The sequence below is a fragment of the Sneathiella sp. genome, from assembly GCF_047631475.1.
Classification (GTDB): Bacteria; Pseudomonadota; Alphaproteobacteria; order Sneathiellales; family Sneathiellaceae; genus Sneathiella.
Genome location: NZ_JBLHZT010000025.1, coordinates 1 through 53,322, shown reverse-complemented (window position 1 = coordinate 53,322; position 53,322 = coordinate 1). Strand labels below are relative to the sequence as shown.

Below are 53,322 nucleotides of genomic sequence, written 5' to 3'. Positions count from 1 at the left end.
TTCAGCGAGTTCGCTGACGGAATTCGCAACGACAAAATCCACGCAATTTTCAAGCATGTCTGACAGAAGTGGCTTATTTCCAAACAGCACCGTCAGAATAAATTTCAATTTCTGTTTATCACGCACTGATGGATTAAACTCTGCGCCCGAAATCGCCAACTCTTTCAGCGCAATTTTTTTATTCATTATTGCCCAGGAATATTTATGCTCCTGCGCACAAACCCGCCGAACCAATTCCCATGTATCAAATCCCGACACCAATGGTTCAGGACCAAACCGGCGCCCACGGGCATCCATCCAAAGGGCAGACTTGCTTGGTACAAGACTTAAGCCATGCCTGTCTTTTCTCGGCCTTGGATGATGGACACCGGCGGCATAATTCCACATGCGGTCCAGATGAGAAACGGTCCCGCCTACTTGATTGGCGGCCTTATGGATTTTGCCGTCCGCAAATTTGTGAGAACCGTTCAAGACAATATCAGGGGCTGTTTTTCCCCATCTTTGGGGCCAGTGCTTACGGATCATACCGTCGCTTCCGTTTATACCGCCTGACGCGATGATCACGATGGGTGCTGAATAGGAAAAGGCATCACCGGTCACTTCGCAATGACCCTGTACGCCAGCAACAGCACCCCCCGTTTTGTCAAATGCTGTGACACATTTTTCAAATATAATCTCAACATTTTTTGATTTTATATGGTCGCACAAATGTGCGGCGAAAACCGAGGACAGTTCATGTCCGGATCCCCAGACAAGATGGAAACGAGGCACCGAATTGCCGGGTTGATATTGACCGCGCTCCACCCAATTGACAACGGGGAAAAAATCCACACCACGTTTTGTTACCGGCTCGTATATATCTGAAACGCTGTTTTCAACATAACATTGCGCCCATTTCCTGGGCCAATGATCCGCTTCGTCAAATTCGGCGAACTGACACCAGTCTTGCCAGGCAAGCTCTGGGCTATCTTTTATTTTTCCTTTGCGCTGCTGCGGGCTATCGACGAAAAACATGCCCCCAAAACTTTCCTTCGCAAGCCCCCCTAGATTTTCTTTTTTGTCCCGATCAAGCAGCAGTATTTTTTTGCCATTTTCGGCAAGTTCAAGCGCGGCAACAATACCTGCAATTCCCGCACCGACAACAATGGCATCATATTTTCCCGTCATTATTTCCCTGCAATCCGTTTCCCCTGTTGAATAATGAAATCAGAAATTAGAAAAGTAAAACATTCTGTGATCGGAGTACGGCCGAAATATTTGCTCTTTCTTCAGAGCACTCTATCCTTGTTGTTGAAACGGCACTTTGGGGACGGCGCAAAATGAAACGACACGAAAATCCAGCTGAATTATCCAGCGGTACTGATACCGCTTTTTATAGCTTGGATATTTCCCCAGCGGCAAACAGGATCAGAGGCTATAAATCAGGTATTCTGATCTTTGATTCAAGCCAATGCTTGTTGATGAATGAAACGCATCATGATCCTGTTTATTACGTGCCCAAAAGCGACATTAATATGTCTCTTTTAACGCTGTCAGAATTCCGCACATTTTGTCCGTTTAAGGGAAATGCCTCACACTGGTCCCTCGAACTTGATGGTCAGATAACGCCAAATATTGCCTGGTCTTACGAATCCCCTTTAAAAGATGCAGAACCAATCAAGGGATATCTTGCTTTTTATGATCTGTCGCTTGACCAGATGTATATCGACGATGATTTAACAAACCCACAGGATCATGATGCACCATCCGGGACGGATTATTCGTTAACCGAATGGTTGGCTCAGGGGCGGTGGAGCAACGACAACTCAATGATGCTGACCCGACAGCTTGTAGACAGATTGTTAGCTATCGGTTTTCCTATAATGCGGCTGAATGTAGCAATCCGTCAGCTCCATCCCTTAATCGCGGGCGAGAGTTATCTTTGGCAACGCGAGACGGATACGGTGGTAACCAATCAGATGTTCCATGAAAATGCAACATCAACGCAATATCTTCAAAGCCCGCTTAAACTTGTGACAGAAGGACTGGGCGGTATTCGGCAAAAGCTCACAGCAGATCAAACCGAGTTTGATTTTCCGATCATGAAGGATCTAAGAGACCAAGGCGCAACGGATTATGTCGCCTTTCCGCTGATTTTTTCAGATGGGCATATCCACAACCTGACCTTGACGTCTGATGCACCTGATGGTTTTTCCACATCACATCTTGGCCAGATCTATGAAGCCCTTCCCATGATCAGCCGTCTTTATGAAGTGCACAAACTGAAAGCCAATGCAAAAAGCCTTCTTCAGTCTTATCTTGGCAAATCTGCAGGCGATAAAGTGTTGTCGGGCCTGACAAAACGCGGAGATGGCGGGACAATTGAGGCGGCTATTCTCTATTGTGACCTGGTGAATTCAACCCTGCTGACAGAAACCTTGGGTCAGGAGGCGTATCTGGACTTGCTGAACAGCTTCTTTGACGCTGTGGCTCAAGCCGTCTATGCAAATCATGGGGATATTCTGAAATTCATCGGAGATGCCGTTCTGGCAATTTTTCCAATCGAAGACAGCAGCAACAAAAGCCGGAGAGAGGCCTGTATCAGTGCTGCCAAGGCGACAAAAGAGATATCCCATAACATTGCCCTGTCCCCATTTTCGGACAATCTTGCCAGCAAAACAGGGTTGCATTTTGGACAGGTTCGGTACGGGAATATAGGAAGCGAACAACGCCTTGATTTCACCGTCATTGGAAGTGCCGCGAATGAAGTGGCCCGTATCACCGATATTTGCTCAACCCTCGGAGAGACAGCCCTTGTCTCAGAGCAGATCGCCGGTGATTTATCATCCGGCCTGAAATCCGCTGGTAAATTCAATCTGAAAGGGTTTCACAAAGAAAGAGAGCTATTCAGTTTTGACCCTGACAAATTCGAGCCTTAGGTGAATTTGAAATCAAGCTTGTTTTCTTTGCCTCCCCAATAAACAGTCGTATGCTGTTCGGGTGTAGACGCCAGTAATTTTCCTTTTCGGTACACCCTCAGTCTAGCTGGCTTCAACCGAAGTGCTTCAATTTCATCTTTTGCCTGCAGGACAACCAAATCGGCATAACACCCCACGTCGAGGCCATACTTTTCCAATCCCAACGCCTGAGCGCCATTTACAGTGACAGATCGGAACATTTGCCTCATTTCGTCCTGCCCGGTCATCTGCCCCACATGAAGCCCCATTGAAGCAACCTCCAACATGTCATGACTGCCCAAAGAGTACCAAGGATCCATCACGCAATCATGACCACACGCGACGTTGAGTCCTGCCGCCATCAATTCCTTGACCCGGGTCATCCCGCGACGCTTCGGATATGTATCATGCCGTCCCTGCAGGGTAATATTGATGAGCGGATTGGCGATCACCTGCAAATCCGCTTCGGCCATCAATGGAATTAACTTGGAGACATAATAATTATCCATAGAATGCATGGATGTCAGATGGGAGCCAGCTACCCGCCCCTGCAGTCCAAATCGCACCGTTTCCTGCGCCAGCATCTCTACATGGCGAGACAACGGGTCATCGCTCTCATCGCAATGCATATCCACGCGAAGGCCTCTGTCCGCAGCGAGCTTACAAAGCGCAGTTACGGACGCGCTTCCGTCTTGCATGCTGCGCTCAAAGTGCGGTATGCCCCCCACAACATGAACCCCTTTATCCAAGGCCCGGATCAAAAGTTCTTCGGCCTGCGGATCCCGATAAAATCCATCTTGTGGAAAGGCGACCAGTTGAAGATCAATATAGGGCTTTACTTCGTCCACGACTTCCAACAGGGCATCCACCGCCAAAAGGGATGGGTCACAAATATCGACGTGAGACCGAATGGCAAGGGTGCCATTTGCCGCTGACCAACGGCACAGCTTATGCGCCCGCTCTTTAATATCAGCCGCGTCCAGCGTAGGCTTAACCTCACTCCAGAGTGCGATCCCTTCCAGAAGGGTGCCAGACTGATTAACACGTGGTCTGCCATAGGTAAGGGTCGCGTCCATATGAAAGTGGCTATCCACAAAAGGGGCCGAGACAAGATGTCCACCCGCATCATATTCTTCCTGTGCCTCTGCGGTCAGATTTGGTTCGATCACGGCAATCGTGCCGTTCTGACATCCAATATCAACCAGCGTTTCAGAGCCACCTGCCCGTCGGGCATTTCGAATGATTAAATCCAGCATAGTAGGTTCTTCCTATCTTTGACCACGTCGGAACGGCACCAAAAGCGCTTTCGGATAGGCCGCTTTGCGAGACATTACAATCAACGCCAGAATACTGAACACATACGGCATCATCAGGTAAAACTGATAGGGAATAAACGAAGCACTGGATTGTTGAACGCGAATTTGGATTGCATCAAACGCCGCAAACAAAACCGCACCCAAAAGGGCCTTCCCCGGACGCCATGAAGCAAAAATGACAAGAGCCACACAAATCCAGCCCCGCCCATTTATCATATCAAAATAGAAGGCATCAAAAACCGAAATTGTTAAAAACGCGCCCCCCACAGCCATAAATCCGCTACCGACCATAACGGCCGCTGTCCTGACACGATAAACATCAATTCCCTGCACTTCCACAGCCATCGGGTTTTCCCCAACCATGCGAACCGCGAGCCCGACCGGTGTCCGGTAAAGACCATATGCCACGACGCCGACCATAATGAAGGCGAGATACGTCAAGGGCGACTGGTTGAAAAAGGCTTCCCCGATCACAGGGATGTCCGACAGGAACGGGACGGCCCAAGACTGAAAAGGTTCGATTTTTGGGGGTGTTGTAACGCCCGGCAATAACATTCTGAATGAATAATAACTCAGCGAAGTGGACAAAAGCGTTATGCCAATGCCCGTCACATGCTGGGAAAGCCCCATATATACCGAGAAGATACTATGTAGATACCCAAACAGCATCCCAAAGGCCGCGGCCACAAGGACCGCCGTCCATAAATCGCCACCTTGATACACCCACATCCAGGCAACCATTGCGCCCGTTGTCATGATGCCTTCAATACCAAGATTAAGAACCCCGGCCCGTTCGCAAATCAATTCACCAAGCGTTCCGAAAATCAGCGGTGTGGCCATCCTGACCGTGGCAGCCCAAAACCCGATATTAAGGAACATATCAAAGAAATCCATACTGTTCCTCCTTATCCGAACCGGACGCGCATGCGGGTCAACATGACGGCCAACATCACCATTAATAAAGACGCCGCCGTAATGACATCGGCGATGTAATTGGAAACATCCATTGCCCGGCTCATACTATCGGCCCCATTGTAAATGCCTGCAATAAACAGGGCCGCGGCAATGACGCCCAACGGATTAAGCCCCGCCAGCATGGCAACAGCAATGCCCGTATAACCAAAGCCAGGCGATATATCGAGCGTTAGATATTCTTTTGTCCCAGCCACTTCCGTCACACCCGCGCAAGCCGCCAGACCACCCGATATCAAGGCAGTACGGATAATGGTTTTATTAATCGGAATACCGGCAAAACTAGCAGCATCCTGATTTAATCCAACCGCGCGTATTTCAAGACCCCATTTGGTCTTGCTCATGACAATCCAGATGCAGATAGCGGCCAATACTGAAAAAATCAATCCACCGTGAAGCCGCGTCTTCGCGATCAGGTTCGGCAGAATTCCGCTATCAACAATAGGTGCGCCCTGAGGCCATCCCATCGCCATAGGATCTTTCCACGGTCCGAAAAGCAGGTAGTTGGTCAGCAGTAAAATAACGAAATTCAACAAGAGGGTGGTAACAACCTCGTCCACTTTAAGCCGGGTTTTCAGCAAGGCCGGGATCAACAGTAAGATCCCCCCTGCGATCGCGCCCACCACAAACAGGAACGGTATCATCAATGGGGCTGGCAGGGAAATCAGGCCGGTTCCAAAATAAGTGGCTGCTAGCGCTCCCATATATAATTGGCCTTCACCGCCGATATTCCAAAGTTTCGCCCGAAACGCCACAGCGGCAGCCAAACCTGTCAGGATCAAAGGCGTTGCCCGCACCAGTGTCTCCGCTATCGCAAATTTCGATCCAAACGCCCCAACGAACAAAGCAAAATAAGACTCTAACAAAGGGGCTCCAGCCCAAACAATAAGCCCGCCGCACAGGATTAAAACAATAAAAACCGCTGCGATTGGGGCAACGATTGTCATCCAAAGGGGCGTATGGGTTCTCGGCTCAAGCAGCATGACTGGCCTCCCCGTCGGCAGACATAAATCCTTCGCCGCTCATCAACAGACCCAACTGTTGCAGGGTAACCTCTTCTACCGGCATCTGCTTGCTTAGCTGACCGTGATACATCACGGCAACCTGATCCGAGATGGCCAGTAATTCTTCTAAATCTTCAGAAATCAAGATAACTCCTGCGCCCCGGCCACGGGCCTTTAATAACTGTTCATGGACAAATGTTGCCGCCCCCACATCCAGACCCCGCGTCGGCTGGTTGGCCAGAATAATCTGCGGATTATTTTCAAGGATGCGGGCAAGAATGACTTTCTGCATGTTACCGCCTGAAAGCCCTCTCACGATTGTATCCGGCGCGGCTCCCCGGATATCAAAAGCTTTGATAAGCCGTTCTGCATGCGCTCGGATTGCGCCGGCCTGCAACCATCCCTTTTTCGAAAATTCCTTGTTGGAATATTGCTCAAGGATCAAGTTTTCCTCAACCGAGAAATCCCCAACAACGCCTTCAACATGACGGTCTTCCGGCACTCGCCCGACACCTTGCTCTACCATGTGCAATGGATGGAAATTATGCACCGTCTTGCCGCTCATCTCGACGGTGCCCTTGCCGGGTTGAAGGGTTCCGCAAATCAGATCGGATAGGGCTTTTTGTCCGTTTCCAGAAACACCGGCTATCCCGACGATCTGGTTTCTCCGTAAATGTAGAGACACTGATTTCAGCTGGGCCTGGCCTGCTTCATCATCAAAACTAACGCCGTCAATTTTCAACAGCGGGTCTCCGGCGAGCAACGTTTCGCGGACCGGCTGCGGGATAACCTCACCCACCATTTTTTCTGCTATAATTTCGCGAGAGGCCTCGGAAACCGGAAAGTTCGCGACAAGTTTTCCATGCCGAAGAACCGCAATATCATCCGCAATATTCATGACTTCACCCAATTTGTGAGAAATGAAAATGACGGAAAGTCCGCGCGCCAGCATATCCCGTAAAATAACGAAGAGCTGGTCACTTTCCTGTGGAGTAAGTACGGCGGTAGGTTCATCCAGAATGAGGATTTTAGCACCCCGATACAGGGCCTTAAGAATTTCTACCCGCTGTTTTTCGCCAACGGTCAGCGATTTTATGGAAGCGTCCGGATCAACGGTTAAACCAAATTCTTCCGATAAAGACATCAATTTGTCTCGAGCCGATTTCTTTTCCTGCCGAAGGGACCAAAGTTTTTCCGTTCCCAGGATAATATTTTCCAGAACCGTCAGATTATCAGCCAGCGTGAAATGCTGGTGCACCATTCCCACGCCTAATGCAATTGCCTGTGCCGGGCTGGAACTATCCAGCCTGTTGCCAAACACCTCGATATGACCTTCATCGGCGGCATAATGACCAAAAATGATATTCATCAAGGTCGTTTTACCCGCGCCGTTTTCCCCAAGAAGGGATAAAACCTTGCCTTTTTCCAACGAAAAACTGATGGCATCATTTGCTGTCAGGTTGCCAAACCGCTTCGTGATTTGATCAACGCGCAGCACTATTTCAGACTGGGTCAAACCCTTCGCCCCCGAACATATGAAAAAGGGTGAGCGATACGCTCACCCATCATTTTAGAATGTAGATTTTGGTTCGTCGTCATTGATCTCGACAACGAATTCACCTGACATGATTTTCGCTGTAAGCTCTTCGACTTTTGCTTTCGCTGCAGCAGGAATTTTGCTGTCGAATTCATAGAAAGAAGACAAAGAGGCGCCGCCTTTCTGCATCATTGTCCATTCTTTATAATTGGACGCTGTAAACGTTCCAGCTTTCACATCCTTGATCGCATTATCGATCGCATTTTCCATGTGCCATAGAGCCGAAGCAACGACAACGTCTTTGCCATTTTCTTCTTTGTTCATGTCGTTCACATTACCAAAGGCCAGAATGCCTTTTTCCCGAGCGGCATCAACAACACCTGCACGTTCTGCATATAAAACATCAACACCTGACTCGACCTGTGCAAAGGCAAACTCTTTTGCTTTTGGCGGATCATACCAGGAACCAATGAAGGATACTTTGAACTCGACATCTGGATTAACCGAACGCGCACCCGCCATGAAGGCGTGGAAAAGCCGGTTTACTTCACCAATCGGATATCCACCGATCATCCCGATTTTATTGGTTTTCGTCATCGAACCTGCGATGACCCCCATCAGGTAGCATGGCTCGTGGATATAGTTATCAAAAACCGAAAAATTCTTGCCATATTTATCACCAGGATCACCCATTAGAAATGCGACTTCTGGATAATCATCCGCCACTTTACGAGCCTCACGGCTAATACCAAAAGCTTCACCAACAATCAGTTTGGCGCCGCCTTCAGCATATTCGCGCATTACACGGACGTAATCTGTATTGGCAGTTTTTTCAGAGAAAACATAGTCGATCTTCCCTTCTTTTTCCGCTTTGACCAACGCTCTATGCAATGTGCCAGCCCATTTTTGCTGTACTGGAACTGTATAAATGCCCGCAACTTTCAATTTATCGGCCTGAGCAACGGTCGCCCCCAGTACCATCATCATGCCGACGGCCAAGGCCGTCATCATCTTCCGTATCCCCATCTCGCTCTCCATGTTGGGTTCACATGTCATAACGTGAACCAGATTGACATTCTTAAGCATTCTGGTCTTCAAAAACCGTGCCAGACTTGCTGTCAATTCTTCTCATTAGAAAAACCATACATAAAAACTGACCAATTGGTCAAATTTTCCCGGTATTACTTCTCTAAATTCCGTGCAGAACCGCTCTGTATTCTGTTTAATTCTGATCCCACTTCATAAGGAGTTACCTGTTCTGTTGCAATTTTATTTATCGTTTGCACAAAAAAATGGCATAAAAAACCTACATCAAATCAATGATGTAGGTTTAGTTTTTGCTTATTGATCAATCACCCAGACTTCTTTTTCAGCCGCCGCACGCCACTCTTCAAATGCCGGCAATTGCCAAACTGCATCGCAATAACGCCGGCAGACATCTGACACCGGCACAGATCGGCTTTTAAGGCGTGCGACAACAGGAGCAAAGGCAGCATCTGCTAAAGATAACGCCCCAAACAGATAGGGCCCCTCGGCGGAATATGTCTGGCGACATGCCTCCCATATCGACAAGATACGCTGCACGTCCTGTTCGACATTTTCCGGCAAAGGTTGATAGGCCTCACATTTCGAAAGGTTCATGGGGACATGCTCACGCAAAGCAATAAAGCCGCCATGCATTTCAGCAACCATTGACCGGGCTCTTGCTCTCGCATGAGGATCGGTTGGCCAAAGCGGCCCGCGCAAACTGTTTTCCGCCGCAAATTCCATAATAGAAAGGCTATCCCAAATACTATGTCCATCCTCTACCAGAACAGGCACTTTCGGCGGGGCACCTGGCGCCAGGGCCTGAATAGTGGCATGCGTTTGTGTTTCGAACAATGGGACAACCTGCTCCTCAAACTCAACGCCCGCAAATTTCAGGGCCAAAAAACCTCGTAAAGACCACGAGGAATATCGTTTGTTACCCAACACTAATAGCCGCGCCATTCTACGCTTTCTCCATAAAAAATAAATTCAGGGCCAGTCCGACAAACAGACTGCCAGATAAATAAAACACACATTTTTTTAGCACAGGGCGGTCAGAAATCACCTGTCCTGCACGCCCCGCCAAAACCCCCACAGCGCCATTGACGACCAAGCCACTTACGCCAACAAAACAGCCCATCAAGAATATGGTCAGTGTCAAATGTTGGGTGCTGGGGTCAACGAACTGAGGAAGAAAAGCAATAAAAAACAACCCCACTTTGGGGTTAATGACATTAGTCAGAAATCCACGGAAAAATAAATGCCGCTTTGAACGGTGGATATCGACGGCCGAGACACGGATCGGCTTTCTGGCTTCCTGAAAAGTCTTAAATCCGATCCACAGCAAATATAGGGCTCCTGCCACTCGCAACAGATCATACGCAAATTCTGAACGTGCCAAAAGGGCTGTCACACCAACGGCGGCAAAGGTCGCGTGAACCAGTGCACCAGTGGCAACCCCTGCCGCAGAGATCAGCCCTGCACGGCTGCCCCCTTTCATCCCACAAGCCGCAGAAAACAGCATATCCGGCCCGGGCGTCAGGTTTAAAACCAGAACGGCCGCAAAAAACAAACCAAAAGCAACTGGATCCATTTTCTGATCTCTACTTCCCTTGCTCACCCTGTATTACGGCCTGCGCAACCAGCATTCGATTTGCCTTTGGATCAAAGGTGCACGAAGGACTACCGTAAAGAACATACCCCTCTTCCAGCGCTTCACTGACACGCACACAAAAGGCATGAGTATCTTCGCCTGTTAGCAAACGATAATACGGTTTTTCTTTATCCTGGTTTTTACTCATTATCAGTTTTTCCTATTTCTAATTTTGCTAAAGACAACAACCCAGCCCAACAAAAAACATCCTCCGGCCAACGCCATCACAGACCAGTTCAAAGACCTTACATTCCGCCGAAACTTCAGCGAAGCACTGCGGATGTTGGCTTTTTTCTGTTTTAAAGACCAATTAACCTGATAAAGACCGTCGGTTATTACATCAAAGGTATCCGCAATATGGGTCATGCGGCTTGCCTCAAAGTTTGGCCCCTGGTCCTCCCGCTTCACGACATGGCTGCCATCTGCATTTCCAACCTTTCGGCCTAACGGATCTAATATTTCAACGACATACTCATAGGCATTATTCGTCTCATCCTGAATGTTGATCTCATAATCAACTGTTACCATGACCCGAACCGGTGACATGACCGACGTTAATCTCAGGCCTCCCAACTCTCCGGAATTACCCTGCAAAGGATAGACGGATATTTCTTCTCCGCTATTGCTGTAATCATGAAACTCCCAGCCAGCAAGAACTATCGATCCCACAAAAAGCAATAAAACCAATGCCTTATTCATACAGGCCGCTCCTCTATCATCGCCTGAACTAACGTTCCGGATGATGATGCCTGCGTGCAAGCCCCGACGCAAGAAATCTTCGCTTCCTTTTCAGCACATACTTAAAAGTTAATCCACTGCGCGGCTCTTAAACGTAAAGGTGTTTTTTTGATCGTTATCGCATATCATAATTTTCTTTTTGAACCTATTGAGGCCAAACGACGACACACTTGCAGACCCTTTGTTAAAACCAATCTTAAGTGGAATAATTATGAGACAGATTGCAACATTTGCCGTTACAGCAACATTAACAACCCTGATTGCGGCGCAGAGCCATGCTATCAAGCCAGCAACACAAGGATTGAACATCAATCAAGAAATCAGTGTTCATGATGTTGGCACCGTTCCAACGATTACGGTTCGAAATACATCTGCAAATAAACAGCTGAGTGCCCTTTCCCTGCAAACAGAAAAAAACAGCATCCAAATCAAAATGAAAGGTGAAGTCGAGTGCGGCGGCACCTATTTCGAAAATTATCGGAAACGAGAGGGATATGCGTTTAAAGAAGGTCGTCTGGGTGTCGGAACAGAAGAGGACATCTATTGGGACGTCCAGGCCGGCACAAGCAATAATATTAACAAAAGCAGCCATGCAATTACAAAAACACTCACCGTGAACCTTGCCCATTTCAACGGCACCGAACACGAAATCAATGCCGCTGCCTATGTTCTTCAAAAAGCAAACCAACATGCCGGTAATGGCGGCAATAAAATAAACTACCTCCGTCAGGATCATGTTTATAATGTCAAAGTACCCATTCGTTTTCAGGCAGATTGCCGAAAATTCACACGTTACAAAATAAAAAAGGAAACGGTGATTGAAAGCGGCGCCGACAATATCGTTGCCACTCGGCTCATCAATGTAAAGATCGCTTATAAAGGAGACAAAAACCTGACCGGAAGCTTGTCGGCTCAACTTATCCCTTCTCAGGGACAGGGAAACACGATCAATGCAGGCCCACAGAACTTTATCTCCGTCGACAGCGGAACATTCCTTGAAGGCATTAAGAAACTAAAAGGAAAATGTGTTCTGGAACCCTCGTTCAAAATTGAATTGAAAGGCTCAGGCGACGGTCAGGTAAAAATACGGATTAATGACGGCAGCTCAACAATTTATGACAGCGCCCCTGTTACTTTCAGTAAAGGTAAAGCTGTCCTCACGTTCTCCAAGAAAGTGGGTTTACCCGGCTCAAATCAGCTGAACAAAACATACCAGCATGAGTATCAGGTATATGTTCGGACAAAAACAAACAACGAAGAACAATTTCCAGCCGCTTTTCAGATTGTTCATGGCGCGGCTCTTGATTGGGAACATACCTGCATCCAACCCGTTGTTGTCAATCCGGCCATTGGAAATACGGGAAGCAAGGTCTTCGCACCGAACACCCCTCAACCAACTCCCGCCCGCAAAATCAACTGAACAAACGGGATCCAAACGATTAGAGGCTGCCTTCGGGCAGCCTTTTTTTTGCGCTTTTTTCCAGAAATATAGCGGCCACGGTCGCCGGGCCCCTACCGATTGCAATTGCATCGGGCACAACAGAAATCAACCATTGGCCATCTGAGCAAGCCGCCGCAGCTTGATCATGAAAATAGCGTCTTTATAAGCGGGTTTGGAAAACGACGTTCCAGAGAAATCGCGAAAAATGTTTCTGAAATACCGGGCAACTGCTCAATCTCCAAAAGGGTGCCCGCCTCCAATTCGTCTTTCACGACAATCGGCGGAATGGCCGCAATTCCAGCCCCTTCCCGCGCCATCAGTCGCATCATCGCCATATCATCAATTTCTGCGGCTATTTGGGGCGTCACCCCCAACCGATTGATCAACGCATCAATCCCCCGCCGCAACCCACTGGAACGGGTTGGGAGTAACAAAGGACTGCTTGCCAACCGATCCGGAAGTGACATTTCTTCTGAACAAAGCCGTTGCAATCCAATCAGGCTGACCGGTTGCTCATCCAGTCGATGGGTGATAAACGGGGTCATCGCATCGGCCTGCGGTTCCTGATTGGTAAGAACCAGATCAAGTTGCATAGCGCTCAAGGCGCCGATAAGCTCGGCGGCACTCCCAGTACGCAAAATGATTTCAACATCTGTGCGCCCTAAAATCGGTTTCAAAAATGACAATTGAAAGTTGCGGGAGAGGGTCGAAATAGCGCCCACTCGTAAAGGCTGCCGCGAAAAGCCAGTTTGTTGCAGGGTTGCCAGCAACTCCTGCCCTGTCGAAAAAATCACCTCTGAATGATCCAGCGTTATGCGCCCCGCTTCTGTCAAATGCAAAGCCCTGCCCCGCCGTTCAAAAAGCTTTAGGTCAAGGCGCTCTTCAAGCTGCCGTATCTGAGAGGATAACGCCGACTGAGAGACATTCAGATGTTCCGCCGCCCGGGTAAGATGTCCTTCGCGGGCGACAACGTAAAAATAATAGAGGTGGTGGTAATTGATATTCGCCATATCGTTCACTTTAACAGAACGAAAACTAATAAACTATGTATTTTTATTAACAAAAAATAATCGTTAGTTTCCCCGAATTCGCCATCAAGGAGCTTTGTTCGATGAATTTTTTGTATTTACTGCCGGTCCTCGCATCTGCTCTTTTATTTGTTGTTGCTGCCCTTGCAATCGTACCCGACACGAAACGATCTGATTTATTTTTCAAAGGAGCTGAAGGCGCTGGCTTGATCACCTTTCTGTTGGCGATCGGCGCAACTGCAACCCTTTTGTCGCACGGGGCAGGCACCAGTATGTTGCTTGGCCTGGGTGATTTTGGCTTGAGTGCCAGAATAGATGTTATTAGCGCAACCATGCTTTGCCTTGTATCCTTCATCGGCTGGATCGTATTGCGCTATTCACGATCTTACCTGCAGGGAGATGCTAATCAGACAGTTTTTATAGGGTGGATGGCGGCAACGCTGGCGTCGGTTTTGATGGTCGTCTCCAGCGGGAACCTGTTTCAGTTGGCGGCCTTCTGGATATTGACCAGCCTGTTTCTTCATAAACTTCTTCTATTCTATCCAGACCGGCAAGCCGCCGTGCGGGCAGCCCGCAAAAAATTTGTGATTGCCCGTGTCGGCGATGCGACCATGGTTGGCGCCTGCATGGCACTTTATCTCAGCTTTTCGACAACCGACATTGCGACTATTCAGACCGTTGCAAAAACAGGAGACGCGACCTTACTCGTTATTTTGGCCACGGTGCTGGTCGCTGTATCGGCGATTTTGAAATCAGCGCAATTTCCAACCCATGGGTGGCTGACAGAGGTTATGGAAGCCCCAACGCCGGTATCCGCACTGCTCCATGCTGGTGTTATAAATGCCGGTGGTTTTCTTCTAATTCGGTTTGCCGATGTTATGCTGCTCGCCCCCGGAGTTCTTGCAACCCTTGCAATGATTGGCGGGTTTACCGCCCTGTTTGGAGGCGCGGTCATGCTGACACAATCCGCCGTCAAAACATCGCTGGCGTGGTCCACAGTGAGCCAAATGGGCTTCATGATCATGCAATGTGGCCTTGCCTTGTTTCCATTGGCCCTTTTGCATATTGTGGCGCATTCTTTGTATAAGGCACATGCATTTCTGGGATCAGGAACAGCGGTTGATCTGGTTTCAAAAAACCGCCGGCCCGGCCCCATTGCCATTCCCAATGGGAAAGCGGTCCTAAGAGCCTTTGTCGCCGCTTTGGTAATCTATGGGTGCGTTGGTCTGGCTTTCGGGTTTGACGGCAAATCACCCCAAGCAATTGCACTGGGTGCCATCCTGATTTTTGGTGTGGCCTATCTGATCGCCCAAGGTTTGGCGGACGATGCCCCGCGGGCCCTAACCATCCGCACCAGCATTTATGCCCTTGCCGCATCGATCAGTTACTTCACCCTGCAAGTGGGCATCGATTATCTGTCAGGCGCGGCATTACCAAAAACACCAGCGCCCGGGCCTCTTGAATGGGCCCTGATCGTTCTGGCCCTGCTCAGCTTCGGCTTGGTTGCCCTGGCGCAATCCACATTTCCCCTTTGGGCTCACCATCCGGCGACGGCGGGCTTGCGGGTCCATCTCGCAAATGGCCTTTATTTCAATGCGATGTTTGACCGTTTGATAGGCGGCTGGGCAACGATCAAGACACACAAAACATCCGAGGAGACGACCCCATGAATAGCCTTGAAGAAAATATCATCGCGCCGCCCCTTCAATTGAAAAGCGCCATTGATGCTGCCGGGCAAATGATCCCTCCCTCGTGGCCTCTGGACAGCTCGGTCGCGGTTAATCCTTTTTTCGGCCAAAGCACAGAAACACTGGCCCATGTCGCTGCCCGCCTGGATCGGATCGGTGGCATTGACGTTGTGATGCCCAGAAATTGGTATCAGGACAAAATCGAACGGGGTGAGATCACTGATCAAGACCTTCAGGATGCACTGACCGCCGCCCCTTATCAGAACAGACCCGCAAATATCGAAGCCCTGAAAAACGCTCTCAACACCCCTGTTGAAATGGGGCGCCGTCTCGATACCGTCTCAGAACTGGCCGCAAAAGCAAGCGGCACGGACTGGGGGGACATTATTGACGACCGTTTTGGTCTTTGGGCAGGCGGTTTTTTTGATCAGGGACAAGCCTTATGGGCCACGTCCCGCCGGACCGGTGCGTGGAAATCTTGGCGGTCTTGGGCAACCCATGACTTAACGCCACAGATCTTGGGCCTTAAAGATTTTTGCGCCTATGTGGATCTGTTGCCCAGTTCCCCGTTTGAAGCCATAACTCGGGCTGTCGGTGCGCTGAACATTCCTCAACAAGCGATGGACACCTATTTCCACCAGTTGTTGATTTCTTTAGGGGGGTGGTCCCAATATGCGCGCCACGAAGTCTGGAAAGACGAGTTGGAGGGCAAATCAAACACCATTTTGATGGAGCTTCTGGCCATACGGCTATGCTGGGAAGAAGCCCTTTTTCGTCAATACCAAAAGACAATAGAGACAGAATGGCACGCGATCTTGGACAAACATCAGGAACCTATTGTCCCCTCGTCCCATCAGGTTATCAACGAGATCCTGCAAGAAGCTGCGGAGCGGTCGGCGCAACGGGCCCTTTCCAAAACCCTTGCCTCCAATACCGCAAGCAACACCAGACCATCGGCCCCGCTCCTACAGGCTGCCTTTTGTATTGATGTTCGTTCAGAAATATACCGGCGGGCGTTGGAAGCAGTGGACCCCGGCGTTCAAACACTGGGCTTTGCAGGTTTCTTTGGGCTTTCGACCGAGCATAAAAGCTTCGGTTCTGATGTGGCAGAAAACAGGTTTCCAGTGCTGCTCACTGCTGGATTGACCTCTCGGACGGGGAGTGCAGACGCTTCCATGGACGCGACCGAAAAAAGCCACAGATATCAGGCCCGCTCCCTCCGGGCATGGGGACGCTTCAAGTTGGCGGCGGTTTCCTCCTTTGCCTTTGTCGAAGCAATGGGCCCTGCGTATGTGGTTAAACTGTTGCGGGGGGCCTTTGGATTGCAAAAAATGAAAAAAGGTGACAGCCACGCGCCGCGGTTTGAACCAATGCCGGCTCTTCGGGATCGCATTGACGCCGCCGAAAAAATTCTGCGGGCCATGTCGCTGACCGAAAATTTTGGCAAGATTGTTCTGATAACCGGGCATGGCGGGAATGTGGTCAACAATCCCTTTGCCAGCGGCCTGCATTGCGGCGCCTGCGGCGGTCACGCAGGCGATGTCAACGCCAGACTGCTGGCAACCGTTTTGAACGATAGAGAGGTTCGGTCCGGCCTGACCCCGCGCAACATCCTCATCCCGGACGATACTCTCTTCATTGGGGCCCGGCATGACACCACCACGGACCGGGTCACGGTTTATGACGGAGACTGCGCATCGAAAATCCATAAAAGCAACCTCAAGAAAATTCGGAAATGGCTGGACAAGGCGAGTGCTCTCGCAAGAAAAGAACGGATGCACAGACTTCCGGGGGCCAAGACGGAACGGCAAATTCGGGCACGGGCGCAAAACTGGGCGGAAGTGCGTCCCGAATGGGGCCTTGCCGGATGTCAGGCGTTCATTGCCGCCCCCCGCACAAGAACTGCCGATCAAAAACTGGACGGCAAAAGCTTTTTGCATGAGTACGACTGGAAACAGGATCAGGCTCATGGCTTTAGTGTTCTGGAACTGATCATGACAGCACCTGTTGTGGTCGCCAGTTGGATCAGCCTGCAATATTATGGCTCCAGCGTGGCCCCGAAGGTCTTCGGTTCAGGTGACAAACTTCTGCATAACGTTGTTGGCGGGATCGGTGTTCTGGAAGGCAATGGCGGAAAACTGCGGGCGGGTTTGCCTTGGCAATCGGTCCATGATGGCACCAAACTTGCCCATGAGCCCCTTCGGTTGTCAGTTTGTATCGAAGCCCCGATCGACGCCATGACGGCCATACTGGAAAGACATAAAAGCGTTCGGGCCCTGTTCGACAATCGTTGGCTGCATCTCTTCGCACTGGATGAGACCGGCAACATGGCCTGGCGCTACGCCGGAAATCTTAAATGGGAGCCTCTAACATCGAAGGAAAGCCCCACAATTCCCACTGCAAAAGCATCCTGACAAGTGGCGCATGACGTGCGGCCTAAGGTATTCCACTCTTACCTTAGGCCGTGTTTCGATACATCTGACAAGACCTCTTATATCGCAAGTATCGCAAGTCCTTAGAACACCCCACGGGCGCCCGCGACCCCAGCGGAAACATTCGAACACAATAATATGATATTTCGCAGCGATTCAATTCAGAATGTTTACCCCTGCCCCCATCACCTTCTGGATGCAGCTCAACGGACCATAAACATCCAAATCCCTTTAGATCAGTAAGGTCTTTTTTATGAAGGGATTAAATGGTGCCGCCGGAGAGAATTGAACTCTCGGCCTCTCCCTTACCAAGGGAGTGCTCTACCACTGAGCTACGGCGGCGAAATCGGTAGGAACAGCGCGGAATATATAAGGTTTTATGACCTTGTCAAAGAGTTTGTGAAAAATCTCAATTCGTTGGAAATTCCGTCTGATCGGGAATAGCGTGCGAAGAACCAGTCTGCCCAAATACGCCTCAAGGAACGGCCGCCCCTTTGCCCGTGATCCGGTGCTTTTATGCCCTGTTACCCCGAGGCCGGCAAGTCAACTCCCCATCAGGCGGGGTTCGTCAAATACGGGCTTGAGTATGCTGGAAAAGCAGGACCGCCGTCACAATAAAGAGGAGAAGCAATGTAATACTTGCCGCGCCCCAACCTGCGGCGATCGTCTCTGCCAGTTGAACACCCAGAAAAAACCCTCCGCCCACCAGGATGCTGGCCCACAGCAATGCCGACGCGGCGTTCAGCATCGTAAACTGGCTCCAGGGAATCGGCGTCAGGCCGACCGGAAGCGCGCCGATCGTGCGCATTCCTTTGGGATAGCGGTACAAAAAAAGATAAGCGACGCCATATCGATCGATCATGCGCCTCGTCGCATCCAGTGGTTTTGAAAGTTTTGGAAATCGCGTGACAAGTCCGTCCCCATACTGTCGCGCCACAGCAAAACGAAGCTCGTCTCCAAGATATCCGCCCAAAAAGGCCGCGCCGCCGATCAGATAGGGATCAAGCACGGCCTGTGGCGCCAGCGCCGCCGCTAAAAAGGGCAACGCGCCACTTTTCAGCGCGCAATATGAAAAAATAATCCCATAGACCAGCGCTTCATTCATCTCCAGCCATGTTAAAATCTGCGGCATCCTGCATTTTTCCAACTGAACATCAGTGTATTTCTTTATTACGGGCCGCGGCGCGGTTTGGATCAGTTTTACCAACCGGCCGCGATGCGATACGGCCTTCTTTTTGGGTTGCGGCAACTTTCTTCATCCGAGGCATTGGCGTTCGCCTGTCGCTCGCCTATAGTGAGCAAAGTAACAATGTATCGTGCCCCCTAACGGGCTTGCCTTTCCGATCGTTGTTCAGGAGAGTCAGGCCATGAAGCGAATGATATGGCAGACCAGTCTCTATCGATTTACGCCGCTATTACGGATTTGTTAGTGGCCATTCAGGAAAACAGGCTTCGCTACAAGGCGTTGAGCCAACCCGTTCAGCAGGAAATTGCATTTCACATCGAACAGGCCGATCTTTCAAACAAAACAATCGACATTTCCAGTCTGTCTGTTGCGACCAATCATTCTCGTAACACGATTAAAAAACAGCTGAACGCCCTGATCGAGGCGGATTATGTGTCCATGATTATCGACCCGAATGACAGCCGGCGCAAAATCTTAAAACCAACCCAAAAATTGCGGGAAGAACTTGAAAATTTTGCCAAAAGCCTGTCCCCCACCATCACCAAGGCAAGCTATCAAATTCAAAATACGGCATGGTCCACTCCCGTAAAAAAATCAAAATAATCCTATTTATGGTCAGTTTTGATCACAATAGTTCTTGCAACCCGCCCTGTAATCCATCAACATTCTAAAATAGAAATGGGCGCGCAACTACTCTCCTTATTCGGGCGAATATCGTATTTTTACAGCTCAAAATAATGCCGCTGCAAACGGATACATTGAAATACTCTAAATTATTCAATGCGTTATGAGAGAAGCAAAAAGAGCCCCAAGCAGAGTATATATTATTTTTTACTGAACAAATTGGTCATTGCCGCCTCTCTCATAACCGGTGGAAATGTCCTGATTACCAACTATGGCGGACCTTTGCGCCAACGGTTTAGATTACTGGAAAGATGATAGATGCCACTCGATCCGTTACATACCCGCACCTGGCAGGATGAAAACAGCCGCATTGAAGAGCATCAATTCACGACGGAAAGTGCCTCATTGATTTCCCCTGATATGGATGCGCTTATCAAGCATCTTTACCAAATCGGCGAGCTTACAACCATTGATGACATCAATTCCGTCGAAAATTTACGACACGGTTTCCCGAATATTCTTTTTCACCGCATTGATGTGAAAGACAACAACCCGCTCCGCTACAAGGTTCTGGAATACGACCCCAAGACCCGTATGGATAATTTTCAGGATCACACAGGTCTGGTTCTGGGACAGTGGGAAAACGAAATCGCCAAGGAAGCCATTATCCTTGCTTATTCAGCAACCGTAATGACCGGTTTGCCCCGCCTCGCCCTAACCACCAAGAGCACGCCGCAGAACAGGCGGAGCTACCTCCATTTGACTTGGCCCCTGCGCGAGAACGGCCAGATCACTCAGATTCTCGTTGCCGCTGTTTACGATAATCTCGTGATCCCGACGCGCAAGGGCGATGACGTCATCAAGACCCGTCCAGACAAAATAGGCTTTTCGTCGATCATTGGTCGGGGGAAAAAGCTCTGTTCCATCAAAACACAGGGCCGAATGACTATGCCCATAGACCCTGAACGTGAATCCATTTCCATGCAGGTCCGCAAGGTTATGACTGACGGTGAAATCAATGCCCTGGTCAATTGAAATTAGGGACACCAAGCGCGGCAAGATCCACGAAAGGCCTTCTTTGCGATGACTTTTTTTAACACAGAGGCCACCCCGATACAGGATGGATCCCCCCATGCGAACACCCTTGGGCAGCGCAAGTTTAAGGCGGCCATGGCGCGGATGATCAGACCAGACTTTGCCGGTGGCCATCATTTCAACGAAATCAGGGGTATCAAAGCGGCGGGCGGCGATGACGGCTACAACCTCCCGTTCGGCGGACGTAACTTCAATCCAGTAACTATTGGATTGATCGCAGTGCAAAGGATCAAAAGTAGGCATGACCACTTGATGGTCAGGGTCAAGTTTCTGGCGGGTTTCAGCCCATTGGTTCATATCAAAGCGGACGGCGTAGTTGTATCCGGCCCGATTTAGGACAGAGACCAAGGGACGCAGCATCGGAATGAGATTGCCAGATTTTATAAGGTCGCGACTATAAGTTGAATGAAACATATTAATTTCTCCTACATTAAAATGTTCGCATATGAATGATAGGGGAAGACAGCCCCTCTTGCTATCCGAAGCGATGTTGCAACGAGGTCGCAAACGACAGAAAACCGTCGTTTCGGGGGACTGACATTTAAGAGAGCAGCTATTGAGAGAGGATAGATTATGTCTAAAGTAGCAAAACGTGTCGGAGATCATGTGGGCGAACGCATCAGAACCAGACGGACCCAGCTAGGCCTGACCCAGCTTCAATTGGCAGAGGCTTTGAATATTTCCTATCAGCAGGTTCAGAAGTATGAAACGGGCGCAAACCGTATATCTGCTGGTCGCCTTTATGAGCTTTCAGTCAAGTTGCAGGTGGAAATTTCCTATTTCTTCGGTGATCTGCAAATTCAGGAAAGCACCCCCCCAATGGAGCATGGCGGAAAAGGTCGGGCAACCATCGAGCTTGTTCGAAATTATAACGAAATATCAGACCCTTCTGTCCGGGCATCGGTCAACAGCCTTATTCGGGCCCTCTCCGACCCGAACTCTTCTGAAATGCTGACCAAGGAGGCAATTTAAGGCGCCAAAACCTCAATTTGGCGACACCTCTCATCTCTGTTGTTGTCAATGTCCTGATTTAGCGATACTGAAGGACATTGACCGAAGCAGAGAAGACAGAAACAGATGACAGATAATCAGGATAAATCGTCCCAAAAGCAGAAATTGAAAGACGAAAAAGCTGACCGTCTGGCGGGCGCCTTGCGAGATAATCTGCGAAAACGCAAATCCTTGCAAAGGGGCCGCGGAGAACAAGCGCCGGATGCGATCAAAAACAAAAATAAACTCATCGATTAAAATTTCACCCCCAACAGGCAAGGTTATGCCTTGGCCCCTGCTCGAGTTATCTATAAGATGACCCAAATTTCGCACTAGTTCTGGAGAAAAGCTTAATGTCCATCCTGTCAGATAAATGGATCCGGTCTGCCGCACAAAATCAGAGAATGATCGAGCCATTTGTAGAAAGCCAGAAGCGGGAAGATATGATTTCCTATGGTCTGTCTTCTTATGGATATGACGCCCGCGTTTCCGATGAATTTAAAATATTCACCAATATTGATTCCGCGACAGTAGATCCAAAAGCGTTTTCCAATGACAGCTTCGTCGACCGGAAAACGGATGTTTGTGTTATTCCCCCCAATTCATTTGTTTTGGCACGAACTGTTGAATATTTCCGCATCCCACGGGATGTACTGGTTATTTGCCTTGGCAAATCAACGTATGCCCGGTGCGGTATTATCGTCAATGTGACCCCGCTCGAACCTGAATGGGAAGGGCATGTAACGCTGGAATTCTCTAACACAACACCTTTACCAGCCAAGATTTATGCCAACGAAGGCGCTTGCCAGTTCCTGTTCCTGAAAGGGAACGAGCCGTGCGAAGTGTCGTATAAAGATCGCGCTGGCAAATATATGGGCCAGGAAGGCGTGACCCTTCCGCGGCTTTAAATGCCCTAAGCTCGACATAATTGAGCGGCATAAGGACTTATAATCGAGGGGCGTGGTTTTCCAGGCTCCTTTTGCAATTCTATTAGATTAAGAATGGTGTCTGTTCGTTGACAGACAGCCTGGATTGAAGACAAGTATGGACAGTATTCGTATTCGTGGCGGGAAGCCCTTAAACGGTAAAATCGAGATTAGCGGCGCAAAAAATGCAGCCTTGCCCTTAATGGTCGCCTCCCTATTGACGGAAGAAACTGTAACACTCAGCAATTTGCCTCATGTTGCGGACATCTCGACGTTGATCAACCTGCTTTGCCAGCACGGCGCACAGGCCCATCTGAACGGTGAAAACGGCAACGGCAACGGCCGGGCAATTTCGCTTACTGCTGAAAAAATAACAAGCACAGAAGCCCCCTACGACATCGTACGCAAAATGCGGGCAGGCGCCTTGGTGCTGGGTCCATTGCTCGCCCGGATCGGCAAAGCAAAAGTCTCCCTGCCGGGTGGGTGTGCTATTGGAACCCGTCCCATGAACCTGCATCTTGATGGTTTGGAAGCAATGGGCGCGACAATCGACATTGTCGGCGGTTATATGGTTGCCGAAGCACCAAACGGATTAAAAGGGGCCGAGATCAGATTTGATACGGTGTCCGTGGGTGCAACAGAAGATCTTTTAATGGCGGCCTGCCTTGCTGATGGGGTCACCCTTCTTCAAAATGCCGCGAAAGAACCTGAAATTACCGATTTGATTCGCCTTTTGAAAGCAATGGGCGCCGAGATTGAAGGCGAAGGAACAAGTAATCTCACCGTTACCGGGAAAAAGGCCCTGCATGGCGCCCGTTATTCTGTCATGCCCGACCGCATTGAAACAGGCACCTATGCAATTGCAGCGGCAATCACAGGCGGGCGAATAGAACTGACCAATACCGACGCAGACCTGATAAGCTCTGTCCTCGAAATTCTTGAAGCCGCCGGCGCACAAATTCAGGTCACCGACGATGGCCTGATTGTGTCACGCGATCCAAAAGAGCCGATCAAGGGTGTGGACATCATGACCCAACCCTATCCGGGTTACCCAACAGATATGCAGGCCCAGATCATGGCATTAATGACCGTCTCTGCCGGCGCTTCCATGATCACAGAAACGATTTTCGAGAACCGCTTCATGCATGTTCCTGAACTTACCCGTCTGGGGGCAAACATCACAGTTCATGGTCATTCTGCGCTTGTGCGGGGGGTAAAAGAACTTGTCGGGGCACAGGTGATGGCGACCGACTTGCGCGCGTCAGTTTCATTGGTTCTGGCGGGCTTGGCCGCAGCCGGGGAAACCATTATTAATCGGGTTTACCATCTTGACCGTGGATATGAACGACTGGAAGAAAAATTAGCCGCTTGCGGCGCTGATATCGTAAGGTTACAAGCGGAACTATAGTCACAAGACAGGTCAGGATAATAGAGTGGCAGATGGACTAAAACTGAAAGCAGCTGAAATAGAAGATGTTTCTGTTATCTCGGCAGCGATTGAAGGAGCGATTACAAGCCCCGGAGAGCTCGGCTATTCCGCGATCAGCCGCACGCTCACCCTAACCGCCTCTCGTTTCATGTGGGAACAGTTCCAGAAGGCACCGGAAAATACTTTGCGCACCCGGTGTGGGTTGCTGTTCGGCGATGTATTGTCGGTAAAAGCACAAGGAATTTCCCCAGACCGCCCGACAGAAGTGCTCGAATTATTATCGCTTACCTGTATCCCCGGTGAGGATGGCAGCGCGATTGTAAATCTGATTTTCGCCGGGAATGCAGCCTTGCGACTTTCAGTAGAATGTATAGATATAGCCCTAACCGATGTTGGAGACCCTTGGGGAACCGACAAAATCCCGGACCATACTGAGACCGACACAGAATAGTCACCCTCAATATGATCAACCAGAATAAATTGCCGGGATCCCCGGATAAAGGAACGGAGCAAACACGTGTCTTCGAGTGAAGAGTTGGTAATCGCCCTGCCAAAGGGCCGAATTTTGAAAGAAGTAATGCCCTTGGTTCGCGCAACAGGAATTGAACCTGAAGCCGCCTTTGACGACCCGGCAAGCCGCCTCCTTCATTTCAAAACCAATCACCCAAACATTTCGATTATTCGGGTACGATCCTTTGATGTTGCAACCTTTGTTGCTTTTGGCGCCGCTCAACTTGGCGTTGCCGGTAATGACGTTTTGCTGGAACATAATTACCCTGAAATCTATGCTCCTGTTGATCTGGATATCGGACATTGTTATTTGGCTGTTGCGCAACCCAAAGACATGGAAGACGATAAGGACCCCAACCGATGGAGCCATGTTCGGATTGCAACAAAATACCCCAATCTGACACACCAGTATTTTTCTTCGCAAGGCATCCAGGCCGAATGTATCAAGCTGTCTGGGGCAATGGAACTTGCCCCGGGTCTGGGCTTATGCAAGCGCATTGTGGACCTGGTTTCTTCGGGGGCAACCTTGAAGGCAAATGGTCTGGTGGAAGTTGAAAAAATCCTCGACATCACGTCGCGTCTGGTTGTCAACCGCGCGGCATTGAAAACACGATCCGTTGAAATGAATGACTGGATCCAGAAATTCAGGACTGTGGTCGATGCCCGTTAAATTATCTGTTCAAGATCAGGATTTCGAAACCGCCTTTCAAAACCTGCTGTTTCAAAAACGCGAAACAGACGCCGATGTAAGCGCAATTGTCGCTGATATATTGGCGGACGTACGCGAAAATGGTGACAAAGCAGTCCTAGCTTATACAAACAAGTTTGATCGTTTGTCATTAACCTCTGCCGATGAGATCAGAGTCACCGACGCAGAAATCAAACAGGCCCTTGCGGGCTGCGACGCCCAAACACTGAATGCCCTGAAAATTGCGGCAGCTCGTATTGAAGCCTATCATCAGAAACAAAAACCGGATGATCTGTTTTATACGGACACCGACGGCATTCAGCTGGGTCACCGCTGGACGGCAATTGAGAATGTTGGCCTTTATGTTCCAGGCGGCCTCGCCACCTATCCGTCTTCTGTCTTGATGAACGCTATTCCGGCCAAAGTGGCGGGGGCAGAGCGCCTTGTCATGGTTGTTCCGACCCCTGATGGGGTAATCAATCCGCTTGTACTGGCAGCAGCTGATTTATGCGGTGTCACGGAAATCTATCGGATTGGTGGTGCACAGGCTGTCGCAGCCCTTGCCTATGGAACAGAAACAATTGCCCCGGTTGATAAGATTGTCGGCCCAGGAAATGCCTTCGTTGCAACCGCAAAAAAGCAGGTTTTTGGCACAGTCGGTATCGACATGATTGCTGGCCCATCTGAAATTCTGGTCGTTGCCGACGCTCAGAATGATCCCGCCTGGATTGCCGCTGACTTACTATCGCAGGCGGAGCATGATCCTGTTGCGCAAAGCATTTTGATTACAGACAATGCCGATTTTGCAAATTCGGTCGAGCAAGCGGTCACGCATACCTTGAAAACATTGTCACGCGGCGAAATAGCGGCAGCAAGCTGGGAAAATTACGGCGCAGTTATCGTTGTCAATTCGATGGACGATGCCGTACCTCTGGTCAACCGCATTGCACCGGAACATCTGGAACTGTGCGTTGATGATCCGGAAACCTACGCTAAAAATATCCGTCATGCAGGCGCTATTTTCATGGGTCGTTACACACCGGAGGCAATCGGTGATTATATTGCAGGCCCCAATCACGTTCTGCCAACCGCTAGGACAGCGCGTTTTTCGTCAGGCCTGTCAACCCTGGACTTTATGAAACGATCCTCATTGATTAAACTGGATGCTGACGGGCTTGGTAAAATAGGGCCCGATGCTGTCCGTCTGGCAAATTCAGAGGGGCTGGGTGCGCATGCGCTGTCGGTTGCTATCCGAATGAATAAGCCGACCTAACCTGGAAGAAAGTAGCTGCCATGTCATCAGATCATCAGCGTATCGTCAATATCACTCTGGATGAGAAATCCGTTATTCGACGTAGTCCCGATATCGAACATGAACAAAAGGTCGCTATTTTTGATCTGCTGGATCTGAACCAGTTTGCCATCTGTGAACAGGCGGAAACAGGTCCGTATTCGCTACATCTCAGCATTGAAGATAACCGCCTTATTTTTGATATCCGGGATGAAGGGGATACCCAAACCCTGCTTCGTCTCCCACTTCCGGTTATTTCATTTAAACGTGTGATCAAAGATTATTTTCATATCTGTGAAAGCTATTTTGATGCTATCAAAACGGCATCCCCCTCCAAGATTGAAGCCATTGATATGGGGCGCCGAGGCCTTCACAACGAAGGAACAGAGCTTCTTTTGGAACGCCTGAAGGGAAAGGTCGAAACCGATTTTGATACGGCGCGCCGCCTTTTCACACTGATTTGCGTCTTACATATTCGAGGGTGACATCACCATGGATACCGGAGCTTCTCCGGCCCCTTTGCTACAACCGACCAGCGTACTGTTCTCCTGCACCCACAACAGTATTCGTTCTCCTATGGCAGAAGTTATCGCAAAAAGCCTTTTTGGACAGAAGATTTTTGTTGATAGCGCAGGAGTGAGGGCAACTGAAATTGACGGATTTACCGTAGAGGTTCTGGATGAAATTGGTCTGGATGCCTCGGATCATCTCTCCAAAAATTTCGATGAACTGACGGATACCTCTTTTGACCTCATAATTGCCTTGTCCCCAGAAGCCAGGGCAAAAGCGGAAGAAATAACCAGGACGACGGCCTGTGAAGTAGAATACTGGCTGACACTGGACCCCTCAATTGCTGAAGGAAACCGTGAAATGCGGCTCAACGCCTACCGTCAGGTCCGCGATGATCTTTACCAACATATCAAATCACGCTTTGCAACTAATCCTGCCCCCCTTGTGTGAATTATGGTATACTAAAGTGTATTCGCAGCACTCTAAACACAGTTTTATGCGATAAAATCAAACTAAAGCTTGCATTTTTAGAGAAGGCGTCTCATTTTGCACGCAAGTTTCAACAACTGAATTAGGAAATTCATGGCTAAAGAAGAGCTTTTGGAGTTTGAAGGTACTGTAACGGAATGCTTACCCAACTCAACATTCCGCGTCAAACTTGACAATGATCACGAAGTGCTTGCCCACTCGGCAGGAAAGATACGCAAATTCCGTATCCGCATCATTCCCGGTGACCATGTTACCGTAGAAATGACACCATACGATCTGACCAAGGGCCGTATTAAGTTCCGTCACAAATAAACGTTTCGGAATTACGCGGAGACACGATTGGCTGAAATCGACATGACACGCCCTGCGACGCCCGTTGTCTCTGCACAGACCCGCCCGCTTTTGGTACTTGCCTCCGCATCACCTCGGAGAAAAGAACTACTTTCCCAAATTGGACTAGAACCGGACATTATTGATCCGGCTGATATTCCTGAAATTCCAATGCCGGCAGAAAAACCCCGGCATTTTGCAGGTCGGTTGGCTGTAGAAAAAGCCGCTGCCGTTGCTGAACGGCACAAAGGTGCCTTCGTTCTTGCCGCAGATACAGTGGTTGCTGTGGGACAGCGAATACTGGGAAAAGCATCAACTGAAACAGAAGCGCGCCGTTTTCTTTCTTTACTATCGGGTCGAAAGCACGCCGTTTTTACCGGCACCGCACTGGTTTTACCAAATGGAACTGTCCGCCAGAAAACCGTAAAAAGCACCGTCATTTTCAAACCATTGGATGAGCATGATATTCAAAGCTATTTGAAAAGCGGAGAATGGCAAGGCAAGGCCGGGGCTTATGCCATACAGGGTCTGGGCAGTATTTTCACCGCCAAAATCCAGGGTTCATATTCTAATATTGTTGGTCTTCCCCTGCATGAAGTCGCGATGATGCTGGCGGGAAATGGCTTTAACGTCTGGCGTCATTCAAGCTTGATGCCTAAAGGCGCATGACCGCCACCGTCCTTTTTGACGATAATGTACCGGGCTTACGCGCGGCGGTTGTTGACGGTGAAACCGTGAAGGACCTGTTTATCTTTCCCCAGGGGAAAAACTCTGAAATCGGGAATGTTTATCTTGGTCGAATTGCAACAACCTCTAGGGAGCTGGAGGCTGCATTTGTCGATTTAGGGGGCACAGCCCACGCTTTTCTAAAATTACGGGATATTCCTTCCAATATTCACCTACATGAAGGACTGAAACTAATTGTTCAGGTCATAAAGGAAGCCCACGACAACAAACCAAAACAAATCAGTGCGTTCATCCGACTGGAAGGGCAATTCTCTGTTTTTGCACCGAACGGCACGACGATTGCTTTTGCCAAACAGTTAAATGATCCTGCCTTTAGGGACGCGCTCATCCTCCAAGCTGAAGAGGCTGGCGTCTCTGGCGGGATAACAGTACGTTCTGCTGCCCGGAACCATCCAATCGACACCACCATCTCCGAAATTGTACATTTACAGGAGATCTGGCAGGCCGCCAATAAAGCCGCCAGGCAGGAGGCATCACCGCGTCTTCTTTTCAGCGGCGAGCCCCCGGAATGCCAAATTGCTAAAACAGCCGGTGGTTCAGACGCGCACCTGATCACAAACAGTACCCGGATATACAAAAACCTGAAGCAGATCTTTAGTGAAGTAACCCTCTGGAGCCACGCGGATCTTCTTTTTGATCACTTCAACATTGAAAGCCAGATTGACGACGCGCGCGAGGTTCGTCTTCCCCTTCCTTCTGGCGGTTCTGTGACAATTGAAAAAACCGAAGCGCTTATCGCGATCGACGTCAATTCCGGCGGAACGGCCACGTCAGCGCGCCAAACGGCTCACACTTTGGCTCTTCAAACAAATAAGGAAGCGGCTGCGTTGATCACCGCTCAATTGCGCCTTCGCAATTTGGCTGGAATTATCATCATTGATTTTATCCAGATGAACGATAAACAGGCCATTAGAACACTGACGCAGGACCTCAAAGAGCTTTGCCAGACGGACCCCAGCCCCGTTCGCGTAATTGGAATGGCAGAACTGGGTCTGATGCAATTGACACGTCAACGCAAAAACGCCGATCTGCAGACACTTCTTTCAAGCCCAGCAGATCAACGCCAATCAACCCCATCCTTTTTCACTGCAACAAATTTGATAAATGACCTGATGCGGTTTCGGCACAACGAGAAATCTGCCAGCCTGACAATCGTATGTAGCCCGCAAATCGCATCTTATCTGGCACTGACAAAAAAAGAGATTGAGGCCCATACGGCCCTTTCTGTAAAATGGACCGAAGACCCGAATTTAAAGGATGACGCCTATATCATCCGCAGTACTGCAAGAGATGAGATCAGATCGTGACACAGCGTAAAAAATCCGAAGGCAAATGCCCTCAATGCGGAAAAGAAACACTTCACAAATACCGACCCTTTTGCTCTTCCCGGTGTCAACAACTGGATCTGGGAAAGTGGTTTAACGAAAGTTATGTCATTCCCGGAGAAGAAGCCCTTTCCACCAATGACAATGAAGATGATTATTAATCCCGGACAACCCGGATAAGCAGACGAAAAGAGAAGATAAAAACGCGGCACAAACCTTTTTAAAAAATTTGTTTAAAGGGTATGGACAGCCCCGCGAATTTCTTCTATAACCCAGCTTCCTCGCAGGCACCAAGTCCTGCAAGCGAAGGATGCCCAGGTAGCTCAGTTGGTAGAGCAGCGGACTGAAAATCCGCGTGTCGGTGGTTCGAATCCGCCCCTGGGCACCACTTCTTTCCACATCTTCAAACTCTAGTTTGTTGTCACCGCCGGCTTTTTCAGATTTTCAATTAAATCGCTCTCAGTTTATTCCAACTGAAGAATTAAAGAATTTTGTCTAACCACAAGGCGCAAAACACACGGACCGGCCAAATTGAAGGCATGTACGAACGCCTAAAATTCTGCGTGTCAGCGTCCTGCCAAAGAAGTCTTGCAATAACGCTGGCGATCCCCCCAAATTATCAGAGCAAGCCTTATCGATCTGATCTGATCCTATAGCTGAACGACGGCTTCACATTTCTGCTTCCCCGCGGAAAAAGCATCAAACTTTACGGGTCAAGCGGCTTTAGGATTGTGCTTTCGGCAATAGCAAGACGCGCGGACCGGAACCGTTGTGCGGGCCATGGCCTGATCCAGCATCAACTTTATATGTTTGATTTCAACAGTCTCCCCGCGCCGGGCCAAGCATTCGTGAAGGCCGTGCAAACTCCAAACATTCCGGGGATGCTGGCAGGCCCGCGCCAGCGTATTATCAAGCCCCAGATCGGCACGATACAGGGCCTCCGCTTCTTCGAATTTACCTACCTCCATCAAAAGCGCCCCCAAGGCATGTCGTGTGGGCTGCATCCATCCCCATGGCTCATCATAAAGCAACCCGTCGTCAAGCTGGACTGACCGGCGCAAATGGTTGAGCCCCTCTTCAATATGCCCTGACTTGAAGGCGAGTTCCCCATCCATCATGGCTTTTCCGATTTCCAGGACATCCTGACTGGTATTGTTGAAGACCATCCGCCCCTCCTGCACCCGTTTCGCGGCTTCTATGGCCAATTGGCTTTCTTTTTCAGCTTCTTCAATTTGCCCCAGATTTGCAAGCGCGATGGTTCTCGCCTGCCGCATAGCGGTTGTCGTGTAGCTATAAAGATCCTGATCGTCGGGAAAGGGTTCTTCCAGGATCTCACGCCATTGCCCAAAGCGAACCATGACGTGAATTTTCTTGCCATAAAAAGATTCAAACAATTCCGGCATAAAACGGACGACATTTTCAGGCAACATTCTGATTAATTCTTCTGATGCCGCCAAGGCAACATCCGGCTGGCCCAAGAACATTGCGCCATATGCTTCAAAATGGACATTATGTATTCGGTAAAGCGTATAGAAATTTTCGGCGCCGGCGACGGCTTCATATTTTTGATCGACCTTCGCCGCCCGACTATTTCGATAGACGACATTCTGATATTCTCCACATAAAACATCGATATGCGTCGCCATATGAACCAAATGACCACTATCCGGGACGAGATCGACCAATCGGTCCCCGTGACGGAGGGCCTTTTCCGGCGTTGGCGACATTTCCATTAAATGAACATACATATGCAGCAGGCCAGGATGCTCCCATGCCCCGGATAATTCTGCAAAGGCTGTCTCAAGAACGGAACACGCCTCCAGCGTAGAAGCCCCTTCAGCAGGCTGACCGGTTGGCAAATCCCACAACAACCAAGGGGTTCTGTTCATCAGGGCTTCTGCAAAAATGGTCGCCACATCAAGATCATCCGGAAATTCGGTGTAAACTTTGCGCATGGCATCGGAAAATGCATCATTCCAAGGTGCATAATCCTCAATTTCCGGATCGGTCGGAAACCTGTCCGCAAGGGCCTCTATCAAGGCCGCCTCTACAGATGAAAGACTGTCCTGAAGTGCGGTTGCCCGATCAATCGCCTCATGAGCGCGCTTCAGAGTTTCAATACGCTCCTCTGGTTCAAAAAACTCCCACGGCTTGTTATAATTTGGGCCAATGGCATATGCGATCCCCCAGTAAGCCATTCCACAATTGGGATCACTGGCAACCGCCTGCTCAAAACACGTCGCAGCCGCTTCGTGGTTATATCCAAACAGCCAAACCAACCCTTCATCAAAAAAAGCCTTCGCTTTTGGTGATGCTGTTGTAATTTCACGTGAATATGAACCTAGATTAAAGTCAGTCACTGCAGCCCCCGTCTCTATGAGGACACACCCCATGGACATAATATCAGAATACACTCATGATAGGATCATGACACAGTCTTTATAAACGGTCAAAAAGCGCTGGCCCTTTAGGGATTAAAGAGGCACCTATAAATTGTGAAGCACTTTAAGGACCACAAAATACGGTCCTTGTTTGCGTTGCGCGTCTAATGGGCAGTTCGAGGTAATTTTCTATAGGTGCGCAATATCCATGAGAGTGCCCCCGCTGAGAAGACCCGCTTTTCTCGCGACACGGCCTGCATCCGAAGGTATTATATCAATCGTTGAATTCGAAATCGGGTAAAGAGAAAAACGCTGTGCGCAATGCTTCGCCCCAGCTATCCGAAATCAGATTGTAGTATTCATCATTGGGCTCCACCCTAAATTCATGCCCAACTTCGAAGCTGTCCGTTTCATAGGTCTGAACGTCAATAGGCAACCCCACAGACAAATTCGCCTTGATGGTAGAATCAAACGAAACCATGAGCAGTTTGATGGCATCTTCGAACTTCATATCCGGATCATAGGCCCGAACAATAATCGGTCGCCCGTACTTGGTTTCACCGATCTGAAAAAACGGCGTATCAGTAGAGGCCTCAATGAAATTACCTTCGGGATAGATCATAAACAGACGTGGCTCACCCGTTTTGATCTGGCCGCCCAGAATAAAAGTCGCGTGAAAGGTCGTATCTGCATTTTGCCCTCCAACCGCATTGGATTGCACCACATCCCTGACCAGCTCACCGATAATCTGCGCAACTTGCACCATGGTCGGGGCTTCAAGAATAGACGGAAAGCGTTCAGCCAAGATTTTCGTCCGCTCGTCGAGCATAGAGACGACCGCCTGGGTTGTGGCCAGATTCCCTGCCGCCATTAAAGTAATGACACGCTCACCCGGTGTCGACCAGGTGCGCATTTTTCGAAAGGTTGCAATATTATCGACACCAGCATTGGTCCGTGTATCAGACATAAAGACCAAGCCGCGGTTCAGGCACATGCCCACGCAATAAGTCATACTCAGGAAATCCGTGATAACAAAGCCGCTATCTTACTGTTGAACCTGCAAAGACACAATCATCGTTTCACCGCTACTACCGTAACGGACACCGGATATCGGGGCCGCGTCACGATAATCAAGACCCGTGGCCACACGGACATATCGCTCATCGGGGCAAATATTGTTGGAAACATCGAAACCGACCCAGCCCAACTCTGGAAGATAAGCTTCCGCCCAAGCATGGGTGGCATCCTGATCCACCCGACCATCCATCAGCAGATACCCACTCACATAACGCGCCGGGTACCCCATCAAACGCGCCGCGGCACTGAATATATGGGCATGGTCCTGACAAACCCCATATTCAGCATTAAGCGCTTCTTCAACAGTCGTCGCCGCATGGGTTTCTCCGATCTTATAGGACACCTGCTCCGAAATCAGGCTCGACAATGCATGCATGCGCTCGATATCTCCGTTGAAGCGATCCCCTAACGTTTTAACAAGCTTCTTCACTTGTCCTCCCGGTTGTGTAAGCTCTGTCGTGCTTTTGAAATACCAAAGAGGCGCATATCCGCCATGCTTGCCAACAATTCCATGTGTATCAGTCGTTTCAACTTCACCCCAGGAGTGAATGGATATTTCTGATTCCCCGGCATTGAAACTTATAAGATCAACATGGTTGTTATGCTGATCAATGAATTCCAGCTGTTTCTCTCCGCCCGTGATGGTCGTTTGCCAATTGACCACGCGTTGGTTTTGGTTTGATTTCGGGGTCAGGCGAAGCTGGTGCAGGGAATACTGAACCGGTTCGTCATAATGATATTGCGTTGTATGAGATATATTTAAGAGCATGCTTTATCCATCGAAACGGTAATCCTGTGCAATCTGATTGGCCAGCTGCGCATTACCGTCAATGAAATCGACAATAAATTCATGCAATCCCATATCAAAAATATCATCAATAGGTGTATTGCGTAAACGCTGGTAAAGGACGGCGGCCTGTTCATGACAGGGGAGTTCCAGATCATATCCTTCTGACAGGTAATCCAGATTCTCGACAATCTGCTTGTAGCAAAAGGCCAACGATCGGGGTAAGCGCCTGTCACTGATCAGAAAATCAGCGATAAAAACGGGGTTGATTTCTCCAGCATTCAGCCAGCGATACGCACTTAGTGCAGAAACCGACCGTAGGATGGATTCCCACTGGACATTATCAAGGGACGACCCAACAAAAGACGCCGATGGCAAAAGGACATAATATTTCACATCCAGAATACGGGCTGTGTTATCTGCCCGCTCAACAAAGGTGCCAAGCCGCGCGAAATCATAGGCGTCATTGCGCAGCATCGTCCCGTGCAGCGCCCCGCGAACCAGCGAGCTCTGTTGACGTATCACCGCCAGAATATCCGGGAGTTCGCTGTCGCTGATCTTGCGATCCAATAGGCCCTTAAGAGTGATGTAACATTCATTGGTCGCTTCCCATACCTCACGGGTCAGCGCTGTCCGAACAAGCCGCGCATTATTCCGGGCACTTGTGATCGTTGACATAACACTCGATGGATTAGTTGTATCGCGCAGCAGGAAATCGATGACCTGCGGTGCATTAAAGGTGTCATACTCTTCAGTGTAGAGCTGATACGTCCCGCTTGCCGAGACAACCGACGCCCACTCCCCTTCTGCAGCGGCAGAACGTGTAAGCGCCATACGGAAACCGGCTTCCAGAAGCCGAGCGGTGTTTTCACTGCGTTCGAGGTTCCGAAACATCCAGAAAAGACCACCTGCATTTTTACCAAGCAACATGATCTACTCCTCCAGAACCCACGTATCTTTTGTACCGCCGCCCTGACTTGAATTAACAACCAGTGACCCTTCTTTCAATGCAACGCGCGTAAGACCACCGGGCGTTATATTGATATTATCCGGGGAGACCAGAACATAGGGCCGAAGATCCACGTGACGCGGCGCCAACCCTTTATTGGTTAGAATAGGCACGGTCGATAACGATAATGTTGGTTGAGCGATATAATTATCGGGCCGGGCTTTCAATTTGCTGCGGAACGATGCCAGCTCGCGTTTACTCGCAGCCGGCCCAACGAGCATGCCATAACCACCGGAACCATGAACTTCTTTAACCACCAGATCCTCAAGATTATCAAGGACATACGCTAAAGAATCCGCCTCGGAACATCGCCAGGTCGGAACGTTTTTAAGAATGGCCTTCTCGCCTGTATAAAATTCAACAATGTCCGGAATATACGAATAAATTGCTTTATCATCCGCAATACCTGTGCCGGGTGCATTGGCAATGGTGATACCGCCTGCACGATACACATCCATAATACCGGGAACCCCCAGCATCGAGTCCGGGTTGAAATTCAGTGGATCGAGATATTCGTCATCAACGCGACGGTAAAGCACGTCAATGGCTTCGTAGCCCCTCGTTGTCCGCATGGCAACGCGGCCATCGATCACGCGCAAATCGTGACTTTCAACAAGCTCGGCCCCCATCTGTTCAGCCAGAAAGGAGTGTTCGAAATACGCTGAATTGTAAATACCGGGCGTCAGGACAGCAACAACAGGCCTGCCCGTACAGGCTTTCGGCGCACAAGCGCTTAGGCTTCGCCGCAGGTTACGGGGGTAATTGCTAACAGGTTGCACTTTGATCTTGGCAAACAATTCCGGAAACATGTGTAGCATTGTTTCCCTGTTTTCCAACATATACGACACCCCGGAAGGCGTTCGAGCGTTGTCTTCGAGGACATAAAACTCATCCTCCCCAGTACGAACGATATCGGTCCCAACGATATGCGTATAAACATTTCCGGGAGGGGAAACACCGAGCATTTGCGGTAAAAAGGCTTCATTATTTGTGACAAGTTCAGCCGGAATGCGCCCTGCGCGCAATATTTCCTGTCGGTGATAAATATCATGCAAGAAAGCATTTATGGCACGAACCCGTTGCTCGATCCCGCGCGACAGACGGCTCCATTCCCGCTCCGAAATAATTCGGGGGATGATGTCAAAAGGGATTAACCTTTCTGACGCCTCCTCGCGGCCATAAACATTAAAAGTAATTCCAGTACGACGAAAAAATGCTTCTGACGCGGCCTGCTTTTTTTTCAGCCGGGCCGGCTTTTCCGAAATCATCCATTCTTGATAATCTTGATAAGGTTCGCGGACCTTATCGTCTGGACCTGACATCTCATTGAAGAACATGTTTTTATTTTCCATGGCTATCAACTTAACAAAAAGCAGTGATAATTCAACCGCCCTTCCCTTTATTAAAGGGGGCAAGCTGGAAACCTATCGGAATAAACCGGCATCAAATCCCTCGCGCCAGACCCGTAAATAACATGACCGCAACCACCACCGTTTCCGACGCGAAACCACCACCCCCAAAAATTACTAGTACGCTGATATAATTCGCTAATCTTCAGCAGTTTGACGTTAGAAAAAGAAGGCGCCTATGTGTGTTTTAGCAGCGGTACCAGGCAAGGGAGTTTCCCGGGATGCAATTGTAAATCTACGGGGTAGAATAAATTTCAAATCAGGCCAAATTTTCGCAATTATGGACGAAACGGAATTGCCAACCAAGGAAGTTCGTCGAAGACGGCAATGCAAAAATGGTTCCTTTTCAGATCCAGAACAAGGGGTCCCGCCGTCAGCAAAGCATCTTTAAATTTTGGACGGGATACAAAAAAGCAGGAACCTGAAAAACAACAAAGACTTGTTGTCAGAACCAAATAAGGGTCGTCCGGCATTTAAACCAGCGCCCCTAACGAGCGCCGTGAATGTGGGCATAGGCGCAGATTTGAACGGCTTCTCAAAATACCTGTTTAGGCCTTCTTTATCCTGAGGAATTCGTCAAAATTCAGCCGTGAAATATCAACTCGCTGAAGCCTGATTTATAGGGGGCGTTACCGATATTTGGCTAATATCTTGTCGTAAGTGCCATCTTTTTTAATTTCGGCAAGTCCCGCATTGAATTGCTTTAGCAACGCTTCCGATCCGTTGGCCGACTTGCTGAAACACGAGTAATAATTCGCGTAAGTAAGCTCATGATAAACAACCTCTTTCGATCTATTCTTCTGTCCCAGATAGTATCGAGTAGGAGCTTCATAACTATAATAATAATCGATGCGCCCGTTCAGCAGAACATTCAGCCCTTGCTGTTCATCGGACAATTCCAGAACATTTTGAATATGCGCTCTTATGAGGTTCTCTGTGATATTGTAGCCGCGCACAACCCCAACCGAGTGTGTGCCTATCTCATCGATTATTTTAACCGTGGGGAAGTTATTCTTCCTTAAGCTGAAAACCCCGGATGACGCTTTTCCCAAGGGATCCGAAAAATACAGATACTCTGCTCTCCCCTTGGTCTGTGAACAACTACAAACGCCATTAACGCGGCCTTGCCGGGCTTCTTCCAGGGCTCGTTTCCACGGCATGAACTGAATTTTTAGATCCACACCCACTCGTTTAAAAGACTGCTGCAGAAATTCAACGTCAAAACCAGGTAAACCGGAGTCACTATTTTCCATTTTATATGGCGGAAATTCGTTACAAGCGAAGACAACAGACTCATCAGAAAAAGCGGGGTTTCCTGATAAAAACCACAGAAAAATAAAGTAACTCAAGACTCTAAAAGTTTGAGCCAATAGGCCCTCCAACGGGTTAAGCTGAAATATACCAAAGACCATTTCCAAATTATCGCGGCACCCTAACGAACAAGCGCCTTACATACACTATCATTAGCATACCAAAAATAATATTTTATTAATAGGGCAGACAAAGTAACTTCGTTTCACTATCCTTGATGCCCAGCCCTTTCCGTTCTGCACTATATTGATACCGCATCATTTAATGGACCAATAGACCGTCCAAAAATCTTCTCCACCCATGTATTTCAAGAGACTTTACTATGACCGGGATTGCTCTTAAGCTTTAACAAAACGCATGCCTGTGCGCGGAGAGAGACATGACGCAGACAAACAAAACGCCCCCTCTAAAGGACGCACCAATTAGCGGATCAACGACACAGAATCCACAAAGACCGCTTTTTCTGATTAAAGAAATGGCCTTGGTCGAAAAGGTCGGAACAGAGGATGTTTGGTCGTGGCTGGCCGCGGGCTGGGCAGACCTGAAGTCCAACATGGCGACAAGTGTTCCCTATGCGGGCCTTTTTATCATTCTGGGTATCGCGATCTCGTTTGGTTTCTACTTTATGGGCTGGCCATATTTGATTTTGCCTGCGTTAAGCGGATTTCTGCTTGTTGGCCCTGCTGTGGGTATTGGCTTCTATGAAATCAGTCGACGGCAAGCCTCTGGCAGTAAGGCCTCGCTTTGGGATGCGATAACCGCAGCGCGCTACAATAAACTGGGTATTTTTGGCTTTGGTGTTGCCCTTACCTTCATTTTTCAAGTGTGGATCCGTCTTTCTTTCACTGTTTTCGCCCTGAATTTTCCGGGCATCATGCCGGAATGGGACATTATTCTGATGCGCAGCTTCAGCATGGAAGGCATCTATTTCGGGATTTCAATTTCCCTCGTTGGTGCCGTTTTTGCTACCGGTATCTTTTTCGTTGGCGCTTTTTCCATGCCAATGATGATGGACCGAAAATCAATGCTATTACCGTCGATCATCACCAGCGCCTATGCCGTTGCCCAAAATCGCAATGCCATGCTGCTGTGGGCTGCAATCATTGTCATCTTTACCGGCATTGGACTGGTCACGGCAGGAATTGGACTTATGGTGACACTTCCACTTATTGGCCACGCCACCTGGCACGCCTATAAACAGGTAATGTCTGGCGACCTGCCTGACGGAGAAATACACGCAGCAGGAACCCTTGCTTCTACAAACGAGGGATAGCCGATCAATCAAATGTCTACTGGCAAAAAATGAACGACGAGGAGCCTTTCAAAAGAGTACAAGAGAGCTTCTTTCTGTCATTACCCGGTCGGCACGACCACTGGCCGGGACTTCTCCACTTTAGCCTTTCCCCTTTCACCGCGCACCAAGTACCGCTAAAAGTCTGGGAACAGGTAAAGCGCAGGTTACGAAGTATTTTCAGTATCTTCTGGAAATTCAATATATTGATTTTAAAGAGTAATTCGACAATGGGACTGTTTGAAAGATATCTATCTGTGTGGGTTGCCCTCTGCATTGGCGGTGGCGTTCTTTTGGGAAGTTTTTCACCCTTGACATTTCAATGGGTGGCAAAGCTTGAATATGCCAATGTAAATTTTGTCGTTGCGATCTTTATCTGGATCATGATTTTCCCCATGATGGTCAATGTGAATTTCAGCTCGTTGAAAGATGTGGGTAAGAAACCCAAGGGGCTGTGCATTACCCTTGTCATTAACTGGCTGATCAAGCCCTTTACGATGGCCGCCCTCGGCATCCTTTTTTTTGAGTATGTCTTTGCTGGCCTCGTCATGCCGGAAACGGCAAAAGAGTATATAGCGGGTATGATCCTTTTGGGGGTTGCCCCCTGTACGGCCATGGTTTTTGTCTGGAGCCAACTGGTCAAGGGGGATGCAAACTATACGCTGGTACAAGTTTCCATCAATGACGTGATCATGATTTTCGCGTTCGCACCCATTGCGGCCCTGCTTTTGGGGGTCACCGATGTTGTCGTTCCATGGGAGACTTTGGTCCTGTCGGTTATTTTGTATGTGGCCACCCCCTTGGCCGCGGGATACCTTACCCGAAAAGCCCTGTCGAGCGGTGGTGATACCGATCGTGTTTCCCGCTTCACCCAGTCCTTGAAGCCTTTTTCTATTATTGGACTTTTGGCAACAGTCGTCCTTCTTTTCGGCTTTCAGGCCGAAACCATTTTAGCCAAGCCCATTGTTATTGCGCTGATCGCGGTTCCGCTTCTCATTCAAAGCTATGGTATTTTCCTACTGGCCTATATCTGGGCTTATCTATGGCGTGTTCCGTTTTCCACCGCTGCACCAGCCGCATTAATAGGAACCTCCAATTTTTTTGAGCTTGCTGTGGCCGTCGCCATAAGTCTTTTTGGTTTAAACTCGGGGGCGGCTCTGGCAACTGTTGTTGGTGTTCTTGTTGAAGTGCCCGTCATGTTATCGCTCGTTGCCGTTGCAAACAAAACCCGGGGCTATTTTCAAGAGGACTGATGCACCGAGAGAACATTAAACGATTTAGATCTTCTGCAGCGTGTATCACATAAACCCGACTTCCGCGCGCGCCTTATTTGCCAAGACAAATTCCAAGGACTATACTTGATCAAAAAATAGGATCAGTTCAATGTCCACCCTCACCTCCCTTCGGCCCGTTTTGCCTATTCTCATCGCGGCGTCAGTCATGCTGACAATCAGTTTTGGACTAAGGCAAAGTCTTGGATTGTTCATGCCCGCCATCACACAAGACATAGCCGTCACAGTCACTGATTTTACCGCGGCGATCGCCCTGCAAAATCTCGTTTGGGGATTTTGTCAACCTGTTGCTGGCATTGCAGCCGACAAATGGGGGTTCCGCCCCGTCATGGTCTTTGGTGCCCTTTCCTATGCCTCTGGCATGCTGATACTGGCAACCGCTGAGGGCGTATTTGGGGTCATCCTAGGAGCCGGTATTTGTGTCGGCGTTGGCATGGCCTGCGCCTCTTTTGCAATGACATTGTCCGTCACTTCCCGTTTGGTCCCCCTTTCCATTCGAAGTACGGCTTTGGGCGTTGTTTCTGCGGCAGGCTCGATCGGTGCAATGATTACCGCCCCTTATGCCCAATTTCTGGAGACCGCATTTGACTGGCGTTTCGCCCTCTTCGGGCTAACTGTCCTCGCCGCCCTGATTATTCCGGCGGCCTGGATCGCCGGTAAAGTTGACAGATCTGCGCCACTTGTCCTTTCTGCAAATAATTCGGACCGGCTATCGGCGGGCGCTGCCGTCAAAACGGCTTTTCAGAATTCATCCTTTGTTGTCATGGCGATCGCTTATTTTGTGTGCGGAATGCAATTGGTTTTTTTAACCACCCACTTGCCGTCATATCTGCAAATTTGTGGCATGGATCCCATGCTTGGTGCTTCTGCAATCGGGATCATTGGAGGGTTTAACATTGTTGGCAGTCTGTTTTTTGGCTGGGCTGGAGGGAAATGGTCCAAACAGGTCTTGCTGGGAATTATCTATTGCGCGCGTTCGCTTGTTCTTGCGTGGTATTTCATTCTTCCTCCTTCGCCAGAAAGTACTATTCTATTTGCAGCCTTGATGGGTTTTCTGTGGTTAGGCGTGTCTCCCCTCGTTGCCGGCTCGGTTATTGAAATGTTTGGATTACGCTGGCAAGCGATGATCCAGGGCTTAGCCTTTTTCAGCCATCAGTTTGGGAGTTTCTTGGGCGCTTTTGGCGGCGGCTGGCTATTTTCCAGATTTGGATCCTATGACTTGGCCCTGACCATTGGTATTTCGATGGGCCTGAGTGCTGGAATAATTCAGATCCTCTTTGCCTTATACAAAACGCCTGCGAAACCATTACCCGTATAGAGATTTAAAAAACACAAAGAAATAATGGAATAAAACACAGCCCTCATCCGTTAGTTAAAACAAGGTAGGTAATTAAACCTACTTCAATAAACGGATGGGGAGCGGAATGAACGATCATACCAGCAAGAAAATTACCAAACAATCCATACTTGAAGCATATGAAGAAAATCCAGAAAAGGCCGACCTTGAAATCTTCGGCCGCCGCCCACATAAAGATCGGCGCGGTTTTCTAAAAGGTGCTGGGCTGGCAACCATGGGCGCAATGCTCGGTGCCTCTATTCCTTTTCACAGAAATTTCCCTTCTGGCCTGATCCCGGTTGCCATGGCCGATGACGCAAATGTGTTGGAAGGTAAAGAGGGGCTGACCCTCTTGAACGACCGTCCTGTAAATGCAGAAACACCCCCTCACCTTTTAGATGATGCCATTACGCCGACAAAACGGCATTTTATCCGGAATAACGGTATCCCGCCCGAAAGCACGGATCCAGACAGTTGGACCCTGACGATTGATGGGCTTGTTGATAACCCGATGGAACTGTCAATTGCAGATCTTAAATCGAAATTTGAAGTGGTCACAATGGCCCTTACCATTGAATGCGGCGGCAATGGCCGGGCCTTCTTCAACCCACCCGCAAAAGGCAATCAATGGACTTATGGTGCGGTTGCATGTTCCAATTGGACAGGCGTGCGACTAAAGGATGTTCTTGAAGCCGCTGGTGTGAGAAGCAATGCAATTTACACGGCTCATGTTGGTGCAGACAGCCACCTGTCCGGTAAGGAAGGTAAGCTGCCAATCTCACGCGGAATGCCAATTGAGAAAGCACTGACAGAAAATATTCTCATCGCGTTTGAACAAAACGGAGAGGCCCTTCATCCGATGAACGGCGCCCCGCTTCGCCTTGTTGTGCCGGGATGGCCGGGATCGTGTTCTCAAAAATGGCTAAAACGGATTTATCTGCGTGATATCGTCCATGATGGTCCAAAAATGACTGGAACAGCTTATCGTGTTCCAAACAGGCCTGTTTCCGCTGGTGAGAAAGTCGATAAGAAAGACTTTGTTATTATTGAAAGAATGCCTGTCAAAGCGTTGGTCACCGCGCCTGCAACGGGCGCAACACTAGAGGCTGGAAGTGTTGATGTTCGCGGCCATGCCTGGTCTGGAGACCGCGAAATATCCACGGTTGAAGTATCGATTGATTTTGGCGCAACCTGGCAGACAGCAGAGCTCGACAAACCTGTCAATTCAGGTGCCTGGCAAAATTGGCGTACCAAGGTTTCTCTCCCCCTAAAAGGATATTATGAGATCTGGGCTCGGGCCATTGATGATGCTGGAGAAGGCCAACCGCAGGCGATCAGCTGGAACCCAAAAGGGTATCTGAACAACAGCGTTCATCGTGTTGCAGTTCGATATTCCTGATCCTTATTCCTGAGCGGTGCCCGCACCGCTCAGACCTGACACTTTCGGAGAGTAAGAATGAAAGTAATGTTTACCGCCCTGTTCGGGGGCGTTTTGTTATGTACCTACCCCGCCTTTGCTAATGAGACCCTGCTCGACAAGATCGCCGCTGCAGACACCAAAAAAGGTGAAAAGGTCTTTAAAAAATGCGCGGCCTGCCACACAGTCGAAAAAGGGGGAAAGGCCAAAATCGGCCCTAATCTGTGGGGTATTCTTAATAAGGATGTCGCCAGCAGTGAAGGCTATACCAAATATAGTAAAAGCATGAAAAATTACGGTGGGGTCTGGAGCGCCGAGCGATTGAACGCGTTTTTGAAAAAGCCCAAATCCGAAGTTAAAAAAACAAAGATGACATTTGCGGGCTTGAAAAAAGAAAAAGACCGTCTCAACCTCATCGCCTTTTTAGCCACGCAATCAGACTCGCCCGTTGCCATCAACACTGGCTCGAAAAGTGCTGAACCGGAATCCGTCTCTGCTGACGAATATGGTCTTCTGATAAACAAGCCCGGTGCCGAAGAAACGTTCAATTACTGTACGGCCTGTCATTCAGAAAGGATCGTCGCGCAACAAGGATTGACAGAAACTGGTTGGGAGGAGCTTTTGGAATGGATGGTCGACGAACAGGAAATGGAGCCGATAGACGAACCTGACCGGTCGTTGATCATCAAATATCTAACTGAAAACTACAATCTGGACAGACCAAACTTTCCGAAGTAGGCACCGGATTAAGCGCAGGGACGGGCGTTTTTATAACTTTCCGACATTGCAATTTGCAGTGCCTCAAGTTGATCCACCGTCCCTTTAGTCTCCTCAAAGACATAGGCTGCAATTGCCCGGAACCTGTTTTCATCCATACCGTTCGCCAATACTGAAAACTTGTACCCCTTATACGACCAAGTACGCTTCAGCAAACCCGCTGACTTATAAAATTCCACTGCAGGCTCATTTTCGTCCAGCGCCATACCAATGACGGTGAGTTGGCAACCATTTTGCCCCCGGTAATGCATGGCAAACGCGTCACGACCCGATAGTGGCTGAGTGACAACATCGACAAGTGTCAGAGATGACAACGAAAGATCTGGAATTTGCAGCAGTCCTATACGCGCCGTTGAAACTGCAGATTTGCGAATATTCTCGTCAATGATATAGGTGCTCGAAGATAGACTGCGGTGAAGATCTAAAGCTGTTAGTGTTCCGTTCGGACTTAAACCCGTCCAAAACACAGCACCGATACCGATAAAGCCTGCCAATAATGTTGCGGCGAGCAAGGCCCCGATCATCCTTTTTTTCGTTCGCGGAGTTTCCTGCGTTTCAGCATCCAGGCTTTCTCGCACTGGTTTAAGACCACGCAACGACGCCTTTAAAGAGATCAGACGTTGATACTCTTTCTGAAGTTCCGCGTTTGAAGACAAACGCTGTTCAAATTGGGCAGCCTCTTCGTCTGGCAACTCACCGTCCAGAAAGCTATTTAATTTTTCCCAATCAAGATCACTAACAGTCATTTTTCTAAACTTTACTTCTAAAGGGCGTTACGTTGGATTGCTCGACTTTCGTCAACAACGCCCGACGCGCCCGACTAATGCGACTCATAATGGTTCCTTCAGGAACGCTTAAAACAATCGCCGCTTCAGAATATTTAAACTCAAGAACATCAATAAGATACAATATTTCCCGTTCGACCGCGTTGAGTTGAGTCAACGCCTCCCGGACAAGAATTTCTTCCAGAACTACTGGATAAAAGCCCGCACCGTCATTTAGCAATTTTTCCTGTTCCAAGGAGTAGTCACGTTGGATTTTTTCTCGCCTTAGCGAGTCTATATGCACATTTCGCACGATGCGGAATAACCAAGGGCGCAAGCCCTGTAAATCGTTGGGTATTTTCTTCGCTTGCAGGGCGCGGGCAATCGCCTCCTGAACAAGATCCTCCGCAATATGGGATCCACTCACCAATGCATTGGCATAGGCTTTCAGCTCTGGAAACAGTTTTTTTATTCGTTGCCGTGTCGACATGCTAAGGAAGAAACCGCATTTCAGAAAAGCACCTTTATTTAAACCGATGAACACTCTGTCTCTTAATAGCATATTTGTACAATTACGCTACTAACTGACGATTGTTTTTGTGCACTTTTCGTCTCCAGCGCAATCAAACATCTTATCCCCTGAAAACTTTTCAAAGGTCCGCCGTTGTGAACACGACCACTCCTGTGCAAAATGATAACATCAGGCGCAACGCACTATGCTTCAACGATCGGAAGAAGAATGACAAAACCGACACAAGCTCTTTGCTTCGATGTTTTTGGGACAGTGACCGACTGGTATGGCTCAATTCTGAAAGAAGCACAAAGCCTGCCTCAAACCCGGCAGCTCAACATTCCCTGGGATGCCTTTGTTCTGAAATGGCGCCGGGATGGCTATTTGGCCAGCCTGAAAAAAATTGTTGCGGGCGAAATGGACTTGCTGGCCACCGCAGAAATCAATAAACGAAAGCTATTGGAACTCCTTCAGGAATACGACATACAGGGTCTTTCACCGGGGGAAATAGAGCACTTCAATCTCTCGTGGAACCGATTGGAGGCATGGGAGGATGTGGTTGCGGGCCTTCATCAGCTCAAGGAAGATTTTCTCATCATGCCTTTTTCAAACGGGGATTATCGCTGTCTATTGGACATATCGAAACGAAACAATCTTCCTTGGGATGGGATTATTTCAGCCGACTTCTTCAAAAAAGTTAAACCCGATCCGACAATCTATAAAGATGCGATTGATCTTCTTCAAATGGCCCCGGAAAATGTAATGATGGTTGCCTGTCATGCGCATGATTTAAACGCCGCGAAAAAGGCCGGGATGAAAACTGCCTATGTAGACAGACCGCTGGAATTTGGGGGCCATGACGCAGAGGATGCAGTCAAGGCAGCCTATGACATTGAAGCAACCGATTTCGTGGACCTTGCACGGCAGCTAAAAGAGACTAAGCTTTAAAACACAAACCGCCATCATTAAAACTCATAAGAAAAGGAAAAACAAATGACGCGTTTAAATGGACAGATCGGTTGGGTTACAGGCGCGGGGTCTGGCATTGGCGCGGCAGGGGCAAAAAAATTGGCCCGCGAAGGAATGCACGTCATTTTGTCTGGACGGCGAACAGCACCGCTTGAAAAAATAGCGCAGTCAATTCGGGACGATGGCGGCTCAGCGGAAATAGCACCCTTGGATGTGACCGATCAAAAAAGCGTTGAGGAAGTCGCAAAAGATATCATCAAAAGGTTTGGCCGCCTGGATCTACTCGTCAACAGTGCCGGCCTGAATGTTAAGGAGCGAAGCTGGGAGCAAGTGAATGCGGAGGGTTGGAACCGTGTCGTCAATGCGGATTTAAACGGTGCGTTTTATTGCTGCGCCGCCGTTTTACCGACAATGCGGCAACAAAAGGAAGGACTGATCATCAATGTTTCCTCTTGGGCGGGGGTCCACCCTTCCCGGTTGACCGGTCCGGCCTATACCGCTGCGAAACATGGCATGGTCGCGATGAATGAAAGCCTGAATATCGAAGAAGGTATCAACGGTATACGGGCCTGTGCGCTATGTCCGGGGGAAGTGGCTACAGAAATTCTGGACGCACGACCAATACCACCATCCCAAGAAGACCGGGACCGTATGCTGCAGGATGAAGATTTGGGTGACACAATCCTATTCGTGGCAACACTGCCTGCCCGAGCATGCGTCAACACTCTCATTATCAGTCCAACCTGGAACCGCTCTTACATTCACAAAGATCTTTGAGTGAGCGGCACGCGGGGCGGAGCGGGTCCGCCTTGCACGCCGACATGTAAATCAGCATTTCAGGTTCCGGTCGAATAAAGCCAGCATTCGTTCCCAATGGCGCTCTGCTGCAGGCTTCACATAGGCTGCCCTTTCCGGAAAAGCAAAACCATGACCTGTGCCGGGATAGATTTCCATGCGATAGTTTACGCCAGATTTATCCATCTCTTCGGGGATGGATTTCAGCAGGCTTGGCGGCACATACTCGTCTTCTTCGGCAAAGGCCAGATAAAGTTCGCCCTTGATCAGATGAGCACTCAGATGCGGTGACTGCTTGTCTTCCGTTTGAATGCCCACACCATAATATGAAGCGATGGCCTTGAACCGATCTGGATAGGTTGCCCCAACCTGCACGACATATTTACCACTCATACAGTATCCCACACATCCAATCGCGTCGGAATTGGCGTTCGGATCACTGTCCAAAAAGGTAAGGATCGCTCTCGTATCGTCGACAATTTTTTCCGTTGTTGCAGCGTTCATCAGGCCGAACATTTTCTCACGCTCTTCATCCTTTATGCGGATCTGGCTTAATTCAAAGCCATATGCCCCTTCGCGTCCCCATCGATAATAAAGGTTCGGCAAAATCACATAATATCCGGCTGTTCCAATGCGCCGAGCCATATCACGCAACTCTTCTCGGATACCAGGCGCATCCATATACAGGACAATCGCAGGAAACGGTCCACCTTCTTCCGGATAGCAGATAAAGGCATCCAGTTGACCCTCAGATGTTTCAATAATTATCTCATTTTCTATCATTACGCTCTCTTCCTCGCGGGCCGGTGGTAACGCCATGATGCGTTGCGCATTCTTCACATGACTTTGCTGAGATGCACCCTAGCACAGCCCGTTTATTCCATGTGCCCGGAAACCAAAAATACGTTTCAAAAAACGACAAAACTTGTGACAAATATCAGATAGACCAAAGATGGCAGTTGTTTCTTCGCCGATTTTCGTCAGAATATCGGTCCATGTGGGGCGCTGCATCAATTAAAATCAAATAATGGAGCCGTAAATGAGTGACGAAACAGCCTATACACCCCCTAAAGTCTGGAAATGGGAAGCCGAAAGCGGCGGTCGTTTCGCCAGTATTAACCGCCCGATTTCTGGCTCGACACATGAAAAGGATCTACCGGTTGGCAAGCATCCCCTGCAACTTTACTCGCTGGCCACACCGAACGGTGTAAAGGTTACAGTTCTGCTGGAAGAGCTGTTAGCCGCGGGCCATACCGGCGCTGAATACGATGCCTGGCTTGTAAACATCATGGAAGGCGATCAGTTTGGGAGCGGTTTTGTTGCGGCCAACCCGAACTCTAAAATTCCGGCCCTGATGGATCATAGTTCTGGGTCCCCCGTCCGCGTGTTTGAATCTGGTGCCATCCTTTTGCATCTGGCGGAAAAATTTAATGCCTTTTTGCCAACGGACCCAGCCAAGCGCCCGGAATTGCTTTCTTGGTTGTTCTGGCAAATGGGAAGCGCCCCCTACCTTGGCGGCGGTTTCGGCCATTTTTATGCCTATGCTCCTGAAAAAATCGAATATTGCATTAACCGATTTGCGATGGAGGTAAAACGTCAGCTGGATGTGCTCGATAAACAGTTGGCCAATAACGAGTTCATTTGCGGTGATGAATATACCATTGCCGACATTGCCATCTGGCCCTGGTACGGCGCTCTGGTAAATAACGCGGTATATGAAGCCGCTGAATTCCTGGACGCTGCAAGTTATAAGAATATGAACCGGTGGGCAAAAGAAATTGGCGAGCGTCCTGCTGTTAAACGCGGACGGATGGTCAACAGGACTTCTGGCCCTCTCGAAAAACAGTTGAGAGAACGCCATGATGCCAGTGATTTTGAGAACCGCACTCAAGATAAACTGGAACCCGTTGAAGACTAACCGACGTGCAAATCATTAAAAAAAACCGGTGCTAAAAAAGGCATCGGTTTTTTTGAGGGTCGATCACACGGTTATCGCCGTAATTTCTTATAGCGCCGTAATAATCGATCTTTTTTCACACGTGACAAATGATCGAGAAATGTGCGCCCTTCCAAATAATCCATCTCATGTTGAATGACCGCGGCAAGAAACCCGTCAGCGTCCAGAAGCTGCTGCCCCCCTTGTGGATCAAGATATTCTACGGAAATTTCCGCAGGGCGTGTGACTTCCGCTGAAATCCCCGGAAAACTCAATGATGCTTCCTCAAATGTTTGCATAGTCGATGAGCGTTTCAAAATCGTCGGATTGATCATTGCGATTGGATTTGGTTTACCGTCTTTTTTCACATCCATGACAATGATCTGTTTCAAAACACCCACCATGTTCGCACCAAGACCCGCGCCCTGCTCGCGGTAGAGTGTGTCAAACATGCCGGCCACAAGGCGCCGAATTTCCTCATCAACCTTTTCGACCTTAGCGGCCTTTTTCCTGAAGATCGGATTGGGAGCATAAACGAGGGGCAAAAGGGGCATGGTCTTCCTGTCTGTCGTTCAACAATTTCTATATGCACATAACATACTCAACCAAAAAACCATTGGATTTTATGCGTAAAACTGGTCTAGCGTCTTTCAACTAACTATGATGAAAGACAACCGTTCAGGAAGCAAATCATGAAAAAAACCGCCCTCAAAGAAGCGGACCTTCTCGAAAAAGTGGAAGACTTTGCAAAAACCGTTATTTTCCCGCAACGCGAAACGCTCATTCGCAGCCCCATCTTCCCGGAAACTCTGTGGCGCTCTTTTATCGACTATGGACTTGCCGGTCTAAGTATCCCCGCAGATTACGGCGGGGAAGGCGCAGGTTTTCAGACCATCGCGCAGGCTGGATATCTTTTGAACCGATTTGGTGGTGTACCAGGCGTCAACCTGACACTTTGTTCGCACTGGACCCTTGCCCGCCTGCATTTGTTATATGGCACATCGGAGCAGCTCAAGGAAAAATATTTGCCTGCTATTGCTACAGGGACAGAAATACTGAGTATGGCCATTTCTGAACCCGGCGCAGGAGCTCATCCAAAAAAACTCAGTACAACTGCCATCCGAAATGAGGACCGTTTTCTTTTGAACGGCGAAAAAGCCTTTCTGACCAATGGACCATTAGCAACAGCATATCTTGTTCTGGCCATTACCAGCGAGGAAAAAGGGCGGCGGGCCTTCAGTACTTTTTTAATTCCATCAAAAGCAGAAGGGCTGCAAAAAACCACCGGCGTTGAACTGGACTTTCTTCACCCCTGCCCACATGGTGGGGTACGATTGCAAAACTGTTCGATCGATGAAGAAAATATGATCGGTGAAGAAGGAACTGCTTTTGAAAGAACATCCTTAAAAATGCGCGCGGTTGAAGATGCCCTTGGCGCGGCCAGCCTACTGGGAATCTTAAGCCATCTTCTATATCATTTCGCGCGAAACGCCCCTCTTTCTACAGCCAGTCAGATCGGCGCGATCGAGACACAGTTACAGTCCTTGAAAATAGTCGCAGCCCATCTGGCAAAACAGGCCGAAGAGCAACCGGATGCTCTGGATACCCTTCTGTCATTGTATCTCGGTTTTCGGCAGCAAAGCAAAACCTGCATGACCGCGATCAAGGACCTGTATGAGACGAGCCCGGCCGATCCTTCTGATTATATCAGCCTCCTGTTAAGAGATGTGCTAAAATTCAGCGCAATTGCAGGTTCTGCGCATAATAGCCGCCTTTCAAAGGTCGGCCTTGCAATCCTTGATGCCAACCCATAAAAAGCTATAAAAATGACAATGAAAAATAGGCAGGCGTTTGTTTTACCAGATGGATCCGTTCCGTTTGGTTACTTTGAAAACTCTGTTGGTCGCCTGAATTACGAAGACTTTTCTCTGCGCTCCCCCGCGCGTGAACTACTTTCCACAGACGAGAGACTTCGCCGGTTTGTTCACTTTAATTTCATGGGATTTACATCTGACCGATTTATCTCTGGCTGTTCTTTATCCTACGCAAACAAGCAACCAACCGTATTTTTCTACGTTTTTGACAGACATAAAAAAACCGTCCTGAAACGAGGTTGCCGTACCCGAAGCGGGGATATCGCCGACATAAATTTATCGCCCGATGATGGTATTTCTCACATCATGGGAAAAGGTATGGATGTGCAGTTCATCTCGTTGCAGGACAACCGGGAGAAGACCCTTGTTGTTAAGCTCGATGGTCTGGACGTTTTAACCCTTTCATTTCAGGAACAGAAACCGCCTTTTGACACCTTGCGCCTGTGTACGCCGGTTGGCCCAAACGGGTGGAGTTATTGCCAGAAAGTGGCGGGGTTAAAGGCCCGTGGGACATTAACCCTGGATGGTGAAGAACATGACCTTCGACACCAGAACGCCTATGCCCATCATGACTTTACCGGTGGCCATCTGAGGCAGGATACATTTTGGAACTGGGCGTGTTTTACAGGGCAGGACGACCACGGAAAGGCTCTGGGACTGAACCTGTCCAACGGCGTCAACGAAACTGGTCATTCGGAAAATGTGATCTGGTGCGACGGGAAAAGACAACCATTGGGATTGGCCTCATTCGCCTATGACCTCGATGATTTGACGAAGGAATGGACCATCACAACAGCCAATCTGGGGGTTGACCTTACCTTCCGGCCAGATGGTCAGTATGCCGCTTTTCAACCCGACGGTCCCACTCCAGTCGATTTCACACAACTGTTTGGCACCTTCGATGGCCGCGTAAGGCTTGCGGATGGTGAGACGGTTTCCCTTCGGCAAATCCCCGGATTTTGCGAACGTCAATTTTCCGTTTGGTACCCGTAACGAATTCTAGAATTTGACACTGCTGTCTGGTTAGAGGATCATGGGGTCCAATATACCAAAAGGAACGTCAGTGTCCGTTATAACAATAATACGGGAAAACCGTACAATTCAGGGTGTATGCTGGATGATATTAACCAGCTTCCTCTTTGTCGCAATGACCGGCATTGTCCGGCATTTGGGCTCAGATATGCCCGCAATGGAAGCAGCCTTCATCCGCTATTTTCTTGGCTGTCTTCTCATTGCACCGCTTTTCTTCAAAAACCGGCCAAAGTCATTTGAACCCGGAATTCTGAAACTCTACGGCATACGCGGATTTGTGCACGGAATTGGCGTTATTCTCTGGTTTTATGCCATGGCGCGCATTCCTATTGCCGAAGTGACAGCTATTGGATATGTCGCGCCCATTTTTGTTACTCTCGGCGCCGCTATTTTCCTTGGCGAGAAACTTCGAATACGCCGGATTATGGGCGTTGGATGCGGCTTTGTCGGCGCTCTTATCATTCTTCGGCCAGGGTTTCAGGAGATAAATCTCGGGCAATTGGCTCAACTTTGCGCAACCCCGCTTTTCGCATCTTCGTTTTTAATCGCCAAACGGCTTACAGACACGCAAAATCCATCTTTTATTGTCGGTATGCTCTCCATCGGCTGCACCATTACCCTGTTGCCGGGTGCCATTTATCAATGGCGGACCCCGACAGTTGAAGAAATCAGTTGGTTATCCCTGACTGCCGTTTTCGCAACGATCGGCCATGTCACGCTGACGAAGGCCTTTCAGGCAGCACCGATTACGGTTACTCAACCTTTGGGATTTTTGCAACTCGTATGGGCCGCACTCCTTGGCATTCTTGTTTTCAACGAAGCTTTGGATCCGTTTGTCTTTGCAGGCGGCGGCCTGATCATTGCGGCAACCAGCTATATCTCTCATCGTGAGATGCAGGCCAGTCGCGATACGGCTCGTCTTGAAAAGGCACGTCTGTCAGAACTGTAGCTTTGTGGCTCTGTCTATCTGATTTGAAAGAACCATGAAAACGAGCGTATAATCGGTATAATAAAAACAAAAAAGAGACGCAGGAGGGAACAATGTCTGACTATAAAACAATAACTGTTGAGCCCATTTCAGGCACGATTGGCGCAGAAATTTCGGGTGTTGATCTGTGTAATTTGACCGATCAAAACGTCGCAGAGATAAGACAGGCATTTCTAGAGCATCTTGTTGTTTTCTTCCGGGACCAGAAAATGGATATTCCCGCTTACAAGGCGTTCGCGTCCAAATTCGGCCCATTCGGAAAAGAGCCATTTGTGAAAACGATGGACGAACATCCGGAAGTGATCACCGTCTTAAAGGAAGCCCACGAAACCAATACAATTAATTTTGGGGGTCAATGGCATTCCGACTGGTCCTTTTTAAAAACACCACCCATGGCAACAATCCTGCATGGCATTGATATCCCGCCTTTCGGTGGGGATACGGTTTTTGCGAA

General features: G+C 49.1%; 54 protein-coding genes and 2 tRNA genes. 33 read left to right on the top strand and 23 right to left on the bottom strand.

Going from position 1 to position 53,322, the window contains the following annotated elements; genetic code table 11:
• The coding region (locus ACJAYR_RS11540) for an FAD-dependent oxidoreductase (RefSeq protein ID WP_415236744.1) at positions 1-1,167 on the bottom strand (1,167 nt) is incomplete at its 3' end.
• A gap of 152 nt (positions 1,168-1,319) precedes the next feature.
• Between ACJAYR_RS11540 and ACJAYR_RS11535 the strand changes: the two genes are divergently transcribed.
• Positions 1,320-2,918 carry a DUF427 domain-containing protein gene (locus ACJAYR_RS11535; protein ID WP_415236743.1) on the top strand — a complete coding sequence of 533 codons (1,599 nt, stop codon included), beginning with the start codon at positions 1,320-1,322 and terminating at the stop codon, positions 2,916-2,918.
• Here the strand turns inward: ACJAYR_RS11535 and ACJAYR_RS11530 are convergent.
• The 9 genes from ACJAYR_RS11530 to ACJAYR_RS11490 all read right to left on the bottom strand — a co-directional run bounded on the left by ACJAYR_RS11530 (position 2,915) and on the right by ACJAYR_RS11490 (position 11,144).
• Positions 2,915-4,192 carry an amidohydrolase family protein gene (locus tag ACJAYR_RS11530; protein ID WP_415236742.1) on the bottom strand — a complete coding sequence of 426 codons (1,278 nt, stop codon included), beginning with the start codon at positions 4,190-4,192 and terminating at the stop codon, positions 2,915-2,917. The two genes, ACJAYR_RS11535 and ACJAYR_RS11530, sit on opposite strands and share 4 nt — an antisense overlap.
• 12 nt (positions 4,193-4,204) lie before the next feature.
• Positions 4,205-5,146, bottom strand: a complete 942-nt coding sequence (locus tag ACJAYR_RS11525; protein WP_169543150.1) for an ABC transporter permease — start codon at positions 5,144-5,146, stop codon at positions 4,205-4,207.
• Between the two features lie 11 nt (positions 5,147-5,157).
• Positions 5,158-6,207 carry an ABC transporter permease gene (locus ACJAYR_RS11520; protein WP_415236741.1) on the bottom strand — a complete coding sequence of 350 codons (1,050 nt, stop codon included), beginning with the start codon at positions 6,205-6,207 and terminating at the stop codon, positions 5,158-5,160.
• Positions 6,197-7,744, bottom strand: a complete 1,548-nt coding sequence (locus ACJAYR_RS11515; RefSeq protein WP_415236740.1) for an ABC transporter ATP-binding protein — start codon at positions 7,742-7,744, stop codon at positions 6,197-6,199. Before ACJAYR_RS11515 ends, ACJAYR_RS11520 begins: the two co-directional genes overlap by 11 nt.
• Before the next feature lie 54 nt (positions 7,745-7,798).
• The gene (locus tag ACJAYR_RS11510) at positions 7,799-8,773 is read right to left on the bottom strand and encodes a BMP family protein (protein WP_407696683.1); all 975 of its coding nucleotides are present in this window, start codon (positions 8,771-8,773) and stop codon (positions 7,799-7,801) included.
• 333 nt (positions 8,774-9,106) lie between these two features.
• The gene (locus tag ACJAYR_RS11505) at positions 9,107-9,754 is read right to left on the bottom strand and encodes a glutathione S-transferase (protein ID WP_415236739.1); all 648 of its coding nucleotides are present in this window, start codon (positions 9,752-9,754) and stop codon (positions 9,107-9,109) included.
• A gap of 1 nt (position 9,755) precedes the next feature.
• Complete coding sequence (locus ACJAYR_RS11500) at positions 9,756-10,385, bottom strand: LysE family translocator (protein ID WP_415236738.1); 630 nt, start codon at positions 10,383-10,385, stop codon at positions 9,756-9,758.
• A gap of 10 nt (positions 10,386-10,395) precedes the next feature.
• Positions 10,396-10,593, bottom strand: coding sequence for a DUF1737 domain-containing protein (locus ACJAYR_RS11495; protein WP_415236737.1), 198 nt, complete (start codon positions 10,591-10,593; stop codon positions 10,396-10,398).
• Between the two features lie 2 nt (positions 10,594-10,595).
• Positions 10,596-11,144: a hypothetical protein gene (locus tag ACJAYR_RS11490; RefSeq protein ID WP_415236736.1), complete on the bottom strand. Its 549-nt coding sequence runs from the start codon at positions 11,142-11,144 to the stop codon at positions 10,596-10,598.
• Between the two features lie 250 nt (positions 11,145-11,394).
• Here ACJAYR_RS11490 and ACJAYR_RS11485 point away from each other — a divergent pair, with 250 nt between their 5' ends.
• On the top strand, positions 11,395-12,603 hold the full coding sequence (locus ACJAYR_RS11485) for a hypothetical protein (protein WP_415236735.1): 1,209 nt from the start codon (positions 11,395-11,397) through the stop codon (positions 12,601-12,603).
• A 164-nt stretch (positions 12,604-12,767) separates the two neighbouring features.
• Here the strand turns inward: ACJAYR_RS11485 and ACJAYR_RS11480 are convergent, their stop codons facing one another.
• Complete coding sequence (locus ACJAYR_RS11480) at positions 12,768-13,634, bottom strand: LysR family transcriptional regulator (protein WP_415236734.1); 867 nt, start codon at positions 13,632-13,634, stop codon at positions 12,768-12,770.
• Between the two features lie 101 nt (positions 13,635-13,735).
• On the opposite strand from ACJAYR_RS11480, the gene ACJAYR_RS11475 reads away from it, so the two are divergent.
• Both ACJAYR_RS11475 and ACJAYR_RS11470 read left to right on the top strand, forming a co-directional pair.
• Positions 13,736-15,322, top strand: a complete 1,587-nt coding sequence (locus ACJAYR_RS11475; RefSeq protein WP_415236733.1) for a proton-conducting transporter membrane subunit — start codon at positions 13,736-13,738, stop codon at positions 15,320-15,322.
• Entirely contained in the window at positions 15,319-17,754 is a 2,436-nt protein-coding gene (locus tag ACJAYR_RS11470) for a YbcC family protein (protein ID WP_415236732.1), read from the top strand. Before ACJAYR_RS11475 ends, ACJAYR_RS11470 begins: the two co-directional genes overlap by 4 nt.
• A 285-nt stretch (positions 17,755-18,039) precedes the next feature.
• On the opposite strand, the gene ACJAYR_RS11465 is transcribed toward ACJAYR_RS11470, so the two are convergent.
• Positions 18,040-18,114, bottom strand: a tRNA-Thr gene (locus ACJAYR_RS11465).
• Positions 18,115-18,340: 226 nt separating this feature from the next.
• A complete protein-coding gene (locus ACJAYR_RS11460; RefSeq protein WP_415236731.1) occupies positions 18,341-18,904 on the bottom strand; it encodes a DedA family protein in 564 nt (187 codons plus the stop codon).
• Positions 18,905-19,153: 249 nt separating this feature from the next.
• Here ACJAYR_RS11460 and ACJAYR_RS11455 point away from each other — a divergent pair, with 249 nt between their 5' ends.
• From ACJAYR_RS11455 to ACJAYR_RS11375, 17 genes are all read left to right on the top strand, one after another.
• On the top strand, positions 19,154-19,561 hold the full coding sequence (locus tag ACJAYR_RS11455; RefSeq protein ID WP_415236730.1) for a hypothetical protein: 408 nt from the start codon (positions 19,154-19,156) through the stop codon (positions 19,559-19,561).
• A gap of 339 nt (positions 19,562-19,900) precedes the next feature.
• Complete coding sequence (locus tag ACJAYR_RS11450) at positions 19,901-20,617, top strand: hypothetical protein (protein ID WP_415236729.1); 717 nt, start codon at positions 19,901-19,903, stop codon at positions 20,615-20,617.
• A 48-nt stretch (positions 20,618-20,665) separates the two neighbouring features.
• Positions 20,666-21,013, top strand: a complete 348-nt coding sequence (locus tag ACJAYR_RS11445; RefSeq protein WP_415236728.1) for a hypothetical protein — start codon at positions 20,666-20,668, stop codon at positions 21,011-21,013.
• A 237-nt stretch (positions 21,014-21,250) separates the two neighbouring features.
• The gene (locus ACJAYR_RS11440) at positions 21,251-21,649 is read left to right on the top strand and encodes a helix-turn-helix domain-containing protein (RefSeq protein WP_415236727.1); all 399 of its coding nucleotides are present in this window, start codon (positions 21,251-21,253) and stop codon (positions 21,647-21,649) included.
• Positions 21,650-21,754: 105 nt separating this feature from the next.
• Positions 21,755-21,925 (top strand): hypothetical protein, encoded by a 171-nt coding sequence (locus ACJAYR_RS11435; protein ID WP_415236726.1) that lies wholly within the window; start codon positions 21,755-21,757, stop codon positions 21,923-21,925.
• Positions 21,926-22,020: 95 nt separating this feature from the next.
• Positions 22,021-22,575: a dCTP deaminase gene (gene dcd, locus ACJAYR_RS11430; protein ID WP_169543172.1), complete on the top strand. Its 555-nt coding sequence runs from the start codon at positions 22,021-22,023 to the stop codon at positions 22,573-22,575.
• A gap of 136 nt (positions 22,576-22,711) precedes the next feature.
• The gene (gene murA, locus ACJAYR_RS11425; protein ID WP_415236725.1) at positions 22,712-24,001 is read left to right on the top strand and encodes a UDP-N-acetylglucosamine 1-carboxyvinyltransferase; all 1,290 of its coding nucleotides are present in this window, start codon (positions 22,712-22,714) and stop codon (positions 23,999-24,001) included.
• Positions 24,002-24,026: 25 nt separating this feature from the next.
• Positions 24,027-24,473: a DUF2948 family protein gene (locus ACJAYR_RS11420; protein ID WP_415236724.1), complete on the top strand. Its 447-nt coding sequence runs from the start codon at positions 24,027-24,029 to the stop codon at positions 24,471-24,473.
• Between the two features lie 66 nt (positions 24,474-24,539).
• The gene (hisG, locus tag ACJAYR_RS11415; protein WP_415236723.1) at positions 24,540-25,202 is read left to right on the top strand and encodes an ATP phosphoribosyltransferase; all 663 of its coding nucleotides are present in this window, start codon (positions 24,540-24,542) and stop codon (positions 25,200-25,202) included.
• The gene (hisD, locus tag ACJAYR_RS11410) at positions 25,192-26,493 is read left to right on the top strand and encodes a histidinol dehydrogenase (protein WP_415236722.1); all 1,302 of its coding nucleotides are present in this window, start codon (positions 25,192-25,194) and stop codon (positions 26,491-26,493) included. The genes hisG and hisD overlap by 11 nt, the downstream gene beginning before the upstream one ends.
• A gap of 20 nt (positions 26,494-26,513) precedes the next feature.
• A complete protein-coding gene (locus ACJAYR_RS11405) occupies positions 26,514-26,996 on the top strand; it encodes a UPF0262 family protein (RefSeq protein ID WP_415236721.1) in 483 nt (160 codons plus the stop codon).
• Between the two features lie 7 nt (positions 26,997-27,003).
• Positions 27,004-27,471, top strand: a complete 468-nt coding sequence (locus tag ACJAYR_RS11400; protein ID WP_415236720.1) for a low molecular weight phosphatase family protein — start codon at positions 27,004-27,006, stop codon at positions 27,469-27,471.
• Between the two features lie 132 nt (positions 27,472-27,603).
• Positions 27,604-27,822: a translation initiation factor IF-1 gene (infA, locus tag ACJAYR_RS11395; RefSeq protein WP_169543178.1), complete on the top strand. Its 219-nt coding sequence runs from the start codon at positions 27,604-27,606 to the stop codon at positions 27,820-27,822.
• A gap of 42 nt (positions 27,823-27,864) precedes the next feature.
• Positions 27,865-28,509 carry a Maf family protein gene (locus ACJAYR_RS11390; protein ID WP_415236745.1) on the top strand — a complete coding sequence of 215 codons (645 nt, stop codon included), beginning with the start codon at positions 27,865-27,867 and terminating at the stop codon, positions 28,507-28,509.
• Positions 28,506-29,894, top strand: a complete 1,389-nt coding sequence (locus ACJAYR_RS11385; RefSeq protein ID WP_415236719.1) for a ribonuclease E/G — start codon at positions 28,506-28,508, stop codon at positions 29,892-29,894. Before ACJAYR_RS11390 ends, ACJAYR_RS11385 begins: the two co-directional genes overlap by 4 nt.
• Positions 29,891-30,073: a DNA gyrase inhibitor YacG gene (locus ACJAYR_RS11380; RefSeq protein WP_415236718.1), complete on the top strand. Its 183-nt coding sequence runs from the start codon at positions 29,891-29,893 to the stop codon at positions 30,071-30,073. The genes ACJAYR_RS11385 and ACJAYR_RS11380 overlap by 4 nt, the downstream gene beginning before the upstream one ends.
• A 151-nt stretch (positions 30,074-30,224) precedes the next feature.
• Positions 30,225-30,300, top strand: a tRNA-Phe gene (locus tag ACJAYR_RS11375).
• Between the two features lie 325 nt (positions 30,301-30,625).
• Here the strand turns inward: ACJAYR_RS11375 and ACJAYR_RS11370 are convergent.
• From ACJAYR_RS11370 to ACJAYR_RS11345, 6 genes are all read right to left on the bottom strand, one after another.
• Positions 30,626-32,272 (bottom strand): tetratricopeptide repeat protein, encoded by a 1,647-nt coding sequence (locus ACJAYR_RS11370; protein ID WP_415236717.1) that lies wholly within the window; start codon positions 32,270-32,272, stop codon positions 30,626-30,628.
• Between the two features lie 295 nt (positions 32,273-32,567).
• Positions 32,568-33,305 (bottom strand): peptidase, encoded by a 738-nt coding sequence (locus ACJAYR_RS11365; protein WP_415236716.1) that lies wholly within the window; start codon positions 33,303-33,305, stop codon positions 32,568-32,570.
• A 33-nt stretch (positions 33,306-33,338) separates the two neighbouring features.
• A complete protein-coding gene (locus ACJAYR_RS11360) occupies positions 33,339-34,139 on the bottom strand; it encodes a transglutaminase family protein (protein WP_415236715.1) in 801 nt (266 codons plus the stop codon).
• A gap of 3 nt (positions 34,140-34,142) precedes the next feature.
• Positions 34,143-35,084 carry an alpha-E domain-containing protein gene (locus ACJAYR_RS11355; RefSeq protein ID WP_181017861.1) on the bottom strand — a complete coding sequence of 314 codons (942 nt, stop codon included), beginning with the start codon at positions 35,082-35,084 and terminating at the stop codon, positions 34,143-34,145.
• A gap of 6 nt (positions 35,085-35,090) precedes the next feature.
• Positions 35,091-36,518 carry a circularly permuted type 2 ATP-grasp protein gene (locus tag ACJAYR_RS11350; protein WP_415236714.1) on the bottom strand — a complete coding sequence of 476 codons (1,428 nt, stop codon included), beginning with the start codon at positions 36,516-36,518 and terminating at the stop codon, positions 35,091-35,093.
• 686 nt (positions 36,519-37,204) lie between these two features.
• Positions 37,205-37,945: a substrate-binding periplasmic protein gene (locus ACJAYR_RS11345; RefSeq protein ID WP_415236713.1), complete on the bottom strand. Its 741-nt coding sequence runs from the start codon at positions 37,943-37,945 to the stop codon at positions 37,205-37,207.
• 320 nt (positions 37,946-38,265) lie between these two features.
• Between ACJAYR_RS11345 and ACJAYR_RS11340 the strand changes: the two genes are divergently transcribed.
• From ACJAYR_RS11340 to ACJAYR_RS11320, 5 genes are all read left to right on the top strand, one after another.
• Positions 38,266-39,159 carry a DUF2189 domain-containing protein gene (locus tag ACJAYR_RS11340; protein ID WP_415236712.1) on the top strand — a complete coding sequence of 298 codons (894 nt, stop codon included), beginning with the start codon at positions 38,266-38,268 and terminating at the stop codon, positions 39,157-39,159.
• Positions 39,160-39,407: 248 nt separating this feature from the next.
• On the top strand, positions 39,408-40,430 hold the full coding sequence (gene arsB / locus ACJAYR_RS11335) for an ACR3 family arsenite efflux transporter (protein ID WP_415236711.1): 1,023 nt from the start codon (positions 39,408-39,410) through the stop codon (positions 40,428-40,430).
• A gap of 130 nt (positions 40,431-40,560) precedes the next feature.
• Positions 40,561-41,787 (top strand): MFS transporter, encoded by a 1,227-nt coding sequence (locus tag ACJAYR_RS11330; RefSeq protein ID WP_415236710.1) that lies wholly within the window; start codon positions 40,561-40,563, stop codon positions 41,785-41,787.
• Positions 41,788-41,893: 106 nt separating this feature from the next.
• Positions 41,894-43,204 carry a sulfite oxidase gene (locus tag ACJAYR_RS11325; protein WP_415236709.1) on the top strand — a complete coding sequence of 437 codons (1,311 nt, stop codon included), beginning with the start codon at positions 41,894-41,896 and terminating at the stop codon, positions 43,202-43,204.
• A 57-nt stretch (positions 43,205-43,261) separates the two neighbouring features.
• The gene (locus ACJAYR_RS11320; RefSeq protein WP_415236708.1) at positions 43,262-43,960 is read left to right on the top strand and encodes a c-type cytochrome; all 699 of its coding nucleotides are present in this window, start codon (positions 43,262-43,264) and stop codon (positions 43,958-43,960) included.
• Between the two features lie 8 nt (positions 43,961-43,968).
• Here the strand turns inward: ACJAYR_RS11320 and ACJAYR_RS11315 are convergent, their stop codons facing one another.
• Together ACJAYR_RS11315 and ACJAYR_RS11310 are read right to left on the bottom strand one after the other, a co-directional pair.
• Positions 43,969-44,745: an anti-sigma factor family protein gene (locus tag ACJAYR_RS11315; protein WP_415236707.1), complete on the bottom strand. Its 777-nt coding sequence runs from the start codon at positions 44,743-44,745 to the stop codon at positions 43,969-43,971.
• Positions 44,746-44,749: 4 nt separating this feature from the next.
• Entirely contained in the window at positions 44,750-45,307 is a 558-nt protein-coding gene (locus tag ACJAYR_RS11310) for an RNA polymerase sigma factor (protein ID WP_415236706.1), read from the bottom strand.
• A 195-nt stretch (positions 45,308-45,502) separates the two neighbouring features.
• On the opposite strand from ACJAYR_RS11310, the gene ACJAYR_RS11305 reads away from it, so the two are divergent.
• Together ACJAYR_RS11305 and ACJAYR_RS11300 are read left to right on the top strand one after the other, a co-directional pair.
• Positions 45,503-46,222 (top strand): HAD-IA family hydrolase, encoded by a 720-nt coding sequence (locus tag ACJAYR_RS11305; protein WP_415236705.1) that lies wholly within the window; start codon positions 45,503-45,505, stop codon positions 46,220-46,222.
• A gap of 45 nt (positions 46,223-46,267) precedes the next feature.
• Positions 46,268-47,020: an SDR family oxidoreductase gene (locus ACJAYR_RS11300; protein WP_415236704.1), complete on the top strand. Its 753-nt coding sequence runs from the start codon at positions 46,268-46,270 to the stop codon at positions 47,018-47,020.
• Between the two features lie 51 nt (positions 47,021-47,071).
• Here ACJAYR_RS11300 and ACJAYR_RS11295 read toward each other — a convergent pair whose 3' ends face one another.
• Positions 47,072-47,878 carry a dienelactone hydrolase family protein gene (locus ACJAYR_RS11295; protein WP_415236703.1) on the bottom strand — a complete coding sequence of 269 codons (807 nt, stop codon included), beginning with the start codon at positions 47,876-47,878 and terminating at the stop codon, positions 47,072-47,074.
• Positions 47,879-48,077: 199 nt separating this feature from the next.
• Here ACJAYR_RS11295 and yghU point away from each other — a divergent pair, with 199 nt between their 5' ends.
• The gene (gene yghU / locus ACJAYR_RS11290) at positions 48,078-48,956 is read left to right on the top strand and encodes a glutathione-dependent disulfide-bond oxidoreductase (RefSeq protein WP_415236702.1); all 879 of its coding nucleotides are present in this window, start codon (positions 48,078-48,080) and stop codon (positions 48,954-48,956) included.
• Between the two features lie 71 nt (positions 48,957-49,027).
• Here the strand turns inward: yghU and def are convergent, their stop codons facing one another.
• Complete coding sequence (def, locus tag ACJAYR_RS11285; RefSeq protein ID WP_415236701.1) at positions 49,028-49,528, bottom strand: peptide deformylase; 501 nt, start codon at positions 49,526-49,528, stop codon at positions 49,028-49,030.
• Between the two features lie 138 nt (positions 49,529-49,666).
• On the opposite strand from def, the gene ACJAYR_RS11280 reads away from it, so the two are divergent.
• From ACJAYR_RS11280 to ACJAYR_RS11265, 4 genes are all read left to right on the top strand, one after another.
• Positions 49,667-50,788 (top strand): acyl-CoA dehydrogenase family protein, encoded by a 1,122-nt coding sequence (locus tag ACJAYR_RS11280; protein WP_415236700.1) that lies wholly within the window; start codon positions 49,667-49,669, stop codon positions 50,786-50,788.
• 12 nt (positions 50,789-50,800) lie between these two features.
• Positions 50,801-51,841, top strand: coding sequence for a DUF2804 domain-containing protein (locus tag ACJAYR_RS11275; protein ID WP_415236699.1), 1,041 nt, complete (start codon positions 50,801-50,803; stop codon positions 51,839-51,841).
• A gap of 124 nt (positions 51,842-51,965) precedes the next feature.
• A complete protein-coding gene (locus ACJAYR_RS11270; RefSeq protein WP_415236698.1) occupies positions 51,966-52,829 on the top strand; it encodes a DMT family transporter in 864 nt (287 codons plus the stop codon).
• A gap of 92 nt (positions 52,830-52,921) precedes the next feature.
• A partial coding sequence (locus ACJAYR_RS11265) for a TauD/TfdA dioxygenase family protein (RefSeq protein ID WP_415236697.1) occupies positions 52,922-53,322 on the top strand: 401 nt, incomplete at its 3' end.

Bases quoted from the DNA above. Each gene is read 5' to 3' on its own strand.
- ACJAYR_RS11350 (WP_415236714.1), bottom strand. From the start codon at position 36,518: ATGGAAAATAAAAACATGTTCTTCAATGAGATGTCAGGTCCAGACGAT.
- ACJAYR_RS11400 (WP_415236720.1), top strand. From the start codon at position 27,004: ATGGATACCGGAGCTTCTCCGGCCCCTTTGCTACAACCGACCAGCGTA.
- ACJAYR_RS11280 (WP_415236700.1), top strand. From the start codon at position 49,667: ATGAAAAAAACCGCCCTCAAAGAAGCGGACCTTCTCGAAAAAGTGGAA.
- ACJAYR_RS11305 (WP_415236705.1), top strand. From the start codon at position 45,503: ATGACAAAACCGACACAAGCTCTTTGCTTCGATGTTTTTGGGACAGTG.
- ACJAYR_RS11485 (WP_415236735.1), top strand. From the start codon at position 11,395: ATGAGACAGATTGCAACATTTGCCGTTACAGCAACATTAACAACCCTG.
- ACJAYR_RS11340 (WP_415236712.1), top strand. From the start codon at position 38,266: ATGACGCAGACAAACAAAACGCCCCCTCTAAAGGACGCACCAATTAGC.
- ACJAYR_RS11475 (WP_415236733.1), top strand. From the start codon at position 13,736: ATGAATTTTTTGTATTTACTGCCGGTCCTCGCATCTGCTCTTTTATTT.
- ACJAYR_RS11270 (WP_415236698.1), top strand. From the start codon at position 51,966: ATGATATTAACCAGCTTCCTCTTTGTCGCAATGACCGGCATTGTCCGG.
- ACJAYR_RS11385 (WP_415236719.1), top strand. From the start codon at position 28,506: ATGACCGCCACCGTCCTTTTTGACGATAATGTACCGGGCTTACGCGCG.
- ACJAYR_RS11275 (WP_415236699.1), top strand. From the start codon at position 50,801: ATGACAATGAAAAATAGGCAGGCGTTTGTTTTACCAGATGGATCCGTT.
- ACJAYR_RS11315 (WP_415236707.1), bottom strand. From the start codon at position 44,745: ATGACTGTTAGTGATCTTGATTGGGAAAAATTAAATAGCTTTCTGGAC.
- ACJAYR_RS11525 (WP_169543150.1), bottom strand. From the start codon at position 5,146: ATGGATTTCTTTGATATGTTCCTTAATATCGGGTTTTGGGCTGCCACG.
- ACJAYR_RS11360 (WP_415236715.1), bottom strand. From the start codon at position 34,139: ATGCTCTTAAATATATCTCATACAACGCAATATCATTATGACGAACCG.
- ACJAYR_RS11535 (WP_415236743.1), top strand. From the start codon at position 1,320: ATGAAACGACACGAAAATCCAGCTGAATTATCCAGCGGTACTGATACC.
- infA (WP_169543178.1), top strand. From the start codon at position 27,604: ATGGCTAAAGAAGAGCTTTTGGAGTTTGAAGGTACTGTAACGGAATGC.
- ACJAYR_RS11470 (WP_415236732.1), top strand. From the start codon at position 15,319: ATGAATAGCCTTGAAGAAAATATCATCGCGCCGCCCCTTCAATTGAAA.
- ACJAYR_RS11530 (WP_415236742.1), bottom strand. From the start codon at position 4,192: ATGCTGGATTTAATCATTCGAAATGCCCGACGGGCAGGTGGCTCTGAA.
- ACJAYR_RS11365 (WP_415236716.1), bottom strand. From the start codon at position 33,305: ATGACTTATTGCGTGGGCATGTGCCTGAACCGCGGCTTGGTCTTTATG.
- def (WP_415236701.1), bottom strand. From the start codon at position 49,528: ATGCCCCTTTTGCCCCTCGTTTATGCTCCCAATCCGATCTTCAGGAAA.
- ACJAYR_RS11405 (WP_415236721.1), top strand. From the start codon at position 26,514: ATGTCATCAGATCATCAGCGTATCGTCAATATCACTCTGGATGAGAAA.
- ACJAYR_RS11510 (WP_407696683.1), bottom strand. From the start codon at position 8,773: ATGACGGCCTTGGCCGTCGGCATGATGATGGTACTGGGGGCGACCGTT.
- ACJAYR_RS11495 (WP_415236737.1), bottom strand. From the start codon at position 10,593: ATGAGTAAAAACCAGGATAAAGAAAAACCGTATTATCGTTTGCTAACA.
- ACJAYR_RS11330 (WP_415236710.1), top strand. From the start codon at position 40,561: ATGTCCACCCTCACCTCCCTTCGGCCCGTTTTGCCTATTCTCATCGCG.
- ACJAYR_RS11480 (WP_415236734.1), bottom strand. From the start codon at position 13,634: ATGGCGAATATCAATTACCACCACCTCTATTATTTTTACGTTGTCGCC.
- ACJAYR_RS11520 (WP_415236741.1), bottom strand. From the start codon at position 6,207: ATGCTGCTTGAGCCGAGAACCCATACGCCCCTTTGGATGACAATCGTT.
- ACJAYR_RS11435 (WP_415236726.1), top strand. From the start codon at position 21,755: ATGACAGATAATCAGGATAAATCGTCCCAAAAGCAGAAATTGAAAGAC.
- yghU (WP_415236702.1), top strand. From the start codon at position 48,078: ATGAGTGACGAAACAGCCTATACACCCCCTAAAGTCTGGAAATGGGAA.
- ACJAYR_RS11300 (WP_415236704.1), top strand. From the start codon at position 46,268: ATGACGCGTTTAAATGGACAGATCGGTTGGGTTACAGGCGCGGGGTCT.
- hisD (WP_415236722.1), top strand. From the start codon at position 25,192: ATGCCCGTTAAATTATCTGTTCAAGATCAGGATTTCGAAACCGCCTTT.
- ACJAYR_RS11450 (WP_415236729.1), top strand. From the start codon at position 19,901: ATGCCACTCGATCCGTTACATACCCGCACCTGGCAGGATGAAAACAGC.
- ACJAYR_RS11455 (WP_415236730.1), top strand. From the start codon at position 19,154: ATGGCAGACCAGTCTCTATCGATTTACGCCGCTATTACGGATTTGTTA.
- ACJAYR_RS11505 (WP_415236739.1), bottom strand. From the start codon at position 9,754: ATGGCGCGGCTATTAGTGTTGGGTAACAAACGATATTCCTCGTGGTCT.
- ACJAYR_RS11320 (WP_415236708.1), top strand. From the start codon at position 43,262: ATGAAAGTAATGTTTACCGCCCTGTTCGGGGGCGTTTTGTTATGTACC.
- ACJAYR_RS11325 (WP_415236709.1), top strand. From the start codon at position 41,894: ATGAACGATCATACCAGCAAGAAAATTACCAAACAATCCATACTTGAA.
- ACJAYR_RS11490 (WP_415236736.1), bottom strand. From the start codon at position 11,144: ATGAATAAGGCATTGGTTTTATTGCTTTTTGTGGGATCGATAGTTCTT.
- ACJAYR_RS11500 (WP_415236738.1), bottom strand. From the start codon at position 10,385: ATGGATCCAGTTGCTTTTGGTTTGTTTTTTGCGGCCGTTCTGGTTTTA.
- murA (WP_415236725.1), top strand. From the start codon at position 22,712: ATGGACAGTATTCGTATTCGTGGCGGGAAGCCCTTAAACGGTAAAATC.
- ACJAYR_RS11460 (WP_415236731.1), bottom strand. From the start codon at position 18,904: ATGCCGCAGATTTTAACATGGCTGGAGATGAATGAAGCGCTGGTCTAT.
- dcd (WP_169543172.1), top strand. From the start codon at position 22,021: ATGTCCATCCTGTCAGATAAATGGATCCGGTCTGCCGCACAAAATCAG.
- ACJAYR_RS11445 (WP_415236728.1), top strand. From the start codon at position 20,666: ATGACTTTTTTTAACACAGAGGCCACCCCGATACAGGATGGATCCCCC.
- ACJAYR_RS11440 (WP_415236727.1), top strand. From the start codon at position 21,251: ATGTCTAAAGTAGCAAAACGTGTCGGAGATCATGTGGGCGAACGCATC.
- ACJAYR_RS11390 (WP_415236745.1), top strand. From the start codon at position 27,865: ATGACACGCCCTGCGACGCCCGTTGTCTCTGCACAGACCCGCCCGCTT.
- arsB (WP_415236711.1), top strand. From the start codon at position 39,408: ATGGGACTGTTTGAAAGATATCTATCTGTGTGGGTTGCCCTCTGCATT.